Below are 57671 nucleotides of genomic sequence, written 5' to 3' on the forward strand. Positions count from 1 at the left end.
GCAAGATCAATTACAATCATTGGGATTTCAACCGAAAAAGTCCAAAAAAAAGGAGGTGCCACCGAAAAACCCATATGCAAATTATGGGGTTCCGGAGAAGATGGACACTGGTAATTTTAAGGGAGCAGCCAGAAAGCGCTTGCTTGAATGTAGCAACGCTGTAAAAGAGTTGAAGCTTTTAATAAATCAAGCTTATGAAATTTTCGAAAGAAAACAGGCCAAAAAACTTGTTCGTGAGCTCCATAGCTTAAAAGACGAACTCTTCGAAAAGGACGGTATTACCAGGAAAGATATAAAAAACCTCTGGTAACCCCGACTAAAACCCAAAATAATTGAGGCAAACAATGCAATGGAAAATCAAAGAAGCTTTGCAGGCTTCCGCGACAAATGTCACGGAATTCCGTTAGTTATTTAATAAAGGCATGTCTACGGCATGCCTTATTTTTTTTGTTGTAGAAAACGGTTTAATTGCGGGTGTTAAAATTGGGTGCTCTTGTTTTTTCCACTTGACAATATGCCGTCACTAATAGATAATATGAATATAATCTTGAAAAAGAACAAGACTTCTTGTCCTTTTTTGTTTTATTTGCAAAATATGGCCATTGAAAAAAGGAAGGATGACAAAAATTGGTGGCAGCCGGCTTTGACTTTATTTCTGAGATGGTCGGCCTGGATAACAGCTCCAATATTATTGGGAGCTTTTTTGGGCAAAAAATTAGATGGTCATTACGGTACGGAGCCGATTTTGTTTTTGGTGAGCACGGGAATTGCGTTTGTATTTTCTATTAGTTATTTAGTATATAATGTATCGAAGGAATATAAAAAGTTGGACAAATAGAATTTAATATTTTGTCATATCGAACGAAGTGAGATATCGCTTCGACTACACTATTTCATAAAAAGAGAATGATTTTAGTAGTTGAGTATAAGCGATTTCTTCGTTTCACTACGAAATGACAAAAAATAATGATTGAAAATAATTAAAATATGTCAAATCAAGTCGAACAACATAATGAAGTCCAGGAAATGCCTGAAGCAACAGAGGTGGCAGGGACACATGAGACACAAACAAAATCTGAACATGGACACACTCTTTATGCTGAAGAAGTTGCCAATGTTGGTGGTTTTCCAATTACTAATTCTATGATTAATACTTGGATGGTGGTGGCGGTTGTGTTGATTTTTGGCTTATTTATCAGAAAAAGAATAAAGGAAGTGCCAACTGGCTTGCAAAATGTGATGGAAATGGTGGTTGAGGGGTTTTTGGGGATTTTTGACTCGGTGACTAGTTCTCGAGAGAAGTCTTTGCAGTTTTTTCCGTTTGTATTTAGTTTTTTTATTTTAATATTATTGAACAACTGGATGGGCTTGTTGCCTGGCATTGGTTCAATCGGTAAAATGGTTACCGAAAATGGGCACGAAGTATTCGCGCCTTTTTTTAGAGGTGGCACTGCTGACTTGAATACAACTTTAGCTTTAGCGATTATTGGTGTGGTGGCGAGTCACATTTTTGGTGTGGTGGCCTTGGGTTGGTGGCGTTATTTGAATAAGTTTGTTAATATTAAAGCGATTTTGGATATTCCAAAGAAAGTTATGAAAGATCCGACCGTGTTGATTGTAAATCCGATTCATGTATTTGTTGGCTTGATTGAAATTGTGGGCGAAATTGCCAAAGTAGCTAGTCTTTCTTTCCGTTTATTTGGAAATGTTTTTGCTGGTGAAGTTTTATTGGCGTCGATGGCAGCAATCCTGGCTTTTGGTTTACCGATTCCGTTTATGTTTATGGAGGTAATTGTTGGTGTAATTCAGGCGTTAATTTTTGCTATGTTGATTTTGGCATATTTGACTATGAGCACAACATCAGAAGATCATTAATTTTCTTGTCATTCTGGAGCGAAGCGATAGAATCTTCGACTACGTAAAAAACGTACAAAGTGAAAGGTTCTATCACTGCACTTCGTTTCGTTCCAGAATGACAATAAATTATTAATATATAATATAAACTAAAATTTCAAAATTACTTTGACACTAGTCAAAATAATCTGAAATTTAACAAGTAATATGGAAAATGTAATGTTTGCCAAGGCTATGGCCATTGGTATTGGTTCAATCGGACCCGGCTTAGCTATTGGTTTTATCGGCGCAAAAGCGATGGAAGCGATTGGTCGTAATCCAGAAGCAGCGGGAAAAATCTTGGTGCCTATGCTTTTAGCAGCAGCGTTTGCAGAAGCTATTGCTATTTACGCTTTGGTAATCGCTTTTGGTATCAACTAATTAGTGATCTGACGAACTCCGACTCTAGGTCGGAGAGGCTAGATTATTAACTATTATTTTATGGAAAGTTTAATTTCAACATTTCACATCGACGTCAGAATCTTAATCGCCCAAGCGGTAAATTTTGGTATCGTTTTTAGTATTTTATATTTCTTTGCTTTGAAGCCTTTGATAGCAACTATGAAAGACCGAACAGAAAAGATTGAGAAGAGTATTAACGATGCTAAGCATATTGATATTAAATTGGCTGAGACAAAGGAGAATTACCAAAAGACAATCATGGAGGCCAGAAAAGAGGCTGGTGAATTATTGGAAAAGGCGCGTCAAGAATCTGAGATTCGCAAGCAAGAAATGGTTAATAAGGCTAAAGAAGAGATTGGTGTGATTATTAATCAAGAAAAAGAAACAGTTCGTGAAGAAAAGACACGCGTGATTAAGGAAATTAAAAAAGAAATTGCAGATTTGGTAGCCTTGTCGATTGAGAAGATTTTGGAAGAGAAGATGGATATCGCGAAGGACAAGGAAGTTATTAAGAAAATCATTAGTTAAGATAACAAACAGTGTTGGCAGACTCCCTCGCCCCGGCGGGAGAGGGTCGGGGTGAGGGGTGGTCGGATGAGAATAGTAAGTAAAAAGTTTATTAAAATAAAATCAGTGGTGAATCGCTTGTATAGCGCACGGAAAACTACCTCACCCTGTCCCCTTTATTATTGTTCGGACGAGGATTACGTTAACCCTCTCCTGGCAAGGAGAGGGAACTTAAATTGTTATGAAAATTTCCCTAAAAAAATACGCGCAGGCGTTATATGAAGCGACGGCGGACAAGAGCGAAGCGGAGGTGAAGCTTTATGTTAAAAATTTCGTGAAAATCTTGGCGGAGAACAAGGATTTAAAAAGAGGAGAATTGATTGGTAAGTATTTTTCTAAAGCTTGGAATCGCGAGAATGGCATAACTGTTGTTGATGTGACGACAGCGCAAGAGACGGATAAGGAAACCAAGAAGGCTTTAAGCGAATATGCAATTAAGTTATTAAATGCTGACAAGGTAGTGATTCGTGAGAAGGTTGATAAGGATATTTTAGGTGGCGTCATCATTAAGAATGGTGATATGGTTTATGATGGTAGTTTGCGAACAAGAATTCATAATTTAAAAGAGCAAATGGTTAAATAAAATTACATTTTAAAATTTTAAATATAAAGTTTATGTCTATAACAAAAGATTTCATTGTTGAACAATTGAAAAATCAAATAACCGAGTTTAAGTCGGGAGTAAAAGAGCAGACTATTGGCCGTGTGGTTGAAGTCGGAGATGGTATCGTGCGCGTTACCGGTATCTCAGATGTAATGATGTCGGAGATGATTGAGTTTAAAACCAAAGATGGTTCTGTTTTTGGTGTAGCCTTGAATTTGGAAGAAGACAGTGTAGGTGTAATTATTTTGGGCGACTCTTTGATGATTAAGGAAGGTGATGCGGCGGCGACAACGAAGCGTATTTTGGAAGTGCCAGTAGGTGAGTCTTTGGTTGGGCGCGTAGTTGATCCTTTGGGACAAGCCTTGGATGGTAAGGGTGAGATTGTTGGTGAAAAACATTATCCAGTAGAAAAAATCGCACCAGGTGTGATTACTCGTCAATCAGTAAGTCAGCCAGTGCAAACCGGTATCAAGGCGATTGATTCGATGATTCCGATTGGACGTGGACAACGTGAATTAATTATTGGTGATAGACAGATTGGTAAGACTGCGATTGCGATTGATACTATTATTAATCAAAAAGGGCAGAATATGAAATGTATTTATGTGGCGATTGGACAAAAGGAATCCAAGATTGCTAATATTGTTGGTAAATTACAAGAAGGTGGCGCAATGGATTATACAACTATCGTATTGGCGGGTGCTTCTGACCCAGCGTCATTATCATATATCGCTCCTTACGCTGGAACAGCGATGGCAGAATATTTCTTGGACAAGGGTGAAGATGTGTTAATTGTTTATGATGATTTGAGTAAGCACGCTGTGGCTTATCGTGAAATTTCTTTGCTTTTGAAACGACCACCAGGACGTGAAGCGTACCCTGGTGATGTGTTTTATCTTCATTCTCGTTTATTGGAAAGATCTTGCCGTTTGAACAAAGATTTTGGTGGTGGTTCAATCACAGCTTTACCGATTATTGAAACGCAAGCTGGTGACGTGTCTGCTTATATTCCAACTAACGTAATTTCAATTACTGATGGACAGATTTATTTGGAACCGGATTTATTTTATCAAGGTAAGCGACCAGCGGTGAATGCCGGTTTGTCCGTATCTCGTGTGGGCTCTGCCGCGCAAACAAAGGCGATGAAGAAAGTGGCAGGCAAGATTCGTTTGCAAGCCGCGCAATATCGTGAGTTAGCTGCTTTTGCTCAGTTCGGATCTGATTTGGATGAGGAAACTAAAATGAAATTGAATCGTGGTGAAAGGTTGATTGAAGTCTTTAAACAAGATCAGTATAATCCGATTCCACACGCACATCAAGTGATTATTTTTTATGCTTTGATTAATGGTTATATGGATAACGTGCCCGTGAATAAGATTATGCAATTTGAAAAAGGCATGTTGACCTATATTGATGATATGGATGCTAGTGTTTGTAAAATGATTGATGAGAAAGGTGAGTTGTTCGCTGATGTTGAAGAGAAAATGAAAAAATTAATTGAAGATTATAAAGGGACTTTAGATTATATCGTTAAATAGTAATATGGCTAATACCAAAGAAATTCAAAGAAGAATAAAATCAGTTGTTAGCACTAAGAAGATTACGCGCGCTATGGAAATGGTGGCGGCGTCCAAGATGCGCAAGGCAATTGAAGGTGTGCTTAAGACAAGAACTTATGCCAATTTGAGTTGGACAACAGTTTTGAATTTGTCTAAGCAAGCCAAGAAGAAATATATTTATCATCCCTTATTGACGCCGAGAGAAAAGGTGAACAAAGTTGCGATTATTTTGCTGAGCTCAAATCGTGGTTTGTGTGGTGGTTTTAACTCAGCGATTGTGAGTAAGGCTCATCAGTCAATTAAAAAACATCAAGTTAATGGTGAAGATATTAAAACTGATTTTGTGGTCATTGGTAAAAAAGGACAAGCTATTTATACGCGTTACCGACATCACGTCTTAGCGGAATTTGAAAAAACCGATGTCGCTGTTAGTGTTGATGAGGTCATTCCTTTGGCGACAATGGTGCGTGATGATTTTTTGAGAGGGGATTATGATAAAATATTCGTGGCCTATACTGACTACGTTAGCGCCGGCACCCAGATTCCGCGCGTGAAGCAACTATTGCCAGTTGATATTGATTCTCAAGATGAGTATCTTGGTATCATGGGCGTTGATACGCGTGTCGGTATGGATAAAAGCTATATTCAGGACAAGGAAAATAAATATTTATTAGGTAGCGATGATGAGACTTATACGCATGCGTTTACGTTTGAACCGAGTGAGAGTGAGGTTTTGGATGATATGATTCCGCGTTTGATTGAGGTGCAATTATTCCAAGCCATGCTTGAGTCGAATGCGTCCGAGCATAGTGCGCGTATGAGTGCGATGCACAAGGCAACAGAAGCAGCGGATGACATGCATAAGGAATTGGTATTGTATTACAATAAGGCAAGACAGGCAAGTATTACCAATGAGATTGCGGAAATTGCCGCCGGTGCGGGAGCGATTAGTAAATAAATTATTACAAATTAAATATAAATAGTATGAGTGAAAATAATAAAATAACAGGCAGAGTGAAGCAAGTCATCGGCGCGGTGGTCGATGTTCATTTTGAGGGTGAGTTGCCAGCGATTTATGATGCCTTGGAGATCAAGACCAAGGATGGTAAATTGGTTTTGGAGGTGGCACAACACATTGGTTTTGGTGTCGTGAGAACAATCGCGATGGGCACAACTGATGGTTTAAAAAGAGACGACGAGGTAGTTGCAACAGGCGAGGGTATTTCCGTGCCGGTTGGTAACGAAACTTTGGGTCGTATTTTTGATGTCTTGGGCAACGCCGTTGACGGCAAGGACACGCCGAAGACTGATAAGAAATACGAAATTCATCGCAAGGCTCCGGATTTTACTGAGCAATCAACCAAAACTGAAATTTTGGAAACTGGTATCAAGGTTATCGACTTGATTTGTCCGATTGCCAAAGGTGGTAAAGTTGGTTTGTTTGGTGGTGCCGGCGTAGGTAAGACAGTTATTATTCAAGAATTTATTAACAACATTGCTAAAGCGCATGGTGGTTATTCGGTATTTGCTGGTGTGGGCGAGAGAACGCGTGAGGGCAATGATCTTTATCACGAAATGAAAGACGCGGGTGTGTTGGATAAAGTAGCGATGGTCTTCGGTCAAATGAATGAACCGCCTGGAGCGCGTGCGCGTGTGGCCTTGTCTGGTTTGTCGATGGCGGAATACTTTCGTGATGAACAAAATCAAGACGTGTTATTTTTCGTTGATAATATTTTCCGTTTCACTCAAGCTGGTTCCGAGGTATCAACCTTGTTAGGTCGTATGCCTTCTGCGGTTGGTTACCAACCAACTTTGGCAACTGAAATGGGTGAATTGCAAGAACGTATTACTTCAACTACCAAGGGTTCGATTACTTCGATTCAAGCGGTATACGTGCCAGCCGACGACTTGACTGATCCAGCGCCAGCGACAACTTTCGCTCATCTTGATTCAACTGTGGTATTGAACAGAAGTTTGTCTGAGCTGGGTATTTATCCGGCAGTTGATCCTTTGGATTCATCATCTATTATTCTTGATCCGAAAATTGTGGGCGAAGAACATTATCGCGTAGCTCAAGGCGTGCAAAAAGTTTTGCAGAAATATAAAGATTTGCAAGATATTATCGCTATTTTGGGTATGGAGGAATTGTCTGATGAAGATAAATTAATCGTAACTAGAGCGCGTAAGATTCAAAGATTCTTGTCACAACCATTTCACGTGGCGGAAACTTTCACCGGTCATCCTGGTAAATATGTGAAGGTGGCTGACACTATCAAGGGCTTTGGTGAAATCTTGGACGGCAAGCATGATGATAAGAGTGAAGGTGATTTCTATATGAAAGGCGGAATTGAAGAGGTTGGTGCATAATAAAGACGAAGAGCATTGATAAGCTCCCTCGCCCCGGCGGGAGAGGGTCGGGGTGAGGGGTTGTCGGAAGAGAATCCCCAATAAAAATCCTGATCATTTCACAGAAAACTACCTCACCCTAACCCTCTCCTGACAAGGAGAGGGAACTTAAGAGGAGAATTTAAAAAAAATATGTCAAATACAATACAATTCGAAATCGTAACTCCAGAACGAACAGTGATGAAGGATGTGATTACGCAAGTAACGGTTCCAACTAAAGAGGGAGAAATCACCGTTTTGCCAAAGCATATACCCTTGGTCTCTATTTTGGCGCCTGGAGTTATTGAATTAAAGAATGAAGCTGGTGAGACAAAGATTATGTCTGTGTCTGGTGGCTTTGTGGAAGTCCTGCACAACAAGGTGGTGATTTTGGCAGACAGTGCGGAACGTGCGGAAGAGATTAATGAAGAGAGAGCTGAAGAGGCACGTCGACGTGCAGAAGAAGCGAGAAAGAATCCTAAATTTGAAGATAAGTATGCCAATGTCTCTGCGGCGATTGCGAAGGAGTTGGCGAGAACCAAGGCATCACGTCGTTGGAAGGCAATGAAATAATCACAAGATATTATATAACACAAAAGACACTCAATCGAGTGTCTTTTGTTATATGTAAATTTTTTGAAAATATATTTATCGTCGTATAGGAAAAAGCAGGACACGTTTTTATTTTTGTGTTCTGCCTTTATGTTTGTTTTTTTTCATATCACACCGCATTGTAATTGCAGCGATGATAATCTTGAATACAATCCCATTTTTGAGATCGTGTCATTCTTGAGTAGAAGCGACTTACTCTGAGTACTCGAACTATGCTTAATAGAAGTCTGCCACTTATAGTTGTCATGATAATCCCTCCTGCTGGTTGAATGATAATGAAAGAACAACTTTTATATAAATCTATTATACCATATTTACGGAAAAAGTCAAGTATTTTTGGCGATTTTTTACCTAATATTAGTAAGCAGGGCTAATATTAAATCTTAATTAGGTCTTAATGTTGATAACCTGTGGGTTAAATGTGGGGAAAGTTGGGGATAACTTTTGAGAAATTTATTTAAAAAAAATGCTTGACAGCGGCTTTAAAAATGGTAAAATGGAGAGAGATTTAGCACTCTTAAGGTTAAAGTGCTAATGAAAAAATCAAATTTTAATTATGAATATATTTGTCATCCTGGAGCGAAGCGATAGGATCTTCGACTACGTATAAAACGTACAAAGCGGAAGATTCTATCACTGCACTTCGTTACGTTCCAGAATGACAGAACAAAAAAATCTATGAACATAAAACCATTACATGATCACGTGGTTGTTAAACCAGTAGTTGAAAATGAAATGACGGCTTCTGGAATTGTCTTGCCCGGAACCATCGACAAGGAAAGACCGGAGCGAGGAGAGGTGATAGCAATCGGCGAAGGTAGGTTTTCGAAGACTGGTGAGCGCATTCCAATGTGTGTTAAGGTTGGCGATGTGGTTGTTTTTAAAAATTATCCCGTTACTGAGATTAAGATTGATGGACAGGATTTGCTTGTTGTTAAGGAGGAAGATATCATGGCGGTAATAAATTAATTAAAAGAGGATATACAATCTCCCTCGCCCCGGCGGGAGAGGGTCGGGGTGAGGGGTTGTCGGAAGAGTGTTGTGCTTAAAAAGAATATTTTGTGCACGGAAAACCACCTCACCCTAACCCTCTCCTGGCCAGGCGAGGGAATAATAAATGAATATTAAATAATTAAAATATAAATATATGAGCAAACAAATAATCTATAACGATGAAGCGCGCGCAGCTTTGAAGCGTGGCGTTGATAAATTGGCTAATGCGGTCAAGGTGACTATGGGTCCGAAGGGACGGAATGTGGTGATTGATAAGGGCTTTGGTGGTCCGACGATTACCAAGGATGGCGTGTCGGTGGCTCGTGAAATTACTTTGGAAGATAAATTTGAAAATCTAGGTGCGGAAATGATCAAGGAAGTCGCGTCAAAGACTAATGACATTGCTGGTGATGGTACTACAACGGCAACTGTTTTGGCGCAAGCGATGATTACGGAGGGAATTAAATTGGTAACGGCGGGCGTGGATCCGATTGAGCTTCGCACTGAGATGGAAAAGAAAGTGAAGTCAATTGTGGCGGAATTAAAGAAGATGAGTAAGTTGATTACGACTAAGGATGAGATTGCGCAAGTGGCTTCGATTTCTGCAAATGACAAAGAGATTGGTAATATTATTGCTGAGGCAATGGAATCAGTGGGCAAGGACGGCGTGATTACGATTGAAGAGGGTCAATCTTTTGGCGTTGAAAAAGTGGTTGTGGAAGGTATGCAATTCGATAAGGGTTATGTGTCGCCATATATGGTGACCAATCCTGAGACAATGAAGGCGGAGTATGCGAATGCGTATTTGCTTTTGACTGATAAGAAAATTTCGACAATTGGTGAGATTTTACCGTTGTTAGAAAAAATGGCGCAGAGCGGTCGCAAAGAGTTGGTGATTATCGCCGACGCTATCGAAGGTGAAGCGTTGTCAACTTTGGTGGTGAATAAATTGCGTGGCTCATTTAACGTCTTGGGCATTAAAGCTCCTGGCTTCGGTGATCGTCGCAAGGCGATGTTAGGGGACTTGGCAGTCTTGACTGGTGGTAAAATGATTTCCGAAGAGGTTGGTTTGAAATTAGAAGATGTTGAAATTGCCGATTTAGGCCAGGCAGATAAAGTGATTTCAGGCAAAGATAATACGACAATTATTGGAGGACGTGGTGATGAAAAAGAAATTAAAAATCGTGCTGATCACATAAGGAGAGAACTTGCCAATTCGAATAAAGAGTATGACATTGAAGGTTTACAAGAGCGCTTGGCAAAAATTGCCGGCGGTGTGGCGATCATCAAGGTGGGCGCAGCAACAGAGAGTGAAATGAAAGAAAAGAAAGACCGTATTGAAGATGCCTTGAACGCGACGCGTGCAGCCGTAGCTGAAGGCGTGGTGCCAGGCGGCGGACTTGCGCTTGCGCTTGCGGGAAATGCCTTCGAAGAAATTGCTGAAAAGAAAAATATCAATCCAGGTGCGCGCATCATCGACCAAGCAATCTTGGAGCCGATCAAACAAATCGCACAAAACGCTGGCAAGGATGGTTCATTGATTCTTTATAACATCATTCGTGAGAATATGAGTGGCAACAAAAATATCGGTTACAACGCTGCCGAAGATCGTTTTGAAGATTTGATCAAAGCTGGCATCATTGACCCGACCAAGGTTGTGCGTTCAGCTCTTGAACACGCGTCATCAGCAGCAATTATGTTTTTGACGACCGAGGCAGTGATTGTTGATAATCCGGAACCGAAAGATAATGGCGCTGCCGGAATGGGTGGCGGTATGCCTGGAATGGGGGGAATGTACTAGGGTGATAATTTTGTCCCGAGTACTCGGGATTGAATTTTGAATTAAGGATGATTGAAAAAATATATAAAAGACGGGAAGTTTTAAGACTTTCTGTCTTTTTTTGGCTAATTATGTGATAATTTAGACCTGGCATTGACAAATGTATGAATATGTGCTATGTTGATACAATTGTTCTTTTTATTATTTATAGTGCAAACAACGGTTTTTATCGCCAAAAAATATCAACTCACGAGAGGAGACATGGTTATGGCTAGCATGGCAAAGTGTATTGCTGCTAATTGTCGGAGAAATTTCAGTAAGGCAAATCGTCAACTCGGCAAACGAGTGATCGTTGATGGAGTTTCGGAGATGTTGACCGGTGACACCGAGGTCTATGCCGATGTTCACGATGTTTTTGCTTCACGTCGTTACGATGAGGCGCGAGGTGAGCACGTTGTTGGCTATAAGCACGGCAACATGATCGGCGACGGTGTAATTGACGATTTTGACAATCATGGATACTTGAATGATGACATGATGATGAGAGATTACGACGACTGGTATAATGAAATCATGAAACAGTCGTTTCTTCCTGAGAATAAATGGAAGGGTGAAGCGCCGTATGATCCCAACGATCACGGCGTGGGCCTTATTCGCTGGATGATGGAAAGTGTCAAGCCGGCTGATGTGCACTTGAAAGATCTTAAATGGGTCGCCGAGAAGTATACGATTTTATCTGCTGCATTAGCGGGTGGATTATTGCCAGATGTGAGCTGTAATGATGATACGGCACAGCTCTATTCCAGATGCACAATGGCTATCGAGGATGTGCTTCAGAAGCACGGTGTGGAGTACGAACCATTTGGCGGATTGACTGACCGGGGCTGGGAAACATTTCGTGAGCATCAGAGTGCTGTTGGCGAGTCTATGTCCGCCTAAAAAGTCGAGTACCAGTTTGGCTGCACGGTTTACAAAACGTGCAGCCATTTTTTTATCATTTGCCTAATTGGCAATGTTAATCATTTTAAAGAGGATGATGCGATGAAAAAAATGTGCGCGGTACTACTTGTTGCGTTGTTGTCTGCCTTTTCGTCCGGTGTTGCAAGTGCCAATACGGTCTTCGAAGTTAAGAAAGTCGTCTTTGATAAAAAGACAGGGGCGTTTGATTTGTGGGTGAATCGCGATGGCGTAAGTTTTTATCGCCTTTCCCCCGGCTTCAAATTGGTAATCTTGAAAAAGAATTATGCCAAAAACAAGTCCCTGGTGACGATTGATTTCGGTTGTAAGACCAAGCCATTGGACGGAAACGCATTTATCTTGTCGGCGCCCGACTTGAAGCGCATTGACATGAGGATGTTGGTGGTTAACGAGGAAAAGCGATAGTTAGTCCTGGTTGAAAATTATTATGAGTCATTGACAATTTTGTTGATGACTCTTTTTTTTGTGATATTGACATATTTCTAGCCTAAAAAAAATAAAAATGTTATAATATTTAAACTATGGAAAATAAAAAAGTAGCGATTATTTTAATAAATTATAAGGAATATGCCAAGCGGTTTTTGGTGGATTGTATTGCCGGAGTGCGAGCGCAGGACTATTCTGGCGAAATTAAGACCTTTATCGTAGACAATGAGACGAGTGCGGAGAGCTTCGGTTATTTGGCGCAGACTGTCCCGGAGGCGGAGTTGATTCTGAATAAAAATAATGATGGTTTTTCTAAGGGGAATAATGATGCGATAAAGATTGCCTTGGCGCAGGGCTTTGATTTTATATTTTGCTTGAATATGGATACGATTGCGGATAAATCAGTTATCAGCACGATTGTAAATATTTTTGAGAATGATAAAAAGGCCGGGGCGGTGCAAGCGCGTTTGATGTTGCATCCGGAAACGAATAAGATCAATAGTCTTGGCAACGCAACGCACTTTTTGGGTTTTGGTTATTCGGTTGGTTATAATGACAATGTCAAAACTGCAAAGGTTGGTGAAATAAAAACAGCGCCAATTTGCTATCCTTCAGGGGCGGCAGTAATGTTTAGTCGTGAAGTCTTGAATACGATTGGTTTTTATGATGAGGAATTTTGGATGTATAATGAGGATCAGGATTTGGGCTGGCGTGTCTGGTTGGCGGGCTATTCCTGTTTGTTGGCAAATGAGGCGGTTGTGTATCATAAATATGAATTCAGCCGTTCGATTGCTAAATATTATTGGATGGACCGCAATCGCATTGTGGCGATTTTAAAAAACTATCATATCTTAACCTTAATTCTAATTTTCCCAGCCTTTTTGGTGATGGAAATTGGCTTGATTTTATTTTCCTTGAAGTCTGGTTGGTGGAAAGAGAAAAGAAAAGTCTGGAAGTATTTTTTGACACCGCGAACGTGGGTTTATTTGTATAAAGCGAGACGCGAGTCACAAAAAATACGCCAAGTTAGGGATGCTGATATTATTGGGATATTTACGGGGCGGATTTGGTATCAAGAAATCGATGATTGGAAATTGCGAATTATGAATCCGGTATTTGATTTTTATTGGAAGGTGGTTAAATTTATTATTTTTTGGTAGAGAGAGGTGTTATTCTCCCTCGCCCGAAAACTACCTCACCCTAACCCTCTCCTGGCTAGGAGAGGGAATAAATTATTGTATATGACAAATATAAGTATCGTAATATTAAACTACAAACAAAAAGGTTTTGTGATGAGTTGTTTGAAGTCAATTAGTGAGGCTGATTGGAGTGGATTGACTCACGAGGTGATTGTGACTGATAATAACTCCGACGATGCCTTGGGGGAGATTTTGGCGTGGCAGAATCCAGAGGTCAAATTTATCCAGAATGGCGCTAATTTGGGTATGGGAGCAGGTAATAATGCTGGTATTAAACAAGCAGTGGGTGATTATGTAGTGATAATGAATCCAGACACCTTGGCACAGTATGATACTTTTCAAAAACTTTATGCCTATATGGAGGCAAATAAAGAGGTTGGAGTGGTGGGACCAATGCAGTTGAATCCAGATCAATCGATTCAGGACTCTTGTTATCGTTGGCATTCTTTTTTGACTCCGCTTTATCGGCGCACACCTTTGGGCAAATTACCTTGGGCGCAAAAGGATGTTGATAATTTTTTGATGAAAGATTTTAATCATCAGACGATTCGAGAGGTTGATTGGTTGTTGGGATCATTTTTATTTTGTCGCAAGAGCGCCTTGGATGAGATTGGTTATTTTGATGATTTGTTTTTTCTGTATTTTGAAGATACGGATTTGTGTCGGCGCTTCTGGCAAAAAGACTATAAGGTTGTTTATAATCCGGAGGTAAAAATAATTCATAATCATGCGCGCCAAAGCGCGCAGACGGCTTGGTATAAGTTTTTTACAAACAGAACCACGCGTTGGCATATTGCTTCGTGGTTGAAATACACTTGGAAGTGGGGATTTAAAAATTAATTATATTCCTACGTCATTCCCGCGAAGGCGGGAATCCAGGCGCTACAGACCTTGAGTACATAATTATAGAGACTAATCTTAATATAAATATTGATAATAAATAATACTTCGTAAATTTTAATTCTCCTTATCCTGAAAACAATCTGCGAGGTACCTGGATCCCCGCCTTCGCGGGGATGACGGATGAAAAATATATGATGAAAATAAAAAAAGCAATTTTCCCGGTAGCGGGATTCGGAACCAGATTTTTGCCAGCCACAAAGGCGCAACCAAAAGAGATGTTGTCGGTAGTTGATAAGCCGGTAATTCAATATTTAGTCGAGCAAGTGGTGGCGGCAGGTATCGAAGAGATAATCTTTGTCACTGGTCGTGGCAAACGTTCGATTGAGGATCACTTTGATCATTCTTTCGAATTGGAACATACTTTGGTGGAGAAAAATAAACATGATTTATTGCAAAAAGTGCGCGAGATTAGTGACATGGCGAAGTTTTCTTATGTGCGTCAACCGATGCCCCTTGGCGATGGTCATGCTTTGAGTTGTGCGGCGCACTTGGTGAATAATGAACCAGTCTTAGTAATGTTTGGTGACACCTTGTATGACTATGATCTAAAATCACCAGCCCAGCAGGTTATCGAGACTTATGAAAAATACGGTGGCTCCGTGGTTGGTCTTTCTGAGGTAGAGAATGCGAAGATAGGGAAGTTTGGCGTGATTGATGGAGTTGATGTTGGTGACGATGTTTATGAGATTAAGAAATTTGTGGAAAAACCAAAACCAGAAGAAGCACCTTCGAATTTAGCTGCAGTGGGAATCTATGTGATCACACCAGAGGTGTTTGATGTTTTGGGCACAATGCAAGCCGGCAAATCAGGCGAGATTCGCTTGGCCGATGCTTTTGATATTATGTTGGAAAACAAACAACCGTTGTACGGAAAAAAATTGGAGGGTGAGTGGTTGGATACAGGTGATAAGTTTAATTTTATTAAGGCAACGATTACCTTGGGCATGAAGAATGAGGAGATTGGAGCGGATTTGCGGGAGTATATCAAGAAGGTTGGGGAAAGTTTATAGGATTGACTTTTTGTATAATTTAATGTAGGTTTTATGTAATTAACTAAATATGAGTAATATCATGTTTAGTTAATTTTTTTATTGTTCATTTATAATTTTTTATATTTTACAGAAAATAAACCAATAATTTTCCGAGGAGGAGAAAGCCATGGTAAAAAAGAGATTGAGAATTGGTGTTTTGATTTCCGGTGGAGGTTCAAATTTGCAGGCAATAATTGACGCTTGTGAGAGTGGCCAAATTGACGGTGAAGTCGTTTTTGTTGGTTCTGATAAGCCAGATGTTTATGGTCTTGAAAGGGCGACAAAACACGGCATTCCGTCTTTCGTGGTTGATTATCGTGAATTTAAGAATGAACGACCCAGTACTTTGTTTGGGTACTCTGTTCTGAATGACACCATTTCTAAAAGTTGTGGGATAATCCCGTCGTCTAGAATATCCAATAGTGAGCGTCAATCATGGATGTTAAATAGAATTATGGCAGAAGAGGTGTTGTTAGACAATATTAAGAAGTATGAATTTGATCTTTTGGTTTTGGCTGGATACATGCGGAACATGTCGTCATTTATCATTGACGAGATAAACAAGGATTCAGAAAAACCGCGAATTATGAATATTCATCCAGCTCTTTTGCCAGCATTTCCCGGCACAGACGGCTATGGCGATACTTTTCGTTATGGCTGTAAAGTCGGTGGGTGCACGGTTCATTTCGTCGATTATGGCGAAGACACCGGTCCGATAATCGGTCAACAGACAGTGAGCATTCATCCTGGTGACACTCTTGAAATGTTTAAGGAAAGAGGTCTTAAGGCAGAGTGGGCGCTTTATCGGAAATGTGTACAGTTGTATGCAGAGAACAGACTGAAAGTAGTTGATATTGGCACAAGAAAAGTAGTTCAAATACTGCCCTGGAAAAAAAATATTGACTAAGGTAAAAATAAAGCCTCGGCGTAAAACCGAGGCTTTTCTTTTTGGGAAGCTGATTGGTATTTAGTTGATTGACAATTTGTAAACGCCTTTTTCGTCATTAAGGTCGGCGTAGAAAAATAGTGTATCACCAGTTTTGTTCAAGGCTGGATTTTTTATTTGGTTTGCCTCAAGGAGTTTGGTGATGTTGTATTTCTCGCGATCGTCGAGTTCGATAACGTTGATATTGTTGTTGGTGGAGAATAAGATGTGTCCATTGGTTGGCAACCAAGCGATGTCGGTAATCTTCTTGCTTATTCTGGTAATTAATTTTTTTCGGGATGAATCGAGGTCATACATCCATATTTCAAAGTCGTTGGCGTAGATTAGCTGTGTGTCGCTAATCCACTGATTTTTTGGGGAGATATTGCTTAACGAATCTTTTAGTTGTTTAATTGAAGAATTGACGTCAATAAGATAGAGGATGTTGTATTTATTATCCAGTATGTTTAGTAATTTTTGCTCTCGGTTAATGAAGGAATAGTTTGAAAGTGGTAGGTTTATCTTGCCAGTGATTTTATTTTTTTGAGTGTCAAAAATATTAAGGATGGTTGATTCTTTTTCATTGATTAAGAAGTAGATAGTATCCTTTTGGGCGAAATAGTTACTAATAGCTGCGCTGCTGATGATTTTGGTGGTGGTTTTATCATCGGTTTGATATCTATTTAGGCCTGCGCTATTAATGTAATAAACATAGCGGTCAGAATAATTATCCCATTGAAAATTTTTAGCTTGTTTGTCGGTTTTGGTTCTTAGGTCGCTGATTTGATTATTTTCATCAATTAAAAAATTGTCCAAAAGTGCCTTATTCGAACTTGGGGACCAAATCACATTTTTATTCTCTGGCAATGTTGATGTAGCGATATCAATCTTCTTTATTTCATTGGTTATTGGATTTATCAAGGTAGCTTCTTTTTTATTCCAAGCCAGGATATTGCTTTTGTTATTATTGATGGAAATGTTTTGTTCACCGCTCAATAATGATACTGGTGCATCTTTTTTAAAGAGCTTCACGTCTTCGGCAAAGGTGGATTGACCTGGCCAAATGGCAAGTTTCTTTTCCCAAGGCCAGTAACCGTCGAGTTCTAACTTAATATTATATTCGCCGGGAATTAGATTTTTTATTTTTTGTGGTGTAGTTTTGTAGTCATCTTTTTTGTAAAGCTTCTTTATGAAATCTTGCTGTAATTCGCCGTTCAAATAAATCTTGGCATATTTTGGTTCGGAGGCGATGACCAAGATGCCTGTTTTTTGTAGCTTAAAACCATTACTAAATGAATAGCCCATGGCATACATGAATAATAGGGGTGTGATGATAAAAAATATTATCAAGAATGTGGTGTAAAATAAACGACGGCGTAAAGATATCATATTGATTTATTTCCGTCATCCTCGGGCTTGTGTCATGGAGCATAAACTCCTGACTATACAAAAAGTCTTTGACTTTTATAACCCGGGGATCCAGGAGTTAATAAAATTAAAGGTAAAAAATTATTTCGAAAGAGTGTGAGTTAAATTCAAAATATAATTATAAATAAGTCTCTATATCTAAATTCATTATTCGTGGCACCTGGATTCCCGCTTTCGCGGGAATGACGAGGTATTTAGTCTACGCGCTCAATTTTGGCGCCTAACGCTCTTAAGCGAGCGTCTATATTTTCATAACCGCGATCAATTTGATAAATATTATCAATCTCGGTTTTGCCTTTTGCAATAAGACCTGCGATAACTAGGGTGATGCCGGCACGAAGGTCAGGGCTGGTCATTTTTTTGCCATAAAGTTGGGTTGGGCCGTTGACTACGACTCGATGTGGATCACACATGATAATGTTGGCGCCCATCTGGGAAAGTAAATCAACAAAGAGAAGGCGACGGTCGTAGATAGTTTCATGAACCATGGATGAGCCTTGAGCCTGCGTCATTAATAATGTGAAAGGGGACTGTAAGTCGGTTGGGAAGCCAGGATATTCGTGAGTTTTTATATTGTAAGGTTTGAAATTTTTACTTGGCAACATTTTGATGTAGTCAGTGCCAACTTCGAAGTTGATACCGATTTTTTTGAAAATGTTTAAAAGTATTTCAACATGTTCTGGATTACATTTATTAATAGTAAGTTCAGAATTAGTTACAGCGGCCATGACGGCGAAGGAGCCGGTTTCAATACGATCAGGAATAACGGTGAAAGTGCCAGCGCCGATTTTTTCAACGCCAGTGATGGTCATGTTTGGTGTGCCTGCGCCTTCAATCTTGGCGCCGCATTCATTGAGATAATCAGCTAAGGCCTTGATTTCCGGTTCCATGGCGCAATTTTTCAAAACAGTCACGCCGTCAGCAAGGACAGCGGTCATCATAATCTCCTCGGTGCCGGTTACACTGACAACGTTGAAAAAATATTCACAACCCTTTAAGCCTTTGGTTTTTAATTCGTAATAATTTTCCGTTTCGTCGATTTCAACGCCAAGCGCCTTGAAGCCGTCAACAAAAATATCAATTGGTCGTCCGCCAGCACCAATAACGCAGCCACCTGGGTGTGGAAATTTTACCTCGTTGAAGCGTGCCAACAAGGGACCGACAAACATAATCGAAGCGCGGAACTTATTAGCAAAAAGGGGATTGAGCTCAAATTTATTGATATCTTTGGTCTCAATTTCAACAACATCACCATTTCGAGTAATTTTCGCCCCCAAATCCTCCAAAAGACTCAAAGACATCTTTATATCCTCAATATCGGGTAAATTTTTGATGGTTATTTTCTCACTAGATAAAATGGTAGCTGGAATAATCTTTAAAGCCGCATTTTTGGCCCCTTTAACATCAATACTGCCACTCAACTTGTGACCGCCTTGGATTATGAATTTTGACATAATATACTTATTTATTTTAATTATTTCTTCGCCAGACGTAACTTTAGCGAAGGAGGGTTTATTTGTATAATTAGTATAGCTTATTGGTATTATTTTTCAAGTTTTAGGGTAACTTGTCATAGTTGTTCTCTTTGTGCTAAAATAAACACATCTAATTTACATAATTCTGTTAGCTTGAAAAATGGCTAATTTTTTAATAAAATGACTGAAGAAAAAGACTTGAAAAGGCATGATAGGTTTATTTTTGCGATCAAATTTATCGGTTCAATAGTATTATTGTTAATTACTTTTGAATTGGGGGTTTATTTTGCTGGCAAAAAGGAGTTGATGGGTGATTTTGCTAAGATTCAGGCTGTTTATGCTGGGAAATTACTAGGTCAATATAGTGAGCCAACGACCGGTGTTTTGACGCAGGATGTTGATTTTAAGCTATTTTGGGAGGTGTGGGATTCTTTGCACGTAAATTATGTTGACCAGGACAAGATTACTGATAAGACTTTGTTTTATGGCGCTTTAAAGGGAATGGTTGCAGCCGTGGGTGATCCTTACACTGTGTTTATGGATCCAAAAGTTTCTAAGGAATTTAGTGATGACTTAGCTGGAACTTTTGAAGGAATTGGCGCTGAGATTGGCATTAAAGATGATATTTTAACAGTGGTTGCACCTTTGCCGGATATGCCAGCAGAGAAAGCGGGCTTGAAGGCTGGGGACAAGATTTTGTTTATTAACAAGGAGTCAACGGCGGGGATGTCTATTGATATGGCGGTGAGCAAGATTCGTGGAGCCAAGGATACGGAAGTAACATTAACAATCGGTCGGATTGGTCAAGCGGGTGTGAAGGATTATGTGATTAAACGTGGCAAGATTGTGGTCAAGAGCGTGCGCACAGAAATGCGTAAGGATGGTATTTATGTAATAAAGGTTAGTAGCTTTAATAATGATACTGATGATTTGTTCAACAAAGCAGTTGCCGACGTTATTCAAAAAAATCCAAGAGGTATTATTTTGGATTTACGTAATAACCCAGGCGGTTATTTGGAGACAGCGATTGATATGGCGAGCAAGTGGGTAGATAAGGGTGTGATTGTGTCGGAGAAGTTTTCTGATTCCAAAAAGAATGATCACATGTCTCGTGGACGAGCGCTTTTGAAGGGTTACAAGACAGTTGTTTTGGTGAACGAGGGTAGTGCTTCTGCGTCAGAGATTGTGTCTGGGGCATTGCAAGATTATGGCAAGGCAACACTTTTGGGCGCTAAGACGTTTGGTAAGGGATCGGTGCAGACCTTGAATGAGCTAAAAGACGGTTCGTCAATTAAGATTACGATTGCAAAGTGGTTAACGCCAAAAGGACGCAGTATTAATGAGCTTGGTATCGAACCTGATCGAAATATTAATTTTACGGTTGAAGATTTTAATGAGGGTAAGGATCCGCAACTTGATCGTGCTTTGGATATTTTGAACGGAGTAGAATTTAAGGATGATGCGACCTCGACACCAGCCGTGCTTACGCCAGCACAAGCAACAACCACGCCGAAGGCAGCACCAGTAAAGGCACCAGTTAAGAAATAATAATTTAATTAATAAATACCCGCCGTCACTAAGGCTATGGCGTGGCAAGTAAAAACTATGAAAGTAATATTCGTAAAAGAATTGCAAAAAGTTGCAAAAAAAGGAGAAATTAAAGAAATGGCTGATGGTTATGCTGTGAATTTTTTGATTCCACAAGGCTTTGCCAAGATTTATAACAAGCAAACTATCAATGAGATGAGCTCGAAGGTTGAGGCAAAAAAGAAAGCGCCAGTTGCTAAGAAAAAAAGAGAAAGCAAAAGCAAGAAAAAGAAATAAGATTTCTTTCGTCATTCCCGTCCCCAGTCAAGCTGAGGATAAACCTCCGGCGGGAATCCAGGCTCCACCACGAGGGCGTGTTTAATTATAGAAATCTATATAAAAGAAGATTAAATTTAATATTTTATTAAAAATTTTTTAATATATCTAAAATCGTTATTCGAGGTACCTGGATCCCCGCCTTCGCGGGGATGACGTGCAATTTCGATATTTTTTTTATGCCAAACAAAAAACAAGCCAAAAAACAAGTTAAGAAAAACACAAAATATATTTTTGTGGTCGGTGGTGTAATGAGCGGTGTTGGCAAGGGGGTTACCACGGCTTCAATTGGTGCAATTTTGCAATCCCGCGGTTATAAGGTGAGCGCTATCAAGGCTGATCCTTATATCAATGTTGATGCGGGAACAATGAACCCGATTGAACATGGCGAAGTTTTTGTGACCGAGGATGGTGATGAAACCGACCAAGATATTGGAAATTACGAAAGATTTTTAAATACAAATATTTACCGAGAAAATTACATGACCACTGGTCGTGTCTACCAGACGGTTATTCAGAAAGAAAGAAATTTAGAATATAAAGGCAAGTGCGTGCAAGTCGTGCCACACGTGCCAATGGAAATTAGAGATCGTATTCGCAAGGCTGTCGATAAGACTGGTGCGGATATTATGGTGATTGAGATTGGTGGCACAGTGGGCGAGTATGAAAATTTATTATTCCTTGAAGCGGCGCGTTTTATGCACTTTGAGGAGCCGGAAAATGTCCAGTTTGTGATTGTGTCTTATTTGCCTATCCCGGCGAAAGTGGGCGAGATGAAGACAAAGCCAACACAACACGCAGTGCGTAGTTTGAACGCGGCTGGTATTCAACCGGATTTTATCGTGGCGCGTTCACGCGTACATATCGATGAGCCACGTCGCAAGAAAATTGCGATTCATTGCAATGTACAGCCAAAGAATGTTATTTCAGCGCCAGATGTTGAGTCAATTTACGATGTGCCAGTGAATTTTGAAAATGATGGCTTGGGTGATATGATTTTGAAGAATTTTAATTTGAAATCAAAGAAAAAAGATTTGAAAAAATGGGCTGAAATGGTGAAGAAAAGCAAGGCGGCGAAGAAAGAAGTATATATCGGCATTGTGGGTAAATATTTCGCGACGGGCGACTTCTCTTTGTCTGATTCATACATTTCTGTAATCGAAGCTATTAAGCATGCTTGTACGGCTAATAACGTGAAACCAAAATTGGATTGGATTAGTGCGGAAGATATTGAAAAACAAGGCACTAAGAGTTTGAAAAAATACGACGGCATTATCGTTCCGCAAGGTTGGGGCGGTCGTGGCAGTGAAGGCAAAATGAAGGCGATTGAGTTCTGTCGTGTGAACAAAAAGCCATACTTCGGACTTTGTTACGGCATGCAAATGGCGGTAATCGAATTCGCCCGCAATGCTTGCAAAATGAAAGACGCGAACACCGAAGAGGCAAATCCAAAAACACCATATCCAGTAATTCACATCATGCCAGAACAAAAAGAATTATTAGCCAAGAAACAATACGGTGGCACTATCCGCCTTGGCGGTTGGCCATGTAAGATTACACCGGGCACTCACTTGGCTAAGGCTTATGCCAAGAAATTTGGCAAAACCAATATCATTAGCGAACGTCATCGTCATCGTTATGAATTCAATAACGAATACCGCGAAACTCTAGAAAAGAACGGCCTAACCATCGCCGGCACTTCGCCAGATGGCAAGATTGTCGAAGCCATCGAAATCACCAATCACCCATTCTTTATTGGCACTCAATTCCATCCAGAATATATTTCCAGACCACTAGATCCACACCCTTTGTTTGTGGAGTTTGTGAGAGTTTGTCGGGATAAGAAATAAATAATGAGTAATAGTAATCTCCCTCGCCCCGGCGGGAGAGGGTCGGGGTGAGGGGGCGTCGAAGAGTGTTTTGAAATAAAATAATATACTCGGCACTAAACTCGTCAGAGTCCTCACGGAGAGACTCTGACGGAACCAAAAGATCAAATAACAATTAATTTATTAATAGCTATTTTCAGTTTTATATTGGGCAAATACTTGAAATAAAATTATTAACACAAAAGATGGGTGTCGGCCTCCCTCTCCTCTGTAGGAGAGGGTCGGGGTGAGGTAGAGCGTGCGAAGATAATTTTATGGAAAAATTATATAATTAACCACAACAAAAAAATATTCGTAAAATTTTAAGACGGCAACCAAATACTTGCGAACTAATATTGTGGGAAAGAATTAGGGATAGACAATTGGATAATTTTAAATTTAAAAGACAATGCAGTATCGGTAAATATGAGGAGGCGAAATTAAGTAATGCTCCCTCACCCCGACCCTCTCCCGGCGGGGCGAGGGAGAGTGCATTGGCAAACTTCTTATTATATTTATTCAAAACCGTATATTATACACATGAACCGAATATAGCATAATAGATGTAAAAAATATATGAACGTACAGCTGATTAAGACTAAAAAGGATTATCACGATACCCTATGTAGAATTGAGGGATTATGGAGTGCCAAACTAGGAACTAATAAGGGCGATGAATTGGACGTGTTGACCACTTTGGTTGAAAAATATGAAGAAGATAATTTAAAAATTTTAGTGAATTAAATAAATTTTACGAGATATAACAAAAGAGCTCCGCGCAAACCGCAGAGCTCTTTTTATTTTTGATATTTATATTTATTTCACTAATAAAGTAAAATTATAATTCGACACCCCCAATCCAAATTTCTTAATCAAATTGCTCATATCATCCTGCGTATTCACCCAATATTTCTTCTCATCGACTGGATTCATATACCAGGCTTCGCCGTCGCGGTCGACTTGGAGGAAGATGCGACCTTTTAGATTTGCTGGCATCGTTAATTTTTTACCATTGCCAACGGTTGGATCGTAGTTATTATCGATTTCGGTTTTGTCGCTGTAACGGTCGCCGTCGGTGTTGAAAGTGCCGGGGTTGGTACCGATGAGAGATTCGAAATTGTCTGGTAGACCGTCGCGGTCAGTATCGTAGCCGGTAAGTTTACCGTAGCCAGTGGAAACTTTTTGGAGGGTGGCGCTGTTAGTGCCAGTACCTAGACCTTGCATTACGCGCAGGGCTTGAGAATTGTCGCCGAGGTAATAAACTTTTTTCTCAGTGGCGGAAACGTAATAAGCTTCGCCGTGGCCTTGGGGGGTGACGATGATACGACCCTTGAGGCGGTTGTAGAAATTGTTATTCTTTATTGGTAAATAACTGCCAGCAACGTCATTACTGTATCCACTTGTTGGACAGAAACAACTACAGTCACCAACTGGATAGCTGTAAGCACTGACGGGGAAGGCAAAGAGGCTGGCAAAGAGCAAGCCGAGGATTTTGATCTTTTTCATACTTTTTAAGGTTAATGAATTAAGTACTCGCACTTTACGCTCAAATTTATTGTTTGTCAATTATTTTTTCAATTCTATTTTTGGTATTTTTAAAGTGATTCATGCCCATTAGGCCACCAATGAGTGACCAAAGTGTCCATTGTAGAGCGGTGTTGCGGATAATGTTGTCGGCAAAGCTCATTGTTATTAATGCAAAGAACAAGGCGAACACAGTCAGATTCACTGTTTTTAGTTTTAGCTGTTCAGTTTTGAAATAGTCTTTGATTAAATAGAATAAAGTAGAAATGATTAAAATGAGATAGCTAGCTAATCCCAACAGACCATTTTCGATTGAGATTTTTAGATAGTCATTATGCGGATCAGATGAGCCCATTCGTTCGCCTCTTTTCTCTAGGATAATTTTATTAGCTGTGCCTACGCCGTAGCCAATGACAGGTTTGTCTTTGATGTAGCTTAGCGCATCGCGCCAAAGAGTTTGCCGCCATTCAATAGAGTTGCCTTTTTTGGCATTGTGTAGGTCATTGATTCTAGAATGTATCGGTGGAATGAATAGATATGATAGGAAGAAAATGATGAAAGCGGTTAAAAGTAAAATCCGATATTGTATGATGCCGATAATAAGAACAATTATTATGAAGGCGAGCCAAGCGCCACGGGTAAATGTTAGTCCTAGAAGTAGGATGAAGAAAAGGGACAAAGATAAGATTAAAATATTAACAATCTTTTCTTTTTTGCCGATTAGGAATATTAAAATAGATAAAGTAATCGGGATGATTAGGTAATAAGCGAATAGATTGGGATGCGAGAATGTGCCATAGATGCGATTATATATATTTTCCAAAGGAACGCTAAGGCCGGTGTTGGTAAAATATTGATAGATGGCTAAAGAGCCAGGGATAACGGCAGAAAATATAATAATCTTTACTAATAGGACAAAGTCTTTGTTTTTTTTGATGAGATAAAAAGAACTAAGGTAAATAAGGAAAATACTAAGCAGTCTGGCAAGTTCTTTTAAGCTGATAATTTTATCAAAAGAAAAAATCAGTGACACGAGACTGATTCCCAAAAAAAGAAGCCAAACAGTAAAAAGTGGCGGTCTTTGGGCTTTATTTTTGTATATCAAAATTATAGCTAATATTATGCTAATAGAGCCGATAACCGAGGTTATGTTGAGGGGTATTTTGGTGAAAGAAATGACCTGTTCGCTAGTAAAAATGTCCAAACAGGGCCTAAAGAGGATTATTAGGAATAAGCCGATTTTTTGGTTAATGAAGGTGAAAATTAGAATATAGTAGACTAGAATCAAGGACAGCAAAAAAACCGCCTCCATTTGTATGAAATTAATGGCTAATATTAAAAATAAATTAGCAATAAGGAATATTTTTAGTTGCGTAGTTCGATTTGACATCTTTGATTATTTATGCTAGATTGTAAGGTTAATAAAATAGCTTAGTATAAATGTATGAAAAAGTCAATATTAAAGCCAGTTGATGCGGTTATCGCGATTACTTACCAATGTAATTCGCAGTGCATTATGTGCGGTATTTGGAAAAAGAAAGAAATGCCCGCAATGCAAGCGGAGGATTTTTTGGCATTGCCGAAAAGTCTGGTTGATTTGAATATTTCTGGTGGAGAGCCATTTTTGCGTGCCGATTTGCCGGATTTTGTGAGCAAAGCGAAGGAGTGTTGTTCTGATGTGAATATTATTATTTCGACCAATGGTTTTGCGACTGCTTTAATTGTGACGCAAATGGAAAAGATCTTAAAGATTGATCCGGAGATTGGTGTAGCGGTTTCCATTGATGGACTGGAGGAGGTACATAATCAAGTGCGCCGAATTGAAAATGGTTTTAATAAGTCAATGGCGACGATTGCAGAATTGAAAAAAATGGGTGTAAAGAAAATTAAAATCGGTTTTACGATCGCAGATTACAACTATCAAGAATTACGGAAGGTTTATGAGTTGTCGCGCGAGCTGGGTGTCGAGTTGAGTTTGTCTTTGGTGCATTCGTCGGAGAATTTTTTTAGTCAGGAAAATAAGGTTGATAAGAAGAATGAAATAATCGAACAACTCGAATGGTTGATAGGTGAGGAGCTAAAAACCTGGAATCCGAAGAAATGGGCACGTGCTTATTATACTTATGGCATGATTCAATATATAAAGACAGGCAAAAGAATCTTGCCTGATTATTCTGGTCAGTCGAGTATTTTTATTGATCCGAATTGTGATGTTTATCCGAGCGATATTTCTAGTAATAAAATTGGGACAATCAAAAATAAATTCATCATCAGTGCGCCAGCAACGGTAACGGAGGGGTGGATGATTTGTACGGCGCGTCCAGCGATTAAAAAACATTGGGCAAGGGCGATTTTTTGGATATTGAGAAATAAATTTTATTCATTCGTCATTCCCGCGAAGGCGGGAATCCAGGCGCCACAGATGATGGATGTATAATTATAGAGACAAATTTAATAAAAATATTAATCATAAATAACACTTCGTAAATTTTAATTCTCCTTATATTGAAAACAATCTACGAGGTACCTGGATCCCCGCCGGAGGTTTATCCTCAGCTTGACTGGGGACGGGGATGACGGAAAAAGATATGAAAATCTTACAAATCAACAAATTTTTTTACTTAAAGGGTGGCAGTGAACGGCATTTTTTTGCGGTCTCGGATTTGTTGCGTCAAAACGGACACGAAGTGGTGGAGTTTTCTATGAATGACAGACGTAATCGGCCGAGTGTTTATGCAGATTTTTTTATTGGAGAAATTAATTATTCTAAAAGTTTTTTGAGCAATATATTTAAATTTTTATATAACTTTGATGCGAATCGTAAATTGGCAAAATTGATCAAGCAAGAAAAGCCGGAGGTGGCGCATTTGCATAATATTTATCACCAGTTATCGCCCTCGATAATTCACACCTTGAAAAAACACAAGATTCCGATGGTGTTGACTTTGCATGATTACAAAGTGATTTGTCCGAATTATCAACTATTTAACAAGGGTGAGATTTGTGAGAAGTGTAAGGGCGGGAAGTATTATAATTGTTTTTCGGGAAGTTGTATTAAGAATTCCCACGAAAAAAGTTTGCTAGGCGCGCTGGAAGCGTATTTACATCGCGATGTTTTGCAGTCCTATGAAAAGATTGATAAGTTTATTGCACCTAGTTATTTTATCAAAAATAAATTCATTGAATTTGGAGTTGATGGTGCGCGAATTGAAGTGATTGAAAATTTTACCGAGATGATGTCTGATAGTTCAGCCGAAGCGACAGGGGATTATCTGTTGTATTTTGGGCGCTTGTCCAAGGAGAAGGGCGTGAATGTTCTATTGGATGCAATGCATGATGTTGATGATGTGAAATTAAAAATTGCTGGTGATGGTCCGGAAAAAGAGGATTTTCAATTGGCGATTAAGAATTTTAAATTAGGCACTCGGGTGGAATTTGTTGGTGAAAAAAGTGGCGATGAATTGAATAATTTAATTAGAAAGGCAAAGGCGATTGTGGTGCCGTCAGTATGGTATGAAAATATGCCGATGAATATTTTGGAAGCCGTGGCCATGGGCAAGGTGATTATTGCTTCACGCGTGGGTGGGATTCCGGAGATAATCGAAGACAAGGAGAACGGTTTTTTGTTTCGAATGAATGATACCGATGATTTAGCGTTAAAAATTGATGATTTACAAAATAATGATTTAACAATGATTGGCCATCAAGCCTGGCTTGATTCGAAGCGGTTTAGTGCTGATATTTATTTTGGGAAGTATATGGAGTTAATCAAAAAGATAATTATAAAAGAATAGTATATAATTCTGTCATCCTGGAGCGGAGCGATAGGATCTTCAAATGTTTAAAAATATTTAAACAGCGGAAGATTCTATCAATCGCTTCGCTTCTTCCAGAATGACAATATAAAATTAATGATTAAGCGAGTGCTCAGAGATGAGTTTGTAAAAAATAATATTGTCCTATTTGTTGGCTCTGTAATGGTAGCCTTTTTGAACTATTTGTATCATCCGGTCTTAGGACGGATGATGAATGTGGCAGACTTTGGTGAAGTGCAGGTAATTATTTCTTTGTTTATGTTGACCGGTGTTTTGGGTGGTGTAATCAAGAATGTAATTGTGAATATTACCGCCAATAAAGAAGAGGGTGATAATCAAGAAGAGGTGGTTTTGATGCTTGGGAAGTTATCTTTATACGCGGTATTATTATTCTCGTTTTTAATGATTGTATTTAGCGGGCATTTGCGACGAGAATTAAATTTCCACTCGGATTGGCCTTTTATCGCTTTAGCCGTTATCGTGTCCTGGTCTATGGCCTTTAATGTTCGCCTGGCAGTCTTGCAGGGTTTGAATAAATTTTTGGAAATCTCTGTTTCGGGAGCGATTGTATCCTTGGGGCGCTTAATCTTTGCTGTAATTTTTGTTTACATAGGTTGGTCGTCGTTTGGTGCGATATTTGGTTTGTTGTTGGCGCAGGTTTTAGCATTTTATTATGTTTTTTTGAAAACGCGACAACAATTAAAATTGAATGCTGGTAAACACATTCAAATTGATGGTCGGATTAAAAAAGAATTATGGTATGGCTTATCAATCTTGATAAGCTCTTTTGCGGTCACTTTTTTATACACCTTTGACGTCGTATTGGTAAAATATTTTTTTAGCGCCAATGAGGCAGGTTTGTATAGTGGCATTGCCACTGTTGGGCGAATTATTTTCTTTTTAACGGCGTCTATTTCTATGGTGCTTTTGTCGGCAGTAAAAATTGATAAAAGCAAGAAGGACAATTTGAAAACATTATCCAAGGGTTTATTATTAACCATCGGGTTAGGCGGAGCAACTTTATTGACATTTTACCTGTTTTATGATATGGTCGTGGGATTACTTATTGGCAGCAAGTATCTTTTATTTAGCAAATATTTGTTTAAATTAGGAATTTTATCCTTTTTAGCGTCAATCGTTAATCTGATATTTGTATATTTCTTCGCTTTGAGAAATAAGCAAATAATATTCCCATCTCTTCTCGCGCCGTTGTTTGTGTTAATTTTGACATTATTTAATCACGACACGATCATGAGTGTTATAAATAATTTTATTTTCGGAGGAGTTTTCGTTTTAACTGCGCTTTTGTCTCTGCTCTACGTCGAGATTCGCAAAGAAGAAAAATAATATGGCTAAACTGATTTCCATCATCATCCCGGTTTATAACGAAGCACAGAATGTGCCGATTATTTATCGTGAAATCAAATATATTTTCAAGGGCAGTAAATATCGCTGTGAGATTATTTTTGTGAATGATGGTAGTCGTGATAATACGCAGGCCGAGATTGATATTTTAGTCGCGAAGGATAAGGCAGTTAAGTTTATTGATTTCTCGAGAAACTTCGGCAAGGAGATGGCGACCTCGGCTGGGATTCACAGCGCCAAGGGTGCGGCGGCGATTATGATTGATGCTGACTTGCAACATCCAGTGGAATTGATTCCGGAATTTTTACAAAAATGGGAAGCGGGGGCGGAAACGGTGATTGGAATTCGCAAGAAAAATAATGGCGAAGGTTTCGTTAAGAAAATCGGTTCGATTGTGTTTAATAAGTTTATGAATCTGATTGGTGAAACGAAAATGATTCGCAATTCGACTGACTTTCGTCTAATCGACCGTAAAATTATTAATGAATTTAATAAATTTAGCGAACACAATCGAATTACTCGCGGTCTTTTGGATTGGCTGGGTTTTAAAACTGATTTTATTTATTTCGAGGCTAATGAAAGAACTAATGGTGAAGCTTCTTATAATTTTGTAAAACTATTTAAATTATCCACTTCGACTTTTGTAACCCACAGTTTGTTTCCCTTACGATTTGCCGGTTATTTAGGAATTGCCATTATTTTAACCTCAGGTCCTTTGGGGCTTTTTGTGTTTTTGAATAAATATGTTTTGAGCGATCCTCTGGGCTTTCATTTTTCCGGCACGGCTATTTTGGCGTTGATTATTTTGTTTTTGGTTGGCATCATCCTGGCTTGTCTTGGATTGATTGCTTTGTATATTGGTAATATTCAAAGCGAGGTGATGGGGCGACCGATGTATGTAGTTAGAAATAATAATTTTAAATAAGATGAAGATACTGTGGTTTACTTGGAAAGACAAAAAAAATCCTTTGGCTGGCGGGGCTGAGATTGTTAATGACGAATTGGCAAAGCGCTTGGCTGGTGATGGACATGAGGTGATTTTTTTAGTAGCCGGTTTTGATAAGTGTTTGCCAGAGGAAATTATTGACGGTTATAAAATTGTTAGGCTAGGGAATAGATGGACAGTCTATTTCGCAGCGTGGCGATATTATCGCCGAAATTTCCAAGGCTGGGCAGATGTAGTAATTGATGAGGTGAATACGATTCCGTTTATGGCGAAATTCTATGTCCGCGAGCGAAATATCTTGTTCGTGCATCAACTGTGCCGCCAAATCTGGTTCTATGAAATGTTTTTTCCATTAAGCTTGATTGGTTATTTACTGGAACCGATTTATTTATGGCTATTGCGTGACCGGCGAGTGATTACCGTTTCCGAAAGCACAAAGAATGATTTATTACGATTTGGTTTTAAAAAAGAAAACATTGAGATTATTAGTGAGGGCATAGAAATTAAACCGATAGAAAATCTGGATAGTATCGTGAAATTTCCCAAGCCAACCATACTTGCCTTTGGAGCGTTGCGTTCCATGAAGCGAACTTTGGACATTGTTAAAGCCTTTGAGATTGCTAAACAAAAAATTTCTGATTTGGAATTAGTAATTGCCGGTTCGGCTGATAATAAATATGGGCAAAAAGTTTTAAACAAGATCACAACTAGTCCTCATCGCGATTCGATTAAATATTTAGGAAAGGTGAGTTTGGAAAAAAAGATTGAATTGATGCAAAAATCACACGTTATTTGTGTGACCTCGGTGAAAGAGGGTTGGGGACTGATTGTGACTGAGGCGAATAGTCAAGGTATACCTGCGGTAGTCTATGACGTCGATGGTTTGCGGGATTGTGTGAAGTATGATGAGACAGGGATGATTTGTGATGAGAATAATTCGGTTGATATGGCGGCAAGCGTTGTTGAGATATTAAGTGATAAAATTAAATATCAGCAACTGCGGTTGAATGGTTTGAAGTGGAGCAAGGAGATAAATTTTGAGAAAAGTTATCGGGATTTCATTGAGTATATTAATTTAATAAAATAATTTTATAATGAAAACAATAAAAATAACATTCAAAAAAAGGACACTTTTAATTACTGTGATGATTTTTGCGCTGGCTATAGGCGTAGCCACCGGTGGTTATTTTTGGCGAAAGGCCAAAATAGAGTCATCTAAAAAGGCAATTGTAACAATTGTTTTTGATGACGATGATGTTTCTATTTATAACGAAGCTTTTAAGAGAATGAAGGCCCTTGGACTAAAAGGCACTAATTATAACATCGGTGGTTTTATTGGGCAGCCTGGGAAAATGACAAAAGAGCAATTGCAGGAAATGTATGATAGTGGTTGGAGTATCTCAAATCACACAAAGTTGCACTGGAATTTGACTGGAAGATCAGATGTAGAAGTTGTTAATCTGGTAAAAGGTGAGAGGTTGTTGCTTATTTCTAACGGGTGGACTAAAGGCGCTGACGAGTTTTGTCCGCCACAAAATTCTATCAACGATCGTGAGCTTGATTTGATAAGGCCATATATTCATTCCAGTACTGATAGTCAAAAAGGTATCAATAACATTCCTTTTGATAGATATCATATTTCTAGAAGCGGGGCTTTTGCTAACAAGCCAGAAGCGATTATTGGTTGGGTTGATAAGGCTATTGAAGATAAACAATATGTTCATTTGAATTTTCATAAGATTGGCAGCGGAACCGTTTTGGACTATTCTCCCGAAAACTTTCAGCGCGTGATTGAGTATGTTGCCCAGAAAAGAAACGAGGGTAAAATAGAGGTTAAGACTATGTATGAATTAATTGAAAATTGCGAGCGACTAAATCAGTGCATCGACTAGACATTTATTGATAATTTTAAAATGAAAATTGAAGAATTCTTAAAAAATACAAATTTGGACAATTCGCTGCTGATTGGTTATTATGGCGGTGGTAATTTTGGCGATGAATTGCTGTTAGAGGTTCTTTTGCATTTCTTGAAAAAAGGTAATTTTAAAGATGTGAAGGTTATGTATTTGTCGTATGTGTCTTTTGATAATTACCATAAAAGAGTCGAAGGAATTAAAGTGGTCGACATTCGGTCTAAATTGAATTTTATTTATGAGTTTGTAAAATCGAGAAACATTGTTATTGGTGGGGGCGGAATTTGGGGCCTGGACTTTAATCGAAATGTTTTTGTCTTGAGTTTATTGATTTTTTTTGCTCGATCTATTTTTCTGAAAAAGGTGTACTTGGTTGGTATTGGATACTATAAATCAACAACGCGGATTGGTAATTTGGCAGCTTTTCTGGTTGGAAAGTCTAGTAATTTAATTATTGCAAGGGACGCAGAGACGTTTAACAATTTTAAGAACATTTGTCGAGAGACATATCTCGATCAAGATATCGCTTTCTTATTACCAGGTCTTAGCAGGGATGATTATACTGATGATTTATTGAAATTGGAAAATAAATTTAATATAAACAGCAAGACAGTATTTATAACAATCAGAAGATTTCAAAAAAAACATCAAAATAAATATCAGAAACTAATTAAAGAGTTGATTAAAAAAAATAATGGTCTGTATTTTGTTTTGATGTTGTTGGAGGCTGGTAGTGTTTATGAGGACGGAATTGTTGCGATGAATGAAATAAGAAACGAGTGCCATAATGTTTTTATTGCTGATTATGAATACAACCCTGTGGCTTTATATTATTTTTTTAAGAAACACAGAGATGATTTGCTGATCATTTCCCCGCAGTTTCATGGGCAACTTGTGGCACACTTGGCTGGTGTAAAATTCTTGCCAGTTGGCTATGATAATAAAAATTTTGAGCTTTTTAAGATTTTGAATGTTAAAAAATACTACAACATTAACCAACTAACCCTTCAAGATTTGCAAAGTTTTGTTGATAATTATTAATATGAACTATAATAGTTTTTTATCCAATGGCGACTTCGTTTTTCCATTTGAGTTTGTTGATTATTTCAATGAGCATTTTTTTCTGTGGTCTTTTAACAAGAGTGCTTTAAATTTGGATAGTATTATTAGGCTGCTCATTAGAATACCTAATTTACTAGTTTTCTATTCGTCTAACAATATTGTTGTTTCCTATTTTTATATTATTTTTTGTTTGGTCGTTGGCTTCTTTTCGTTTTATTATTTTTTAAGCTCTTTTTTGGATATTAAAAGAAAGTCGGTGATTGTTATATCTTCGTTATTCTTTGTGTTTAATCCAATTTTTTTGGGCAATAGCGCCAAGATGGGGCTCGTGCTTGCGGCGTCTTTGTTGCCATTGATATTAACATTAATTAGAAATTTTTACGCGAAAAAAGATTTTAGATTCTTATTGCTTTCTTTTTTTGTCCTCAATGCCTCTTTTATACATCCGTTCACATTTATCGTTAATATTCTCGTTGGTGGCGTTTATTTTATTTTTCTACTAATGAGAAATGTGGATTTTTTGTTTAAAAATATAAAAAAGTTTTTTCTTTTCGTTTTTGTCGGAATTTGCCTGAATTTTTATTTTCTTATCCCGCTAATATCAGTTGGCACGATTGACAAAGGGGCGATTTTGAATGTTGTTAGCGGCGAGGAGATTAATTATTTCGAGTTGGTTGATATTGCCAATGCTGACAATATCCTAACTTCTCTTTCATTGACAAAAAATGTATTTAAAGACTTTGATTTTTTTAGTCAGCACACTGCTGGTTTGTATTTTTTTTCAATCTTTTTTTTGTATATCGTGATTTTTTCTCCATTTTTGTTGGCGAATAAAAAAAGCAATCAGCAACATCGGGTAGTATTTGTAATGTCACTTCTATTTTTTTTATTGCTAGTTCTTTTATCAACTGGAACATTCTTACATATTGATTGGATTATTAAAAAAATTATATCTTTGCCCGGCGGATGGTCGTTTCGGTCACCATTGAAGTGGCAATTATACGAGCCGATGCTAATTTCGTCGATGTTGGCAATTGCATCCAGTTTTATATACAGCCAGAGCAAGAAGTTTTACAGGGGGTACGTCATCATAATTATCGTATTGATGGTTTTTATTAACTTCTATGTATGCTTTGACGTGACCAGAAAGTTATTAATACCAAGACATGTTGAAAATTTCAGCAGACTTTTAAGTGACGAGTTTTATAAAAAAAGTTTCTTAGTTATTGAGGGTGAAAGATATCAGAGTTTTTCAAAAAATAACAAAGATGCTTATTTAGAGCTGAAACAAATATTAAGCTCGGATAATGTCCAGGTTAAGTCAGTTTCATCAAGTAATGTCAGTAAGGTGGCGTTAAGGAATTTTGATTATTTGTTGGTTTTTGACAAAAGTTATAATTTTGAGAACTTCGTAAGAGTTGATGAGTTTGTCAATGGCGGGGTGATTCTTCTCGGCAATGAAAAAAAAGACAACAGATACATTTTTGTTAATGAGAATCTTTATTTATTGAGTGATGCTATAAAAAAAACTAATTATCCGAAGAGTATTGGTTATGAATCAGTGAATCAAGTTAAAAAGTTGATTTATATAAAATCCGCAACACAGCCATTTTTTATCACCATGAATGAGGGTTATCATGCGCAATGGCAGATGGAGGCGAATGATAAGAATGTGCATGGTTTTTGGGGGCAGTGGTCGCCATTCGTTAGACCAAATAAGGTGGAAAATAAATATCATTATAAGTTAGACGGATTTTTAAATACATGGTATGTAGATGTGCCGAATTTTTGTCGCGACAACAGTGCTTGTGTTAAAAATAATAATGGTTCGTATGATATAAATATAGTTGTTGAATTTTGGCCACAGCGTTGGTTTTATTTTGGTTTGCTGATAAGTAGCTTGGTTGTGCTTGGCAGCGTTGTTTATTTAATTTACGATTTATTAAAAATAAAATGGAGAAGGACATTGAGATAATTATTAAAATACCAGATTTCCGGCATTTATTAAGAATGCTGTCTTTCTATTTTCGTAAAGCTTCCATGTTAATCGTGACAGATTTTATTAATAGGAAATGGCGCGGTTTGTTTGTGTTGTTGATTTCGATTGTAATTTATTTTTTTGGTGGATTGTCAGTGGCTTTGATGTGGTTATTGTTTTTATTGTTTTTGGTTTATCAGTGGGATAATCGAGCTATCGCTTTTGTGGCTATAATATTGCTGGCCGCTTGTCCGTTTTTAATTTATTTCAAAAAAAATGATTGGGCGGAGCTGGTAGCAATTTATGCTTATTATTTTTTGGTAATAATGGTTGTTTTGCAAATTGTGGAATATAAACTTGAACAAAGGCGCGCAAATATGTTAAAAAAAATTTGGTTTAAATAATATGAAATTATTACAAAAAATCGATAAAAATATTTTCATTTTTCTAGGACTAGCAATCCTGATTTTATGGCAGATGCTTTTGCCTGGCTATATTTTAACTTTGGACATGATCTTTGCGCCGAAAATAAAATTGTTGATTACTGATGGGGCTTTTTATAATACTTATCCAGTGAGATATTTATTGCATCTTTTGAATTTTGTTTTTACAGGCTGGATTATTCAAAAGATAATTTTACTAACTTTATTTTTCGTTATCGGCTACATATCCTTGTTATTTATTTCTGTTCCAAGGAAGCACTACGCCAATTATTGGGCAGCACTTTTTTACACGCTTAATCCTTTTGTCTATGAGCGCTTTTTGGCGGGGCATTGGACACATCTTTTTGCCTACGCCTTTTTGCCGCCACTAACTTTTTATCTTGTGCAATTTTACAATAATCCAGAATGGCGTTCTGGGGCTTGGTTGTTTGCTTGGTTGTTTGCAATCGGTTTATTCTCAACGCATTTTGTGATCATGGCTGGCTTGCTTGTTTGTGTTACAATCTTGATAAAATTAATCAGCTACTCACGGAGTAATAAAAATAAATTTATTAGTTTGTTAAAAATCTCAGCCATCTCCGGTGTGTCTTTTTTGATTGCGAGTGCTTATTGGCTGGTGCCTTATCTTTTGCACCGCGGGCAATCGGTTGTGAATACTTTTTCCGGAGCCAATTGGGAGGCATTCAAGACGGCTGGTGATGTGTATCTAGGAACGAGCTTGAATGTTTTGGCGTTGTATGGTTTTTGGGGGGAGCGTGAGAATTGGGCGGGGTATTGGTTGTGGCCGAAAGATCATTTTCTTTTTTGGTTGACTGTGGCGATGGTGTTGGCAATCTTTTTGTTGATTGGCGTACGGGCGAGCTTGAAAAATAAAGAGGCGAGAGGGTTGGGGATTTTTTATTTGCTCTTGGCGCTGGTAGCTTTTATTTTTTCAGTCGGCATCGGTGATACGATTTTTAAAAATCTTAATCTCTGGCTTTTTGAGCATATTGGTTTTTGGCGCGGTTTTCGGGACACGCAAAAATTTAGCGCTTGGTTGGTTTTGGCTTATGCCTATTTTGGTGGTTTTGCCTTAGTGGCGATTATGGATTATTGGCAGGAAAAGAAAAATAAATTCAGCGAACAAATCTTGTGGGCAATTTTCTTATTGCCAATTTTATATACCTATCCCATGGTTGGTGGTTTTGCGCGGCAATTGCAACCGGTTGACTATCCGCAAAGCTGGTATGAGGTGAATGAAATCTTGAATCAAGATAAGAGTGAGTTTAAAGTTTTGTATTTGCCTTGGCATCAATATTTATCCCTGGATTTCAATAATAATTTGATTACGGCCAATCCAGCCAGGGCTTTTTTTGATAAAGAGGTGCTTCAGGGAGAGAATATGGAGATTGGTGGCATTTTCAGTCAGACTAATAATCTAGAAAATGCCGAGATTGAGAAAATATTACTAAACACTGAGATTAACCCCGATCAAGCAGTGCAACAATTATTTGACAGGGGGGTAAAATACCTGTTAATAAGCGATGAATTATTGGCTAATGATTATTTAGAATACAAAATCCTCGATTCGTCAAATTTTATAGTCATCTATAGACAAAACCACTTGACATTTTTAAAATTAGCGCCTAAGATTTAATGACTTCAAATAATACCTTAATTTATCACTATTAAGATATTAATAATTTGTTTAATAATAAAGTAAAATATATGAAAAAGCAGACAATGCGATGGGCAATTTTTATTTCAGCGATCATTATGATTTCCGGTTTTTTTGGCACCGGTAGATATTACGGCATCAAGATCGCTTTTGGTTATGGCGGTGGTGGTTATTTTGCACCAGCACCTACTCCATACATTCCACCGGCAGTTTTGTCATTGTTGGGCATCAGTACTCCTGAGCAAGTTTTTACCCCTAGTGGCAATGCAATCATTTCCAATACTTTTGGTCATGGTGAAAAAGTTACCATTAATGCTCCTCAAAGTGTGGCAAATAACAATATTTCATTTAGATTACAAATGAGCACAGTAAGTGTCGGTAGAATTATCGGCGGTATCAACGGTTCCTTTGTGCTTGGCAATAGTGTTTTCAATCTGACAGCTCGCGACGCTGACAACCGAATGGTTACCAATTTTGGAGACAATATCACGGTGACAATTGCAATGCCGAATTTGCCAAACGATGTTTCCGGTTTAGGTGTATATTGGTTCAATGCCGCTAATCAACAATGGACATTGGTGCCAGGGGCAAAATTTGACCCAGCAACTGATTCGGTTACTTTCCAAACTAATCATTTTACCACTTTTGCCATTATCAAAAACATGAACAATAAGGTAGCACCAGCCATTGCTAAGACGCAACCAGTGCCTGTGGTAAAAAATATTCCAAAAGTAACTACAAAAAAGACGGTTACTAAGGCTACAAAAGTTGTTGTTAAAAAGAAATACGAAGACGGCGCTTTGTTAAGTTTGGATAATAGAGAATTGTATATGGTGATGGGCGGAAAATTAGTTAAGGTTAATAACAACGAAAATCTAAGAGGGTACGTGTATGGTGATATCCTTAATGTAACCGCCAACGACTTGAAAGCATTTTAAAATAATTTATTAAAATATATAAATATTAAGCAAGCAAAAAATATGAAAAAGATAACAAAATACGCAATTTTATCAGCTTCAATATTTGTAATATCTGTTGTGTATATTGCATTTAGAGCTGAAGGGCAAATTAAACCTTATTATTCCGGCGACGCCGTTTATGCTAATGGAAAAGTTATTTTCGGTTCTATGAACAATGATGGTGTATTGGAATTATTCTCATTTAGCAATAATGCTATTCAAAGAGGAGCAGTGATTAAATCAAGTGCAGCTCTTTTGCCACGTTCAGCGACAAAGAGAATTTATGATTTCGCCTTAACTAATGAGGGCGGTAAAGCTTTTGTTTATACAGCTGAAGGAAAAAAGATGAGTAAATATGATATTTCTAATATCAATGTGCCGGTATTTGTTAAACAGGTGGTGGAGAATAATGGTGATTGGTATATTGGTATCAAGAAATATGATGGCAGATTGATGACTGTTGGCACTAAAGAAACAAAGTTGTGGAATTATAACTTGCAAAACATTGATGGTTTCAAGGTTTTAAATACTCGTTCATACAATGTGGGTATTAGCAATGAAGGTGATTATATTTTCAACATCGGTACTACCTCAGTAAGTATTTTTGATACCGTAGTTCGTAATTACGCTTCTAAATTAAATTTAAAAATTACTGATAATCATTTTCGAAAATCATACTTTGATGATAAGTTAAATAAATTATTTGTGGCTGATGATGAAAAATTGGTTCAGGTTGCAACTAACGGAACTGTAACTGATACCTACAAGCATATTTCTAACAGTGGTTACGATGTTGATGCTGTTCAAAACAGCGCCCATGTATACATGACTGACGGTTTAGGTGTAATCAAATTGAACAAATCAAATTTAGATCAAGTGAAATGGGCATACACAACGAATGCAAATGGCAAGAAAGGCGGTTGGGCAATGGGCTTGAACGTGGTAGCAACCGACAAAGGTGAAAAATTAGTTGTTTTCAATAATAGCAATATCATCGTCATGGATAGTAATTTAAAAGTTTTGGGCTCAGTTGACGCGATTGAAGAATCTGATGTAGCCTTTATTGAGGAACCATTATTAATACGATTGGATAAAACTGATGCATTGGTAAATATGCCAGTATTGGTAAGCGGAACCGGCTTTGCTTATAATGAGGAGATTACGGTAACTATTTTGGGTAAATCTTTCTTAACTAATGCAGATAGCAATGGTCGTTTTAAGACCAATATCACCGTTCCGGGATCTTTGCCAAAAAGAGCTGATATTAAGGCAACTGGCAAGGCTTCAAAATTAACTTATAGCACCTCGATTAACATTCGATAATAACTCTTAACATATTTTTGTTAATAGGCCTAATATATGAGGATAATATTTATTGGTCAAAAAGGAATACCAGCTACCTATGGTGGCGTTGAAAAACATGTTGAAGATTTAGCAACACGCTTGGTTCGCGACGGCCATGAGGTGACTGTCTATACTCGAAAAAAGTACACTTCAGATAAATTAAAAAGCTACAAAGGTGTAGAACTAATTAGCCTTCCAAGTATTGCGACTAAGCACTTGGATGCGATTAGCCACACCTTTTTGGCTTGTTTGGATGTTATTTTTCGTCAAAAGGCTGATGTTGTTCATTTTCATTCTATCGGACCATCTTTGCTGACTTGGATGATTAAAGTTTTTAAACCGCGCACTCGATTGGTGGCGACTTTCCATTCCCAATGTTATAATCATCAAAAATGGGGTTCCCTGGCTAAGTTTTTCTTACACATGGGCGAGTGGATGATTTGTACTGTGCCGGACAAGACCATAACAGTTTCAAGGAGTTTGACCAGCTATGCAGCAGAAAAATACGGTAAAACAACTACTTATATTCCTAACGGTGTAGAGGTAATGGCTCAGAAAGAGGCTGATCTGATTAAGAAATGGGGACTGGAAAGTGGTAATTATATCGTCACAATTTCCCGTTTGGTTCGACATAAGGGTATCCAATATTTAATAGATGCCTATAAACAAATTGATACAAAGAAGAAATTGGTAATTGTTGGTGATGGTGCTTTTACTGATGATTATGTTCATGAATTAAAGGACTTGGCAGGAAATAACCCGAATATTATTTTTACCGGTAATCAATCTGGTGAAATTTTGCAGGAATTATTTTCTAATGCATTTCTTTTTGTGCAACCATCTGAGTCAGAAGGTTTATCAATTGCCTTGCTCGAGGCGATGTCATATGGACGACCGGTATTGGTTAGTGATATACTAGAGAATGTTGAGATTGTTAATAGTGTCGGATTTGTTTTTGCCAATAAAAAAGTTGATGATCTGACCTTGAAATTACGAGCCGTTTTATTGATGGATGAAGCTGTTTTGCAAGAAAATGCTTTGAAGTTAAAATCAATAGTGGCAAATAATTATAATTGGGGCAATATCGTAAGGGAGATTGAAGTGTTATATAAAAAATAAAAAATGCATTTAATAATCAATACTGCTGAAAATAATAAAATCTCGCTTTCTCTCAAAGATGGCGAGATTTTTATTGATAAAATGGCGGTTGAGTCTAAATTTACACAGGCGGAAAAATTATTGCCTTTAATTGATGAATTATTGCTTAAAAATCATAAGAAATTATCAGGTATTAATAAAATAAGCGTGGCTAACAGGGGTGAGGGATTTACTTCTTTGCGCATCGGCGTGGTGACAGCAAATGCGCTTGGCTATGCCTTGGGCGTGCCAGTTTTTTCTATTAGTGATGAGAAGACAGAAACGAATAATGAATTTGATGTAATTAAGCCCGCCTATAGTCGGGAGCCAAATATAACCTAAGTTTTAGGGTGTTGTGGATTAAATGTTGATAACAGGGTATAACTATTTTTTGCTCAAAAGGCCAACTTGTTAACAGTTGGCCTTTTTTTATTTGTCTTTCGCTAGCTTTAAGTAAATAATTAGTGGGGCATGATGATTGACTTTTGGTGATTTGTGGTGTATACTTAAATCATAAAGGTGAGAAGTGGTGAATTGAGGTGAATGGTAAAAAAGGAAAAATAATCCGCTACGGCGGGTGAAGATAAATAAAGTCCCATCATTTTAAAACATGGGCCAAGTCGGTCAGGGCTTATAAAATAAACTGACTCAAAACAAAAGTTAAGGCGAAGAAGGGGACCAAGCTTACCGCCACACGGTAAGATTAGTCTTCTCCTGTGTCTAAATCTAGATCAGGGATTAAAATTACCATGCTTGTCGTGTGCGTAACTTTATAAAAAACAAAAAACAAAAATAAACATCAAAAAGTCCGCCTACACCAAGGAGATGGCGAACTATCGTAAAATAAAAACAAAAACAAAAATCAAATAGCTTAGATTCATAACCTAGGTTAAAAAACAAAAGTTAAGGCGAAGAAGGGGTTTGAAAAAAGACTTTTTCAAACTTCTCCTGGGTCTAAATGAGGAATTAATTTTACGCGAATGTTTATTGGAGAATACAAACACAATTTGGATAGCAAGGGAAGAATGGCTATTCCGGCTAAATTTCGACAGATATTGGAAAGCGGAGCAGTTGTGACCAGGGGCCTGGACAATTGTCTTTTTTTGTATTCTAAGGATTCATGGGAAAAAATAGCGAAAAAGTTAGCTGATTTGCCAGTTAGTCAGGCCAAGGCTAGAGCTTTTTCTCGGCTAATGTTAGCTGGTGCAATGGATGTTGATTTTGATAATCAGGGACGAATTACTTTACCGGAATATTTAAGAAGTTTTGCTAATTTAGATAAAAAAACTATCATTGCCGGTCTTTATGACCGTTTGGAAATTTGGGATGAAGAGCAATGGAATAAATACAAAACTGGAGCTGAGTCTGAAAGTACGGAAATTGCTGAGGCAATGGGAGAATTAGGAGTCTAAAACTTAAAAACAAAAAATAAAAATAAAAATTACAAACATGATTCATTGATTTATGTTTGGATGACAAATTAAATGACAATTAGAATTAAGTGCAACCCCCATGCTGCTAATTCTGAACAATTGAGAGTGCGCGTTATCAAAGCCCCATTAGTAGATAACAAAGATCTACACATGGTTATCTTTGAAAGAGCTCGTGCCCTTGTATTGTAATTAAAACGCATTGTATCTCAGATACTTTGCGTTTTTTTACTTAGAACTTTGGATAATTTGTAAATATTGTTTAGTGGGAATGGCTACAACCTCACCCCGACCCTCTCCTGTCCAGGAGAGGGAGAGTATAGAATTATTTATTGTCTGTATTAATTGAATGGAATATAAACACATACCAGTAATGCTTGAGGAGGCTATCGAGAATCTTAATATAAAATTAGGCGGTTTTTATGTGGACTGCACCTTGGGCGGCGCCGGTTATACAACGAGAATTGCTTCATTGGTGGGCAGCAAGGGACGAGTGCTAGCAACTGATTTAGATAGTTTGGCTATTAAGAATGCTGAAGCTAGGCTAAAAAAGGAAAAATTAAAAAATGTTATTATCGTGAAAGATAATTTTAGAAATTTAGCAAAAATTTTGGATGAAAATACCGAATTTAAAAACAAAAAAATTGATGGAATTGTATTCGATTTGGGTTTGTCTAGTGCTCAACTCGACGACCGGAATCGGGGAATTTCTTTCAAATATGATACGCCGCTAGATATGGCGTTTGAGACGACTGATGATGGCGAGATGAATAAACGGACGAGTCGGATTGTGAATAAATGGCGTATTGAACATATTGAAAAAATTTTAAAAGACTACGGTGAAGAGCCATTTGCAAGACGGATTGCGAAGTTGATAACAATGGCACGAAGAAAAAAACCAATTGAAACTACCGGACAATTAGTGGAGATAATAAAAAAAGCGATTCCGCCAAAATTACAGAATGCCAAAATTCACTTTGCGACGCGAACATTTCAAGCTTTGCGGATTGCCACGAATGAAGAATTGGAAAGTTTGACCGAAGTTTTGCCGCAAGCGATTGAGGCCCTAGCTGAAGGTGGACGTTGCGTGGTGATTTCATACCACAGTTTAGAGGACCGAATTGTAAAGGACTATTTTAAGCAAGAAAGTCAGGATTGTATCTGTGATTCAAAGCAAATGATGTGCAGTTGTAATCATGAGAAAAAAATAAAAATTATCAACAAAAAAGTGATACCACCAACTGAGGCCGAGATTAAAAATAATCCGAGAGCTAGGAGTGCAAAAATGCGGGTCATTGAGAAAATATAAAAAAAATAAAAATTTAAAAATAAAAAAAATGACACAAACACAAAAACAAAACTATCAACTTACAAAAAATACTTTTCAAGAAGAATTTGAAGGTCGGCCACAAAATAAAAAGAGAGATTATTTGGATTATGTGAAGCTCTTGAATAAAGTTATTATATTTTTTATAATATTTAATGCCGTCTATTTTGTGATGAATGTTAATGATTTATCAATCAAAGGCTTTGTTTTGAACAGTCAGAAGGCAAAGGTCTTTAAGTTGACAGAAGAAAATAAGAGCTTGGAATTGGAAATAACTAAATTAAGTGCCTTGAGCAATGTTGAAAAAAGAGCCCAAGAAATGAAATTGGTTAAAGTTGATAAGATTGATTATATTGAGGTTAATGATGGGGCAGTGGCTATGAAATAAATATTTTTAAGTTTTTGTTGATGATATGTTGAATCGAAAGTCAGCCCGAGGCGGATCCGCCTTGAACGGGAAAAAAAAGAACACCGATTTTGTGAAAAAAGAGAATCGTCAGAAAATTGTTTTGGCGATTGTTTTTTTATTGGCGGCGGGGATTATTTATCGCTTGTTTGATTTGCAAGTAATAAAGCATGATTTGTATACAAAGATGGCCTCTGTGCAGCATCAAGTATATAATAAATTAATGCCGATGCGAGGACGGATTTTTTTGACCGATGAGAAAAATACTGATTTTGATGGTTTGTATCCATTGGCGATTAATAAGGAGTTCGCAACAATTTTTGCCGTGCCGGCCGACATTGTTGATGATCCAGCTACGGTGGCTGGAAAATTGTATGACATTTTGGATAAGGAGGATGTGGAAAAGGAGGTGGCGATTTTTCTAAGCAGTGATCCGCTTTTTGCTGAGGCTACTTCAACTATTGAATTTGTAATTGCATCATCGTCTAATTATATAAACCCTGACTTGGTGGCTAAATTGGCAGACGCGAAGTATTACAATCGATTGGCTGAATTCAAGCTAATTAAAAAAGAGCTGGAAATCGAATGGCGTCGTGATGTAATTTTGAAAAAATATACGGAAAGATTGTCAAAGAAAAACGATCTTTATGAATTGATTAAGCGCAAAGTTGATGAAGATAATTTAAAATTAATTACCGATCTGAATATTACTGGCATCGAACATGTTATGGAGAGTTATCGCTTTTATCCAAGTGGTAATATGAGTTCGCATATAACCGGTTATGTATCAAATACTGACGATGGTCAAGTGGGGCATTATGGCCTGGAAGGGTTTTTCAATGAAGAGTTAACTGGTATAGCTGGGTTTATGAGGGCGGAACGATCGGCTAATGGCAAGGTGGTAATTGTTGATGACCGCGAAGTGTTACAGGCTCAGAATGGTAGTGATATTATCTTAACGATTGATCGTTCAATCCAATATGAAGCTTGCACAAGAATTAAGGAGGGGGTAATCAAATATGGTGCGCGCACCGGAAGTGTGATTATCATGGAGCCGAAGACGGGGGCTATTTTGGCGATGTGTTCTTATCCTGATTTTGATCCGAATAATTACAATGAAGCGCCGGACATGAATATTTTTAATAATCCGAGTATTTTCGGCGGATATGAGCCGGGATCAATTTTTAAAGCTTATACTTTGGCGGCTGGCTTGGATCAAGAAAAGATTACGCCGAAGACAACTTATACTGATAAAGGTTTTGTGATGGTGCCGGGATGGAGTAAACCGATTAAAAATTCTGATTTTTTGAAAAAAGGCGGACACGGCGTAGTGGATATGGATACGGTTTTGGAAAAATCTTTGAATACGGGTACGATTTTTGTGATGAATAAAATTGGTGCCGAAACCTTTATTGATTATGTGAAAAAATTTGGTTTTGGCGAAAAAACCGGTATTGAATTGGAGACGGAAAGCATAACCAATATTGTGAATTTAAACCGAAAGACTTTGCGTCCGATTGAGGTGGCAACGGCAACTTTTGGACAAGGTATTACCGCGACACCATTGCAATTGACCGCAGCTTATGCAGCTATTGCTAATGGTGGTATTTTGATGAAGCCTTATTTGGTAAAAGAAATTAGAACTTCATCTGGTGAAAAAAGCGCCACGCAACCGACTGAGGTGCGCCGTGTGATTTCAGAACGAGCAGCGATGATGCTGTCTGGCATGTTGGTAAATGTAATTGATAAAGGTCATGCCAAGTTGGCAGCCGTGCCTGGTTATTACATTGCCGGTAAGACTGGTACAGCGCAGGTAGCTGGTCGCGGAGGTTATATCAATCGGACCATGCACAGCTTTGCTGGTTTTGCGCCGGTTGATGATCCAAAATTTGTTGCCTTGGTTATGTTGGATAACCCTGTTAATTCGCCTTGGGCTGATTCTTCAGCGGCACCGACATTCCAACAGGTTGCGTCATTTATTTTGAATTATTATCAAGTGGCGAAAGAGCGATAGCACATCGTCATTCCCGCGAAGGCGGGAATCCAGGTGCCACAGATAATGGCTGCATAATTATAGAAAATGTTTTAATAAAAATATTAATAACAAGAGACTTCGTAAATTTAAATTTTCCCGATATTAAAAACGATATACGAGGTACCTGGATCCCCGCCTTCGCGGGGATGACGGAAGAAATATATGAAAAAACTATTACAATTAAAATTGAAAATATTATCTCAGTTAATTTTGAAAAAATATCAGCCGAAAGTGATCGGTATTACGGGGAGTGTGGGTAAAACGACCACCAAGGAGGCTGTTTACGCTGTCTTGAAAGATAAATTCAAGGTGCGCCGCAATATCAAGAACTATAACAATGAGATTGGTTTGCCCTTGACTATCATTGGCGTGGAGTCGCCCGGAAAAAATCTTTTTGGCTGGCTTGGAGTTTTTTGGAAGGCCGTGTTTATGATTTTGATTAAAGATAAAGATTATCCTGAGGTTTTGATTTTGGAAATGGGTATTGATCGTCCGGGCGATATGATGTATTTGAATGAGATTGCCAATCCAAGTATTGCGATTGTGACGGCGGTGGGCAATGTGCACTTGGAATATTTTGGATCGCGGAAAAAATTACAAAAAGAAAAGGCGGATTTGGTGCGGGTGGTTCCCAAGGAAGGCTTGGTTGTTTTGAATTTTGACAATGAACTGGTGCGAGAAATGAAAAAAGACAGTAGGGCCAAGGTGGTGACGTTTGGCATGGATCCGGGGGCGGATTTGAATTGCAGTGAATCGCGTTTTAGCTTTGAGGGCGGTGGTAGTTTGCAAGGCATTAGTTTTAAAATCAAATACAATGGATCGACAGTACCTTTTCTAATACCAGGCGTAATCGGTTTTAATTCGATTTATGCGGCCATGGCGGCAATTGCAGTTGCCACAAATTTCGGAATGAATATGGTGGAGATTGCGAGCAGGCTGAAGGAATTTCGATCACCGCAGGGTCGAATGAATCTACTCAAGGGTATTAAAAACACTTCGATAATTGATGATACATACAATTCTGAACCAGTCTCTTGTGTGGCAGGCTTGGATGTTTTAGGAAAGTTTGCGGTTAATGTTGGTGCGAAGAAGTTTGCAGTTCTGGGAGATATGTTGGAGCTTGGCCAAGAGAGCGTGGAGCGACATAGGGAAATTGGCGAGAAGGTAAAAAGCGCAGGCGTAAATGTTTTAATTACGGTCGGTGAGCGCTCACGCGATATTGATCATGGAGCGATTGAGGCAGGCATGAAAACTGATAATGTTTTTCATTTTAATAATTCCGAGGAAGCTGGTCTTTTTGTGCAGGAAAAAATCAGACAAGGGGATTTAATTTTTGTGAAAGGGTCACAGGGTGTCCGCATGGAAAAGGTAGTAAAAGAAATTATGGCTGAACCGTTACGTGCAGAGGAGTTGTTGGTGCGCCAGGATAAGGAGTGGGGTAATAAATAAGACATTTGCGCTAATTTTAGAAGTGTGCTATTTTTTTAGCAAATAATAATTAACTATAAAAACTATGATTAGTATCTTAATTCCAGTTTATAATCAAGCTGACAAGATAAAGGCTTGTTTGGAAACTATTAAAAATCAAACTATTCAAGATTTTGAGATTATCATTGTTAATGATGGCTCAAAGGATAATATTGAGGAGGTAATGGAGGACTGTAAAGGTATGTTCACACAAAAATTTTCTTTTATTAGTCAGGTTAATCAAGGAGCGCCAGCAGCACGAAATCGTGCTTGGAAAGAGGCGACCGGTGAATATTTGTTATTCAGTGATGCTGATCTAAAAATGGAGCCGACAATGTTTGAGGAGATGTTGAAAGCGCTCAAAGAAAATCCTGAGGCTTCATATGCTTATTGTTCTCATATGTTTGGTGAAAAATTATTTAGATTTTGGCCGTTTGATGCTGATAAATTAAGAGAGATTCCTTACGTTCATTCAACTTCGCTAATCAGGGCTAAAGATTTTCCAGAGGCGGGTTGGGATATTACATTTAAAAAATTCCAAGATTGGGATATTTTCTTAACCATGCTAGATAATGGTAAAACCGGTGTTTGGATTGATAAAGTTTTGTTCAAGATTGAGACAGGTGGAACGATGAGTGGTTGGTTGCCAGCCGTAGCTTATAGATTGTTTCCGTTTTTGCCTAAAGTAAAAAAATATCAACAATGGATGGCCATTATTAAGAAGAAGCATAATATAAAATTCTAATGCGTAAAATATTTTCATTGTTGGCTGTCTTGTTAATCGTTGGCGTAGCTTATTTGGAAATTAAAGAAAATACCAAAGACGGCCGCTCTTTAGAGTTTCCAAATGTTAAAATAAATGAGACTATTATTAAAGTGCTAGTGGCCGATGACATGCAGGAGCAAACGCAGGGCTTGAGCGATAGGCCGAAGTTGGAAAAAAGTGAGGGCATGCTTTTTGTTTTTGACACCAAGCAGGAACGTTCATTTTGGATGAAACAGATGAATTTCCCGTTGGATATTATCTGGATTGAGGATGATAAAATTGTAAATATTCATAAAAATTTACCACCTGAAGGTGATAATCCGGAAAATCACTATGCCTCGCAATTTAGAATAAATTATGTTTTGGAGGTAAATGCCGGATTTGTAGATGAGCAAAAAATAAAAATTGGTGACACTGTCCAATACAAATTGATTAAAAATTAAAAATAAAAAAATGAATCTAGATAAAAGTTTTTTTACGGTCAAAAAATTCGTGGCGGCGATCCCGACCATGCAAAAAACCGATGGTTTTTTTAAAAAAGTCCTGCTTGCCTTTTTGGCCATTGAGACGCTTTCATTGATTGGTTTTATTTTTCCTGTTTGGGGAAAGATTATTTTTGTTCTTGTGGTCTTGGGGGTGGTATTTTTAACATTCAAAAATTTAGAGTATGGGTTATTTATTTTGTTGGCTGAGTTAATTACCGGTTCAAAGGGGTATTTACTTTTTTTTAATTTGCCACACTTTAATTTGTCTATTAGAATGGCTTTATTTATTGTGGTTATAATTGCCATGGTGGGACAAATTAGCCTACTTGCGATTAAGACTAAAACTTGTCCGCTATTACATTTTTTGAAAAATAAAAACTTTAAATATTTCGTACCGATTATTTTTTTCATAGGCTGGGGGGTGATAAACGCTTTTTTGAGCCACAATGATTTCTCTTATATCTACCAAGATGCCAATGGTTGGCTGTTTTTTGCTTTAATTTTTCCTGTTTATTTTATCTACGAAAATAAAGAGGAGGATGGTAAAAAAATATTTAAGGAAAAAATTATTACTCTATTATTGGCGGCTACTTTTTGGATGGCGATAAAAACCTTTGTATTACTTTTTGTCTTTTCTCATAATTCAGCCTCTACTATGACAACTGTTTATAAGTGGGTTCGCGATACAGGGGTGGGGGAAATAACAAGAATGCCAACCGGTTTTATTCGCATATTTTTTCAATCGCATATTTTTGCAATTGTGTCGTTCTTTATAGTTTTATTCTCAATCGTGGAAAGCAAGAAAGTGAAAATTTTTGATTTTTTGCTCTTGACTACTTATGCGGCAATTACGATTTTGTCTTATTCACGTAGTAATTGGGTTGGCTTTGCAGGTGGCTTAGCTGTGTACTTGTTAATTATTTTATTTTTAAAATCTTGGTCTAGGATCGGCAAGGTTTTTTTGGCAGGTATTGCCTCGATGATTGTGTCGTTTATTTTTATCAATATATTGATCACATTTCCACACCCAAAACCGACGTCAAATTTTAACACGATGGATATCGCGGAAAGAGCAACACAAATTACAAATGAGGCTGGAGTGTCTTCGCGTTGGAAATTATTAACACCTCTTTGGTCTGAAATTAAAAAGTATTTTGTTATGGGTCATGGCTATGGTTCGACTGTAACCTATTTTAGTGAGGACCCGAGAGTGTTGGAAACAAGTCCGACTGGAGAGCTTACTACTTTTGCTTTTGAATGGGGCTGGTTGGAGATTTGGTTAAAACTAGGTTTAATAGGAATGGCGTATTATTTATTTTTGATTGGCAGATTTACGGTATTTAATTTCCATCTTAAAACACTTAATGATTTTTTTACGAGTCCGGAAAATATCACTAAATTAGCGCTAATAATTGGCTTAATTACTATTTCCATAATTTCGTTTTTTAGTCCCTACATGAATCATCCGTTGGGCATAGGATATTTAATTTTAATGTCGATTTTTATTGACAAAAAGTCCTTAAATAGTTAGGATTTGGGGCGCCTTGCAAAAAAACCACTTTTAATATATATTTATAAAATATTTATTAATATTATTTATTCAATTAAAAATTATACTATGGAAGATCAAATTATTACACAAGAGGGTTATGATAAGCTGAAGGATGAGTTGGATCATTTAAAAAATTTTAAAAGAAGAGAAATTGCGGATAGAATTCAAAAGGCCAAGGATATGGGCGACTTGAGTGAAAATGCCGAGTATTCTGAGGCTAAAGACGCACAGGCCTTCAATGATGGCCGCATTGCAGAATTAATGGCGATGTTGAAGAATTTAACCGTAGTCGAGTCAACTGAACATCATGATTCTATTGGTATGGGCTCGAAAATTGTAGTTAAGTCAGATGGCAAGGAAAGAGAGTTCATGATTGTAAGTTTTAATGAGGCTGATCCGATTAATGGCAAGATTTCAAATGAATCACCGTTGGGTAAAGCGTTTATTGGTAAAAAGAAAGGCGCGGTTGTGATGGTGCAGACTCCGAAGGGGGCAAAGGAGTATAGGATTGAGAAGATTAAGTAGATTATTACATTTTTTAAAAGCTCGAATTAGTTTCGAGCTTTTTTTGTTTGATTTTTTCTTATTATTTTAAGCTACGCGCTCTCGCTTGTGTTACTTTTGGGGGCAAAAGTAACCAAAACCCTTGGGGGTGTTAAATGCGCTATCACTTGAAGGGTTTTATCTATTTTAATACTGGCGCTTAGTTCACACCCCCAAGCCCCCAGTGTTATTCTAATATTGGAGAAAATATGGGGTATTATTTAGGATTTGACAAAAAATAACAATATGATATATTTAATACATACTAATTCAGTAGGATATGAAATTTTCAACAAAAACAACTTACGGTTTGCGAGCAATGATTTTGTTGGCCCAAGAAAAGAATAAGAGTGTTCCGCTATCTATGGTGGCGGAGCGCGAAGATATTTCTTTGAAATATTTAGAAAGAATATTTGCCCAATTAAAAAAGGCAAATTTAATTACTTCGGAAATGGGATCAATGGGCGGTTATTGTTTAGCTGGTGAGGCCAAGGATATTACGGTCTATGATATTGTCAAAACTCTGGAGGGTGAAATTGCCCCTTTTTACTGTGTGGCCAAAAGCGAGAAAGTTTTTTGCGGTCATAAATGTAATTGTGGCGTGACCGGAGTTTTGAAAAAAGTACAGGATTCATTAGTTGAGACTTTGAGAGGAATTAAATTGGTGGATTTAATTTAATCCACGTCATTCCCGCGAAGGCGGGAATCCAGACACCTCAGATATTGAATTAAATTTAAAGAAAATAAATGTTGATTTGATATTATTGCAAAGCATTTATAAAAATAGTTTCTATAATTATTAATCCACTCATTGTGGAGCCTGGATTCCCGCCTTCGCGGGAATGACGCAATAATGAAATATTCTATTTTCATTTTACTGTTTCTGTTTACATTTCCTGTTTTTGTGACGGCAAATAATATTATCGACGCTGACGGCGATGGCGTTTCTGACGCAGATGAGATAAATATTTATAAAACTGATCCCAATCTTGCGGATTCAGACAGTGATGGTTATAGTGATTGGCTTGAATTGAATAATGGATTTTCACCACTGACAAAGGAGAATTTAAAATTAGAAGATGTTGATACCGACAAAGATGGCTTGAGTGATAGAATGGAGTTGAAATTTGGTACTGATTTAAAAAATCCCGATACTGATGGTGATGGCTATAAAGACGGCGAGGAAATAAAATTTTATTTTGACCCCTTGAATAAAGAGGCGGTAAAATTACCAAAGAGGTTAGAAGTGAGTCTTGGCGGGCAGATGGTCTATTATTTTTTGGATGGAGTAAGAATGGGTTCTTTTAAAATTTCCTCTGGCAAGGCAAGTATGCCGACACCCAAGGGACATTTTAAAATAATCAATAAGGCCAAAAAGGTTTGGTCTGATTATGGCCTATGGATGCCATATTGGATGGGTATGGGTACTGGTAAGTTTGGTTTTCACGAATTGCCAATTTGGCCCAATGGTTATCGTGAAGGGGAAAATCATTTGGGTATTCCAGTTTCGCACGGTTGCGTACGCCTAGGTGTTGGATCGGCAAAATTTTTGTACGACTGGGCTGAAGTTAGCACGCCGGTGTTTATTTATTAAAAAATTTATTATTAAGTTAAAACATATGTACACAGACAAAGTTTTGGAACATTTTCGCAATCCGCATAATCAAGGCGTGATTGAAGATGCCGATGCATTCGGGCAAGAAGGTAACGCTAGCTGCGGTGATATTATGAAAATATATCTAAAGGTCAAGGATGACAAGATTGATGAAATCAAATTTGAGACCTTGGGATGCGCAGCGGCGATTGCAGTGTCTTCGGCCTTGACGGATATGGCCAAAGGCAAGACCTTAAGTGATGCAGCGGCTATTACAAAAAATGATATAATTGAGGACTTAGGTGGTTTACCAAATCCCAAAATTCATTGTTCGATGTTGGGCGTTGACGCTTTGCGGACAGCGATTAAGCAATATCAAGATAAATAATACTATATATCTCCATCTCCTGGTCAGGAGAGGGTCGGGGTGAGGTTGCAGTTTGATGCAATTACACTTTTTAAATAACTAATCATAACTATATGTCGCAAGAAACAATCGAAAAAATTAAACAAGCGTTAGAAATCGTGAGACCGTCATTGCAAATGGATGGTGGTGACGTGCAATTTGTAAACTGGAATGAAAAAACCGGTATCCTTGAAGTTGCTTTGATGGGAATGTGTACTACTTGCCCAATGTCACAAATTACTTTGAAGCAAGGAATTGAAGTCGAGGTGCAAAAATTGGCGCCGGAAGTTTTGGAAGTGAAGGCGGTTTAATCAGTAATTAAGTATCGTTTTTTTGGAAATAAAAGAGGCCTTGCTAATTTTTTGCAAGGCCAGGGATGAGAATGTTGATAGTTGACTGAGTGACAATTGTTTGTTGACACGGCCGGTGGGGGTGGCCTACATGATGTTTTCTTTGTCGTTGACCAAGGATTTTTCTCCGTTTTGAAGAGTTTTGGTTAGACGTCGGTGGGGTCGCTACACATGAATTTTTCCTCCTTGTTTTAAGGATGAATCAATTGCTGCTGCCTTTTTCCGATGGACTTCCATCACCAATGGGTCTCACGTTTTCCCTCCTGTCAATTATACACATTTTTTCTCAATACTTTAATTATAGCAAAAATTTAAAATTAATCAAATAATATGTCAAAAATATATCTAGATCACAGTGCCACAACGCCACTGGATAAACAAGTTTTAGACGCGATGTTGCCTTATTTTAGCGAAAAGTTTGGTAATGCGTCCTCAATCCACACTTTTGGACAAGAGGCGCTTTTGGGCGTGGACAAGGCGCGGGCGCAGGTAGCAAGTTTTTTAAACTGTGAGGCTGGGGAAATTATTTTTACATCTGGGGCAACTGAGGCAAATAATTTGGCCATCAAGGGCGTGATGAAAGCCTTGCGAAAACAAAATAAAGATAAGAAGATGCACATCATCACTTCGCTAGTGGAGCATGATGCGATCTTGGAGCCAGTCGCGGAGATGCAATATGAGGGCGTGGAAGCATCGCATGTTCCGGTCGGATCTAATGGTGTGATCAATTTGGAAAAATTTGAAAAAATGATCAAGGATAATACCGTCTTGGTTTCAATTATGATGGTGAACAGCGAAGTTGGTGCCATCCAACCGATTCGCGCGATTGGCAAGATTATTCGCAAACTCAATGAAAAGAGATTGAATGATTGGAATAAATTAGCACCAGCAGAACGAGGTGAAAAACCGCAACCGATTTATTTCCACACTGACGCAACCCAGGGAATTAATTTTTTGAACTGCGACGTTGAGTGGAATTATATTGATATGTTGTCCATGTCCGCTCACAAAATTTACGGACCAAAGGGTGTTGGCGTTTTGTATAAACAAAAAGACGTTCCCATGTTAGCATTGCAACGTGGTGGTCATCACGAGGGCAATCTGCGCAGTGGCACTTTGAACGTGACTGGCATTGTCGGTTTGGGCGAAGCGATTGCCTTATTGGGTGAACGCAAAGAAAAGGGCGAATTAACTGACAAACAAATTGAAAACAATGCTTATCTGGCTAAATTGCGAAACAGATTAGTTGATGGAATTAAAAAGAATGTCGATGACATTGTTTTAAATACCGACTATGAAAATTGTACTCCATCTCACGCTCATTTCTCATTTATCGGCGTTGAAGGCGAGTCTGGCTTGATTTCCCTAGACATGGAAGGCATCGCGGTCTCAACTGGCTCAGCTTGCGCCTCTGGCAGTCTCAAAGCCTCTCACGTGCTAATGGCGATGGGCATTAAAAAAGAAATTTGCCACAATTCTATTCGTTTTACTTTGGGCAAAAATAACACTGAGGCGGAGATCGATTATGTGATTGAAAAATTGCCAGGACTTATTGAGAGATTGAGAAAAATGAACCCTATTTATAAAAAGTAAAAACACTATCCCTATGAAAGCAGTAATTTTTGATTTTGATGGAGTGATCCACGATACCTTTGATTTCCATCGCAAAAAACTCGAGGAGTATGCTGGTCTTACATTGTCTGAGCAGGATTTTCGGGATATTCATAATGGGAATTTTTTTAAAAGCACAGTTGCGGGGATTCAGAATATGAATTGGTTGGGGTATCGGGATTATATTAATCTGGATATAGCCGCCTTGAAAATAAAAGACAATATTAAAAAAGTTCTTTTGGAGTTGAATAATAGATATGAATTATTTATAGTCACCTCGGGTGGTACGAAAAATATCTCCGATTATTTGAAGAATAATAACGTCCTGGACGTTTTTAAGGAAATTTTGGGGTTGGAGGCGAATAAAATGAAGGTTGATAAATTTAATTTTATATTTAATCGGTATGCACTAGTGCCAGCTGATTGCATTTTTGTGACTGATACGTTGGGTGATATTTTGGAGGCCAATACTGTTAATTTGAAAACGATTGCGATCGATTCTGGATTTCATAACCGGGAAACATTGGAGAGAGGTAATCCATTTAGAATGATTTCTAGTATGGAAGAATTGTCGGATAATATTTAATAAAGTAATTAAATAAAATTTTATGACGATACAACAATTAACGGAATTAATAATGTTGCAGGCCAAGGAGAAGGGTTTTGGTGTAAAGCCGGAGGATGTTAATGTGGCGGAAAAAATCGCCTTGATTCATTCTGAAGTTTCTGAGGCATATGAAGCTTATCGGCATAAGAATATTGATGGCAAGGATGGTCTTAAGGAAGAGCTTGGTGATGCAGTACAACGAATATTGCATCTATGCGGTGTTTTAAATATTGATGTCACTGATTCAATTTTGAAAAAGATTGATTATAATAAGGATAGAAAATGGGATTGGAATGAGATGAATGAAAAGCACGCTTAGTTTAAAAAGGAAAAAGAAAAAAGGGATTTGATTGCCATTGAATTTAGCACTCTAATCCCTTTTGTGTTTAAAAAATTATATCCTTAATTGCTGTCGTTAAAATTGTTATTCCTAGGGTTCCAATAACAAAGAGGAGTACGCCGATTAGAGCTATTACCACTTCGCCGATAAGCATTATGACGTGATAGCGGACGAATCCAATTGTTTCTTCAACGATTGCAGCTTCCTCATCGGAGTCATTTGACATGCCGATTTGAACAAACCAGACACCAAGAAAGATAAGAATAAAACTAAAGAGCAAAAAACAAATAATCTTGATAATATTTAAATCCATTTCCTTACTCCGTGTATAAGTTGGAAGTTGTTGATATTTGATTATTTATGATAAATTAACAAATTCTTTATCATTTGTCAATAATCATCAATAATTCATCGAGGATAAACAAAAAACGAAGTCCAAGGATTTCGTTTTTTGTTTGATCTATTCTTTTAAAAAAGAGCGATTTTTCTAGATAATTCTTTGAAAAATTTAATAAAAAAATTTTGGGAAAGGTAATAGTCGGTATTTGTTTTTGGAAAAAAAGAGACTTCATTTTTTCTTAGATTTGATTGGATATTCATATGTTTAATCTTGATTATTTATTACATTTTTAAGTATACATTGGCATGGTTAAGTAGATATTATTTATTTATTAAGCGTGGATTAAATATTTTCTTTTCCAAAGATCATGACGGTGACTAACTGATCAACACCGTTTAAATTGACATAGTCAAAGACGACGCCTACTTCGTCGAAATTTGGGTAAAGCATGTTGCGGCGGTGGGTGGGTGAATTTAGCCAGGCTTGGACAAGCTCATTGTTGTCGTTGTAATTTTTCGCCAGGTTTTCACCGGCGTATTGGTAATTGTAACTTATGTCATTAAGGAAGTTTTTTAAGGATTTATTGCTTGGACTGTAATGGTCGAAGTAGTGACTGGTCTGCATGTCAGCTATTTTAAATTTTGCTAGCCTTGTTAAGTCAGCACTAAATACTAATGGTTTAAGGCCAAGCTCTTTGCGGGCGGCATTGTTAATATTGATTATTTCCGCGGTGCTTAAATTTGATTTGATTTGATGAAAATTGTCCATGCCGACCGCCTCTACTAAAAATGGTCCCTGGCTAACGAAAAAGAAGATTATTAAGGCGATTATGGCTTTTTTATATAATTTAGTTCTTTTCATATGTTTTTGGTTACTTTTAATGTATCGCATCAAGATTATTCTTTTATTATAAAATTATTACAAGTAGATTAGAGTATTTTTTATTGTGCCCAAATTACAATTATGTTATACTATGAAAAGTTAATTAAATAATTATTTTCTACTGCTATGCGCAGTTTTATTTTTTATGTCAAAATTACAAGAAGTATTCGATCGAATACAAAAAACCAAAAAAGAGCAAAAAGAGCTTAAATCCATGTTTCGTGATTCCTTAGTGAATTCTAAGAGTTATCAAGAGGCGGTTGAAGATTTAAAGGTTTTGCGCGACAAGAAGAAGAAAATTGAGGATGCAATTAAGGAAGATTTTAATTCAGAATTGGCCAAATTAGATATTTTAAAGTCGGATATTGATAACGATTATATGCTTTTGAGTGATGCGGCCTTAACCAAAATTATGAAGGGAGAGATGATAGAGGTGGTTGATGAAAAAGATAATAAATATGAGCCTATCTTTAGTGTAAAATTTAAAAAATCTTAA

61 protein-coding genes (1 of these 61 only partly in view) are annotated in these 57671 nt (G+C 37.8%); 55 read left to right on the plus strand and 6 right to left on the minus strand.

The window, feature by feature from the left end; translation table 11 throughout:
- The 18 genes from KKD45_00240 to purN all read left to right on the plus strand — a co-directional run.
- On the plus strand, nucleotides 1-310 hold the 3' portion of the coding sequence (locus KKD45_00240; protein ID MBU4308933.1) for a hypothetical protein. Its footprint begins 11 nt before the window's first position; 310 of the gene's 321 nt are visible here — the last part of the coding sequence; its start codon lies beyond the left edge, outside the window; its stop codon occupies nucleotides 308-310.
- 204 nt (nucleotides 311-514) lie between these two features.
- Nucleotides 515-838 carry an AtpZ/AtpI family protein gene (locus tag KKD45_00245; protein ID MBU4308934.1) on the plus strand — a complete coding sequence of 108 codons (324 nt, stop codon included), beginning with the start codon at nucleotides 515-517 and terminating at the stop codon, nucleotides 836-838.
- A gap of 149 nt (nucleotides 839-987) precedes the next feature.
- A complete protein-coding gene (locus tag KKD45_00250; GenBank protein MBU4308935.1) occupies nucleotides 988-1875 on the plus strand; it encodes a F0F1 ATP synthase subunit A in 888 nt (295 codons plus the stop codon).
- A gap of 186 nt (nucleotides 1876-2061) precedes the next feature.
- Complete coding sequence (atpE, locus tag KKD45_00255) at nucleotides 2062-2274, plus strand: ATP synthase F0 subunit C (GenBank protein ID MBU4308936.1); 213 nt, start codon at nucleotides 2062-2064, stop codon at nucleotides 2272-2274.
- Nucleotides 2275-2334: 60 nt separating this feature from the next.
- Nucleotides 2335-2823: a F0F1 ATP synthase subunit B gene (atpF, locus tag KKD45_00260; GenBank protein MBU4308937.1), complete on the plus strand. Its 489-nt coding sequence runs from the start codon at nucleotides 2335-2337 to the stop codon at nucleotides 2821-2823.
- Nucleotides 2824-3043: 220 nt separating this feature from the next.
- The gene (gene atpH / locus KKD45_00265; protein MBU4308938.1) at nucleotides 3044-3445 is read left to right on the plus strand and encodes an ATP synthase F1 subunit delta; all 402 of its coding nucleotides are present in this window, start codon (nucleotides 3044-3046) and stop codon (nucleotides 3443-3445) included.
- A 32-nt stretch (nucleotides 3446-3477) separates the two neighbouring features.
- Entirely contained in the window at nucleotides 3478-5004 is a 1527-nt protein-coding gene (gene atpA, locus KKD45_00270; GenBank protein MBU4308939.1) for a F0F1 ATP synthase subunit alpha, read from the plus strand.
- A gap of 4 nt (nucleotides 5005-5008) precedes the next feature.
- Nucleotides 5009-5983 (plus strand): ATP synthase F1 subunit gamma, encoded by a 975-nt coding sequence (gene atpG / locus KKD45_00275; GenBank protein ID MBU4308940.1) that lies wholly within the window; start codon nucleotides 5009-5011, stop codon nucleotides 5981-5983.
- Nucleotides 5984-6009: 26 nt separating this feature from the next.
- Nucleotides 6010-7392, plus strand: a complete 1383-nt coding sequence (gene atpD / locus KKD45_00280) for a F0F1 ATP synthase subunit beta (GenBank protein MBU4308941.1) — start codon at nucleotides 6010-6012, stop codon at nucleotides 7390-7392.
- Between the two features lie 171 nt (nucleotides 7393-7563).
- On the plus strand, nucleotides 7564-7983 hold the full coding sequence (locus tag KKD45_00285; protein ID MBU4308942.1) for a F0F1 ATP synthase subunit epsilon: 420 nt from the start codon (nucleotides 7564-7566) through the stop codon (nucleotides 7981-7983).
- Nucleotides 7984-8700: 717 nt separating this feature from the next.
- Complete coding sequence (locus tag KKD45_00290; GenBank protein MBU4308943.1) at nucleotides 8701-8991, plus strand: co-chaperone GroES; 291 nt, start codon at nucleotides 8701-8703, stop codon at nucleotides 8989-8991.
- A 178-nt stretch (nucleotides 8992-9169) separates the two neighbouring features.
- Nucleotides 9170-10816, plus strand: coding sequence for a chaperonin GroEL (groL, locus tag KKD45_00295; protein MBU4308944.1), 1647 nt, complete (start codon nucleotides 9170-9172; stop codon nucleotides 10814-10816).
- A gap of 156 nt (nucleotides 10817-10972) precedes the next feature.
- Complete coding sequence (locus KKD45_00300) at nucleotides 10973-11734, plus strand: hypothetical protein (protein ID MBU4308945.1); 762 nt, start codon at nucleotides 10973-10975, stop codon at nucleotides 11732-11734.
- Between the two features lie 102 nt (nucleotides 11735-11836).
- The gene (locus tag KKD45_00305) at nucleotides 11837-12178 is read left to right on the plus strand and encodes a hypothetical protein (GenBank protein MBU4308946.1); all 342 of its coding nucleotides are present in this window, start codon (nucleotides 11837-11839) and stop codon (nucleotides 12176-12178) included.
- Nucleotides 12179-12294: 116 nt separating this feature from the next.
- Entirely contained in the window at nucleotides 12295-13359 is a 1065-nt protein-coding gene (locus KKD45_00310; GenBank protein ID MBU4308947.1) for a glycosyltransferase family 2 protein, read from the plus strand.
- 81 nt (nucleotides 13360-13440) lie between these two features.
- On the plus strand, nucleotides 13441-14238 hold the full coding sequence (locus KKD45_00315) for a glycosyltransferase family 2 protein (protein MBU4308948.1): 798 nt from the start codon (nucleotides 13441-13443) through the stop codon (nucleotides 14236-14238).
- Nucleotides 14239-14435: 197 nt separating this feature from the next.
- Nucleotides 14436-15311: a UTP--glucose-1-phosphate uridylyltransferase gene (locus KKD45_00320; protein MBU4308949.1), complete on the plus strand. Its 876-nt coding sequence runs from the start codon at nucleotides 14436-14438 to the stop codon at nucleotides 15309-15311.
- Nucleotides 15312-15459: 148 nt separating this feature from the next.
- Complete coding sequence (gene purN / locus KKD45_00325) at nucleotides 15460-16239, plus strand: phosphoribosylglycinamide formyltransferase (GenBank protein ID MBU4308950.1); 780 nt, start codon at nucleotides 15460-15462, stop codon at nucleotides 16237-16239.
- Nucleotides 16240-16299: 60 nt separating this feature from the next.
- Here purN and KKD45_00330 read toward each other — a convergent pair whose 3' ends face one another.
- Entirely contained in the window at nucleotides 16300-17646 is a 1347-nt protein-coding gene (locus KKD45_00330; GenBank protein ID MBU4308951.1) for a hypothetical protein, read from the minus strand.
- 233 nt (nucleotides 17647-17879) lie between these two features.
- Nucleotides 17880-19139 (minus strand): UDP-N-acetylglucosamine 1-carboxyvinyltransferase, encoded by a 1260-nt coding sequence (gene murA / locus KKD45_00335; GenBank protein ID MBU4308952.1) that lies wholly within the window; start codon nucleotides 19137-19139, stop codon nucleotides 17880-17882.
- Nucleotides 19140-19340: 201 nt separating this feature from the next.
- On the opposite strand from murA, the gene KKD45_00340 reads away from it, so the two are divergent.
- The 5 genes from KKD45_00340 (at nucleotide 19341) to KKD45_00360 (ending at nucleotide 23635) form a co-directional block, all read left to right on the plus strand.
- Nucleotides 19341-20708, plus strand: coding sequence for a S41 family peptidase (locus KKD45_00340; protein MBU4308953.1), 1368 nt, complete (start codon nucleotides 19341-19343; stop codon nucleotides 20706-20708).
- A gap of 57 nt (nucleotides 20709-20765) precedes the next feature.
- On the plus strand, nucleotides 20766-20984 hold the full coding sequence (locus KKD45_00345) for a hypothetical protein (GenBank protein ID MBU4308954.1): 219 nt from the start codon (nucleotides 20766-20768) through the stop codon (nucleotides 20982-20984).
- A gap of 218 nt (nucleotides 20985-21202) precedes the next feature.
- The gene (locus tag KKD45_00350; GenBank protein ID MBU4308955.1) at nucleotides 21203-22873 is read left to right on the plus strand and encodes a CTP synthase; all 1671 of its coding nucleotides are present in this window, start codon (nucleotides 21203-21205) and stop codon (nucleotides 22871-22873) included.
- 329 nt (nucleotides 22874-23202) lie between these two features.
- Entirely contained in the window at nucleotides 23203-23451 is a 249-nt protein-coding gene (locus KKD45_00355; protein ID MBU4308956.1) for a DUF559 domain-containing protein, read from the plus strand.
- 16 nt (nucleotides 23452-23467) lie between these two features.
- Nucleotides 23468-23635, plus strand: coding sequence for a hypothetical protein (locus KKD45_00360; GenBank protein MBU4308957.1), 168 nt, complete (start codon nucleotides 23468-23470; stop codon nucleotides 23633-23635).
- A gap of 72 nt (nucleotides 23636-23707) precedes the next feature.
- Here the strand turns inward: KKD45_00360 and KKD45_00365 are convergent, their stop codons facing one another.
- A complete protein-coding gene (locus KKD45_00365; protein MBU4308958.1) occupies nucleotides 23708-24457 on the minus strand; it encodes a hypothetical protein in 750 nt (249 codons plus the stop codon).
- The gene (locus KKD45_00370) at nucleotides 24444-25520 is read right to left on the minus strand and encodes an O-antigen ligase family protein (protein ID MBU4308959.1); all 1077 of its coding nucleotides are present in this window, start codon (nucleotides 25518-25520) and stop codon (nucleotides 24444-24446) included. Before KKD45_00370 ends, KKD45_00365 begins: the two co-directional genes overlap by 14 nt.
- A 16-nt stretch (nucleotides 25521-25536) precedes the next feature.
- Here KKD45_00370 and KKD45_00375 point away from each other — a divergent pair, with 16 nt between their 5' ends.
- The 31 genes from KKD45_00375 (at nucleotide 25537) to KKD45_00525 (ending at nucleotide 55932) form a co-directional block, all read left to right on the plus strand.
- Nucleotides 25537-25689 carry a hypothetical protein gene (locus tag KKD45_00375; protein MBU4308960.1) on the plus strand — a complete coding sequence of 51 codons (153 nt, stop codon included), beginning with the start codon at nucleotides 25537-25539 and terminating at the stop codon, nucleotides 25687-25689.
- Nucleotides 25690-25859: 170 nt separating this feature from the next.
- On the plus strand, nucleotides 25860-26852 hold the full coding sequence (locus KKD45_00380) for a radical SAM protein (GenBank protein MBU4308961.1): 993 nt from the start codon (nucleotides 25860-25862) through the stop codon (nucleotides 26850-26852).
- Between the two features lie 151 nt (nucleotides 26853-27003).
- Nucleotides 27004-28209 carry a glycosyltransferase gene (locus tag KKD45_00385; GenBank protein MBU4308962.1) on the plus strand — a complete coding sequence of 402 codons (1206 nt, stop codon included), beginning with the start codon at nucleotides 27004-27006 and terminating at the stop codon, nucleotides 28207-28209.
- Between the two features lie 117 nt (nucleotides 28210-28326).
- Complete coding sequence (locus KKD45_00390) at nucleotides 28327-29577, plus strand: oligosaccharide flippase family protein (GenBank protein ID MBU4308963.1); 1251 nt, start codon at nucleotides 28327-28329, stop codon at nucleotides 29575-29577.
- A gap of 1 nt (nucleotide 29578) precedes the next feature.
- A complete protein-coding gene (locus KKD45_00395; protein MBU4308964.1) occupies nucleotides 29579-30520 on the plus strand; it encodes a glycosyltransferase family 2 protein in 942 nt (313 codons plus the stop codon).
- A 1-nt stretch (nucleotide 30521) separates the two neighbouring features.
- Entirely contained in the window at nucleotides 30522-31628 is a 1107-nt protein-coding gene (locus KKD45_00400; protein ID MBU4308965.1) for a glycosyltransferase family 4 protein, read from the plus strand.
- Nucleotides 31629-31635: 7 nt separating this feature from the next.
- The gene (locus KKD45_00405) at nucleotides 31636-32433 is read left to right on the plus strand and encodes a polysaccharide deacetylase family protein (protein MBU4308966.1); all 798 of its coding nucleotides are present in this window, start codon (nucleotides 31636-31638) and stop codon (nucleotides 32431-32433) included.
- A 21-nt stretch (nucleotides 32434-32454) separates the two neighbouring features.
- On the plus strand, nucleotides 32455-33495 hold the full coding sequence (locus KKD45_00410) for a polysaccharide pyruvyl transferase family protein (protein ID MBU4308967.1): 1041 nt from the start codon (nucleotides 32455-32457) through the stop codon (nucleotides 33493-33495).
- A gap of 1 nt (nucleotide 33496) precedes the next feature.
- Nucleotides 33497-35491: a hypothetical protein gene (locus tag KKD45_00415; GenBank protein ID MBU4308968.1), complete on the plus strand. Its 1995-nt coding sequence runs from the start codon at nucleotides 33497-33499 to the stop codon at nucleotides 35489-35491.
- Nucleotides 35470-35898: a hypothetical protein gene (locus KKD45_00420; protein ID MBU4308969.1), complete on the plus strand. Its 429-nt coding sequence runs from the start codon at nucleotides 35470-35472 to the stop codon at nucleotides 35896-35898. The genes KKD45_00415 and KKD45_00420 overlap by 22 nt, the downstream gene beginning before the upstream one ends.
- Before the next feature lies 1 nt (nucleotide 35899).
- The gene (locus tag KKD45_00425; GenBank protein MBU4308970.1) at nucleotides 35900-37573 is read left to right on the plus strand and encodes a hypothetical protein; all 1674 of its coding nucleotides are present in this window, start codon (nucleotides 35900-35902) and stop codon (nucleotides 37571-37573) included.
- Nucleotides 37574-37644: 71 nt separating this feature from the next.
- Nucleotides 37645-38532 carry a hypothetical protein gene (locus tag KKD45_00430; protein MBU4308971.1) on the plus strand — a complete coding sequence of 296 codons (888 nt, stop codon included), beginning with the start codon at nucleotides 37645-37647 and terminating at the stop codon, nucleotides 38530-38532.
- A 42-nt stretch (nucleotides 38533-38574) separates the two neighbouring features.
- Complete coding sequence (locus KKD45_00435; GenBank protein ID MBU4308972.1) at nucleotides 38575-39876, plus strand: hypothetical protein; 1302 nt, start codon at nucleotides 38575-38577, stop codon at nucleotides 39874-39876.
- A 36-nt stretch (nucleotides 39877-39912) separates the two neighbouring features.
- Nucleotides 39913-41016, plus strand: coding sequence for a glycosyltransferase family 4 protein (locus tag KKD45_00440; GenBank protein MBU4308973.1), 1104 nt, complete (start codon nucleotides 39913-39915; stop codon nucleotides 41014-41016).
- A 3-nt stretch (nucleotides 41017-41019) separates the two neighbouring features.
- Nucleotides 41020-41376 (plus strand): hypothetical protein, encoded by a 357-nt coding sequence (locus KKD45_00445; protein MBU4308974.1) that lies wholly within the window; start codon nucleotides 41020-41022, stop codon nucleotides 41374-41376.
- A 638-nt stretch (nucleotides 41377-42014) separates the two neighbouring features.
- Nucleotides 42015-42446 carry a division/cell wall cluster transcriptional repressor MraZ gene (gene mraZ / locus KKD45_00450; protein MBU4308975.1) on the plus strand — a complete coding sequence of 144 codons (432 nt, stop codon included), beginning with the start codon at nucleotides 42015-42017 and terminating at the stop codon, nucleotides 42444-42446.
- A gap of 367 nt (nucleotides 42447-42813) precedes the next feature.
- Entirely contained in the window at nucleotides 42814-43773 is a 960-nt protein-coding gene (gene rsmH / locus KKD45_00455) for a 16S rRNA (cytosine(1402)-N(4))-methyltransferase RsmH (protein MBU4308976.1), read from the plus strand.
- A 28-nt stretch (nucleotides 43774-43801) separates the two neighbouring features.
- The gene (locus KKD45_00460; GenBank protein ID MBU4308977.1) at nucleotides 43802-44179 is read left to right on the plus strand and encodes a cell division protein FtsL; all 378 of its coding nucleotides are present in this window, start codon (nucleotides 43802-43804) and stop codon (nucleotides 44177-44179) included.
- A 25-nt stretch (nucleotides 44180-44204) separates the two neighbouring features.
- Nucleotides 44205-46211 (plus strand): penicillin-binding protein 2, encoded by a 2007-nt coding sequence (locus tag KKD45_00465; GenBank protein ID MBU4308978.1) that lies wholly within the window; start codon nucleotides 44205-44207, stop codon nucleotides 46209-46211.
- 183 nt (nucleotides 46212-46394) lie between these two features.
- On the plus strand, nucleotides 46395-47681 hold the full coding sequence (locus KKD45_00470; protein MBU4308979.1) for a UDP-N-acetylmuramoyl-tripeptide--D-alanyl-D-alanine ligase: 1287 nt from the start codon (nucleotides 46395-46397) through the stop codon (nucleotides 47679-47681).
- A gap of 64 nt (nucleotides 47682-47745) precedes the next feature.
- Nucleotides 47746-48444: a glycosyltransferase family 2 protein gene (locus tag KKD45_00475; GenBank protein ID MBU4308980.1), complete on the plus strand. Its 699-nt coding sequence runs from the start codon at nucleotides 47746-47748 to the stop codon at nucleotides 48442-48444.
- On the plus strand, nucleotides 48444-48908 hold the full coding sequence (locus KKD45_00480; protein ID MBU4308981.1) for a DUF192 domain-containing protein: 465 nt from the start codon (nucleotides 48444-48446) through the stop codon (nucleotides 48906-48908). The genes KKD45_00475 and KKD45_00480 overlap by 1 nt, the downstream gene beginning before the upstream one ends.
- 10 nt (nucleotides 48909-48918) lie before the next feature.
- A complete protein-coding gene (locus KKD45_00485) occupies nucleotides 48919-50481 on the plus strand; it encodes an O-antigen ligase family protein (GenBank protein MBU4308982.1) in 1563 nt (520 codons plus the stop codon).
- An 87-nt stretch (nucleotides 50482-50568) separates the two neighbouring features.
- Complete coding sequence (gene greA / locus KKD45_00490) at nucleotides 50569-51027, plus strand: transcription elongation factor GreA (protein ID MBU4308983.1); 459 nt, start codon at nucleotides 50569-50571, stop codon at nucleotides 51025-51027.
- 298 nt (nucleotides 51028-51325) lie between these two features.
- Nucleotides 51326-51724, plus strand: coding sequence for an Rrf2 family transcriptional regulator (locus KKD45_00495; protein MBU4308984.1), 399 nt, complete (start codon nucleotides 51326-51328; stop codon nucleotides 51722-51724).
- A 174-nt stretch (nucleotides 51725-51898) separates the two neighbouring features.
- Nucleotides 51899-52639 (plus strand): L,D-transpeptidase, encoded by a 741-nt coding sequence (locus KKD45_00500; GenBank protein ID MBU4308985.1) that lies wholly within the window; start codon nucleotides 51899-51901, stop codon nucleotides 52637-52639.
- Between the two features lie 25 nt (nucleotides 52640-52664).
- Nucleotides 52665-53027, plus strand: coding sequence for an iron-sulfur cluster assembly scaffold protein (locus tag KKD45_00505; protein MBU4308986.1), 363 nt, complete (start codon nucleotides 52665-52667; stop codon nucleotides 53025-53027).
- Nucleotides 53028-53119: 92 nt separating this feature from the next.
- Nucleotides 53120-53356: a NifU family protein gene (locus tag KKD45_00510; protein ID MBU4308987.1), complete on the plus strand. Its 237-nt coding sequence runs from the start codon at nucleotides 53120-53122 to the stop codon at nucleotides 53354-53356.
- Between the two features lie 369 nt (nucleotides 53357-53725).
- Nucleotides 53726-54988, plus strand: coding sequence for a cysteine desulfurase (locus tag KKD45_00515; protein ID MBU4308988.1), 1263 nt, complete (start codon nucleotides 53726-53728; stop codon nucleotides 54986-54988).
- A gap of 13 nt (nucleotides 54989-55001) precedes the next feature.
- Complete coding sequence (locus tag KKD45_00520; GenBank protein ID MBU4308989.1) at nucleotides 55002-55592, plus strand: HAD hydrolase-like protein; 591 nt, start codon at nucleotides 55002-55004, stop codon at nucleotides 55590-55592.
- Nucleotides 55593-55614: 22 nt separating this feature from the next.
- On the plus strand, nucleotides 55615-55932 hold the full coding sequence (locus KKD45_00525; GenBank protein MBU4308990.1) for a hypothetical protein: 318 nt from the start codon (nucleotides 55615-55617) through the stop codon (nucleotides 55930-55932).
- Between the two features lie 67 nt (nucleotides 55933-55999).
- Here KKD45_00525 and KKD45_00530 read toward each other — a convergent pair whose 3' ends face one another.
- Complete coding sequence (locus tag KKD45_00530; protein ID MBU4308991.1) at nucleotides 56000-56266, minus strand: hypothetical protein; 267 nt, start codon at nucleotides 56264-56266, stop codon at nucleotides 56000-56002.
- 369 nt (nucleotides 56267-56635) lie between these two features.
- Entirely contained in the window at nucleotides 56636-57154 is a 519-nt protein-coding gene (locus tag KKD45_00535; GenBank protein ID MBU4308992.1) for a hypothetical protein, read from the minus strand.
- A gap of 166 nt (nucleotides 57155-57320) precedes the next feature.
- On the opposite strand from KKD45_00535, the gene KKD45_00540 reads away from it, so the two are divergent.
- Nucleotides 57321-57671, plus strand: coding sequence for a hypothetical protein (locus KKD45_00540; GenBank protein ID MBU4308993.1), 351 nt, complete (start codon nucleotides 57321-57323; stop codon nucleotides 57669-57671).

The sequence above is a fragment of the Patescibacteria group bacterium genome, from assembly GCA_018897195.1.
Taxonomy (GTDB): Bacteria; Patescibacteriota; Patescibacteriia; order Patescibacteriales; family UBA12075; genus JAHILH01.

Bases quoted from the DNA above. Each gene is read 5' to 3' on its own strand.
- KKD45_00435 (MBU4308972.1), top strand. From the start codon at position 38,575: ATGAAAAAGATAACAAAATACGCAATTTTATCAGCTTCAATATTTGTA.
- atpH (MBU4308938.1), top strand. From the start codon at position 3,044: ATGAAAATTTCCCTAAAAAAATACGCGCAGGCGTTATATGAAGCGACG.
- KKD45_00385 (MBU4308962.1), top strand. From the start codon at position 27,004: ATGAAAATCTTACAAATCAACAAATTTTTTTACTTAAAGGGTGGCAGT.
- atpD (MBU4308941.1), top strand. From the start codon at position 6,010: ATGAGTGAAAATAATAAAATAACAGGCAGAGTGAAGCAAGTCATCGGC.
- KKD45_00345 (MBU4308954.1), top strand. From the start codon at position 20,766: ATGAAAGTAATATTCGTAAAAGAATTGCAAAAAGTTGCAAAAAAAGGA.
- KKD45_00445 (MBU4308974.1), top strand. From the start codon at position 41,020: ATGCATTTAATAATCAATACTGCTGAAAATAATAAAATCTCGCTTTCT.
- KKD45_00300 (MBU4308945.1), top strand. From the start codon at position 10,973: ATGTTGATACAATTGTTCTTTTTATTATTTATAGTGCAAACAACGGTT.
- KKD45_00505 (MBU4308986.1), top strand. From the start codon at position 52,665: ATGTACACAGACAAAGTTTTGGAACATTTTCGCAATCCGCATAATCAA.
- KKD45_00410 (MBU4308967.1), top strand. From the start codon at position 32,455: ATGAAAATTGAAGAATTCTTAAAAAATACAAATTTGGACAATTCGCTG.
- KKD45_00420 (MBU4308969.1), top strand. From the start codon at position 35,470: ATGGAGAAGGACATTGAGATAATTATTAAAATACCAGATTTCCGGCAT.
- KKD45_00415 (MBU4308968.1), top strand. From the start codon at position 33,497: ATGAACTATAATAGTTTTTTATCCAATGGCGACTTCGTTTTTCCATTT.
- atpF (MBU4308937.1), top strand. From the start codon at position 2,335: ATGGAAAGTTTAATTTCAACATTTCACATCGACGTCAGAATCTTAATC.
- KKD45_00530 (MBU4308991.1), bottom strand. From the start codon at position 56,266: ATGGATTTAAATATTATCAAGATTATTTGTTTTTTGCTCTTTAGTTTT.
- KKD45_00535 (MBU4308992.1), bottom strand. From the start codon at position 57,154: ATGAAAAGAACTAAATTATATAAAAAAGCCATAATCGCCTTAATAATC.
- purN (MBU4308950.1), top strand. From the start codon at position 15,460: ATGGTAAAAAAGAGATTGAGAATTGGTGTTTTGATTTCCGGTGGAGGT.
- atpE (MBU4308936.1), top strand. From the start codon at position 2,062: ATGGAAAATGTAATGTTTGCCAAGGCTATGGCCATTGGTATTGGTTCA.
- KKD45_00495 (MBU4308984.1), top strand. From the start codon at position 51,326: ATGAAATTTTCAACAAAAACAACTTACGGTTTGCGAGCAATGATTTTG.
- KKD45_00360 (MBU4308957.1), top strand. From the start codon at position 23,468: ATGAACGTACAGCTGATTAAGACTAAAAAGGATTATCACGATACCCTA.
- KKD45_00330 (MBU4308951.1), bottom strand. From the start codon at position 17,646: ATGATATCTTTACGCCGTCGTTTATTTTACACCACATTCTTGATAATA.
- KKD45_00245 (MBU4308934.1), top strand. From the start codon at position 515: ATGCCGTCACTAATAGATAATATGAATATAATCTTGAAAAAGAACAAG.
- KKD45_00320 (MBU4308949.1), top strand. From the start codon at position 14,436: ATGAAAATAAAAAAAGCAATTTTCCCGGTAGCGGGATTCGGAACCAGA.
- KKD45_00460 (MBU4308977.1), top strand. From the start codon at position 43,802: ATGACACAAACACAAAAACAAAACTATCAACTTACAAAAAATACTTTT.
- mraZ (MBU4308975.1), top strand. From the start codon at position 42,015: ATGTTTATTGGAGAATACAAACACAATTTGGATAGCAAGGGAAGAATG.
- KKD45_00520 (MBU4308989.1), top strand. From the start codon at position 55,002: ATGAAAGCAGTAATTTTTGATTTTGATGGAGTGATCCACGATACCTTT.
- KKD45_00310 (MBU4308947.1), top strand. From the start codon at position 12,295: ATGGAAAATAAAAAAGTAGCGATTATTTTAATAAATTATAAGGAATAT.
- KKD45_00485 (MBU4308982.1), top strand. From the start codon at position 48,919: ATGAATCTAGATAAAAGTTTTTTTACGGTCAAAAAATTCGTGGCGGCG.
- KKD45_00480 (MBU4308981.1), top strand. From the start codon at position 48,444: ATGCGTAAAATATTTTCATTGTTGGCTGTCTTGTTAATCGTTGGCGTA.
- KKD45_00430 (MBU4308971.1), top strand. From the start codon at position 37,645: ATGAAAAAGCAGACAATGCGATGGGCAATTTTTATTTCAGCGATCATT.
- KKD45_00395 (MBU4308964.1), top strand. From the start codon at position 29,579: ATGGCTAAACTGATTTCCATCATCATCCCGGTTTATAACGAAGCACAG.
- KKD45_00515 (MBU4308988.1), top strand. From the start codon at position 53,726: ATGTCAAAAATATATCTAGATCACAGTGCCACAACGCCACTGGATAAA.
- rsmH (MBU4308976.1), top strand. From the start codon at position 42,814: ATGGAATATAAACACATACCAGTAATGCTTGAGGAGGCTATCGAGAAT.
- KKD45_00375 (MBU4308960.1), top strand. From the start codon at position 25,537: ATGCTAATAGAGCCGATAACCGAGGTTATGTTGAGGGGTATTTTGGTG.
- KKD45_00250 (MBU4308935.1), top strand. From the start codon at position 988: ATGTCAAATCAAGTCGAACAACATAATGAAGTCCAGGAAATGCCTGAA.
- KKD45_00285 (MBU4308942.1), top strand. From the start codon at position 7,564: ATGTCAAATACAATACAATTCGAAATCGTAACTCCAGAACGAACAGTG.
- KKD45_00475 (MBU4308980.1), top strand. From the start codon at position 47,746: ATGATTAGTATCTTAATTCCAGTTTATAATCAAGCTGACAAGATAAAG.
- KKD45_00425 (MBU4308970.1), top strand. From the start codon at position 35,900: ATGAAATTATTACAAAAAATCGATAAAAATATTTTCATTTTTCTAGGA.
- KKD45_00440 (MBU4308973.1), top strand. From the start codon at position 39,913: ATGAGGATAATATTTATTGGTCAAAAAGGAATACCAGCTACCTATGGT.
- KKD45_00380 (MBU4308961.1), top strand. From the start codon at position 25,860: ATGAAAAAGTCAATATTAAAGCCAGTTGATGCGGTTATCGCGATTACT.
- greA (MBU4308983.1), top strand. From the start codon at position 50,569: ATGGAAGATCAAATTATTACACAAGAGGGTTATGATAAGCTGAAGGAT.
- KKD45_00350 (MBU4308955.1), top strand. From the start codon at position 21,203: ATGCCAAACAAAAAACAAGCCAAAAAACAAGTTAAGAAAAACACAAAA.
- KKD45_00390 (MBU4308963.1), top strand. From the start codon at position 28,327: ATGATTAAGCGAGTGCTCAGAGATGAGTTTGTAAAAAATAATATTGTC.
- KKD45_00340 (MBU4308953.1), top strand. From the start codon at position 19,341: ATGACTGAAGAAAAAGACTTGAAAAGGCATGATAGGTTTATTTTTGCG.
- KKD45_00290 (MBU4308943.1), top strand. From the start codon at position 8,701: ATGAACATAAAACCATTACATGATCACGTGGTTGTTAAACCAGTAGTT.
- murA (MBU4308952.1), bottom strand. From the start codon at position 19,139: ATGTCAAAATTCATAATCCAAGGCGGTCACAAGTTGAGTGGCAGTATT.
- KKD45_00540 (MBU4308993.1), top strand. From the start codon at position 57,321: ATGTCAAAATTACAAGAAGTATTCGATCGAATACAAAAAACCAAAAAA.
- groL (MBU4308944.1), top strand. From the start codon at position 9,170: ATGAGCAAACAAATAATCTATAACGATGAAGCGCGCGCAGCTTTGAAG.
- KKD45_00305 (MBU4308946.1), top strand. From the start codon at position 11,837: ATGAAAAAAATGTGCGCGGTACTACTTGTTGCGTTGTTGTCTGCCTTT.
- KKD45_00400 (MBU4308965.1), top strand. From the start codon at position 30,522: ATGAAGATACTGTGGTTTACTTGGAAAGACAAAAAAAATCCTTTGGCT.
- KKD45_00500 (MBU4308985.1), top strand. From the start codon at position 51,899: ATGAAATATTCTATTTTCATTTTACTGTTTCTGTTTACATTTCCTGTT.
- KKD45_00510 (MBU4308987.1), top strand. From the start codon at position 53,120: ATGTCGCAAGAAACAATCGAAAAAATTAAACAAGCGTTAGAAATCGTG.
- KKD45_00405 (MBU4308966.1), top strand. From the start codon at position 31,636: ATGAAAACAATAAAAATAACATTCAAAAAAAGGACACTTTTAATTACT.
- KKD45_00315 (MBU4308948.1), top strand. From the start codon at position 13,441: ATGACAAATATAAGTATCGTAATATTAAACTACAAACAAAAAGGTTTT.
- atpG (MBU4308940.1), top strand. From the start codon at position 5,009: ATGGCTAATACCAAAGAAATTCAAAGAAGAATAAAATCAGTTGTTAGC.
- KKD45_00465 (MBU4308978.1), top strand. From the start codon at position 44,205: ATGTTGAATCGAAAGTCAGCCCGAGGCGGATCCGCCTTGAACGGGAAA.
- KKD45_00470 (MBU4308979.1), top strand. From the start codon at position 46,395: ATGAAAAAACTATTACAATTAAAATTGAAAATATTATCTCAGTTAATT.
- KKD45_00525 (MBU4308990.1), top strand. From the start codon at position 55,615: ATGACGATACAACAATTAACGGAATTAATAATGTTGCAGGCCAAGGAG.
- atpA (MBU4308939.1), top strand. From the start codon at position 3,478: ATGTCTATAACAAAAGATTTCATTGTTGAACAATTGAAAAATCAAATA.